At 64.3% G+C, this 57,671-nt stretch carries 48 protein-coding genes and 2 tRNA genes (2 of these 50 cut by a window edge); 11 read left to right on the plus strand and 39 right to left on the minus strand.

Annotated features, from left to right (window positions below):
* Window positions 1-1,091: the start of an alpha/beta hydrolase gene (locus I6F20_RS05930; RefSeq protein ID WP_036039465.1), read on the minus strand. It extends 1,417 nt beyond the left edge of the window; 1,091 of the gene's 2,508 nt are visible here — the first part of the coding sequence; it begins with the start codon at window positions 1,089-1,091; its stop codon lies beyond the left edge, outside the window.
* A 132-nt stretch (window positions 1,092-1,223) separates the two neighbouring features.
* Here I6F20_RS05930 and I6F20_RS05935 point away from each other — a divergent pair, with 132 nt between their 5' ends.
* Together I6F20_RS05935 and I6F20_RS05940 are read left to right on the plus strand one after the other, a co-directional pair.
* Window positions 1,224-2,150, plus strand: coding sequence for an alpha/beta fold hydrolase (locus tag I6F20_RS05935; protein ID WP_225125425.1), 927 nt, complete (start codon window positions 1,224-1,226; stop codon window positions 2,148-2,150).
* Complete coding sequence (locus I6F20_RS05940) at window positions 2,147-2,746, plus strand: hypothetical protein (RefSeq protein WP_225125426.1); 600 nt, start codon at window positions 2,147-2,149, stop codon at window positions 2,744-2,746. Before I6F20_RS05935 ends, I6F20_RS05940 begins: the two co-directional genes overlap by 4 nt.
* Window positions 2,747-2,764: 18 nt before the next feature.
* Here I6F20_RS05940 and fabI read toward each other — a convergent pair whose 3' ends face one another.
* From fabI to I6F20_RS05960, 4 genes are read right to left on the minus strand one after another with little or no spacing between them, the layout of a single operon-like run.
* A complete protein-coding gene (gene fabI / locus I6F20_RS05945) occupies window positions 2,765-3,553 on the minus strand; it encodes an enoyl-ACP reductase FabI (RefSeq protein ID WP_025035483.1) in 789 nt (262 codons plus the stop codon).
* Window positions 3,550-4,764: an acetate/propionate family kinase gene (locus I6F20_RS05950; protein ID WP_035999405.1), complete on the minus strand. Its 1,215-nt coding sequence runs from the start codon at window positions 4,762-4,764 to the stop codon at window positions 3,550-3,552. The genes fabI and I6F20_RS05950 overlap by 4 nt, the downstream gene beginning before the upstream one ends.
* 5 nt (window positions 4,765-4,769) lie before the next feature.
* Complete coding sequence (locus I6F20_RS05955; protein ID WP_036028001.1) at window positions 4,770-5,732, minus strand: phosphate acetyltransferase; 963 nt, start codon at window positions 5,730-5,732, stop codon at window positions 4,770-4,772.
* 29 nt (window positions 5,733-5,761) lie between these two features.
* Window positions 5,762-7,990, minus strand: coding sequence for a DUF3141 domain-containing protein (locus I6F20_RS05960; RefSeq protein ID WP_225125428.1), 2,229 nt, complete (start codon window positions 7,988-7,990; stop codon window positions 5,762-5,764).
* Window positions 7,991-8,143: 153 nt separating this feature from the next.
* On the opposite strand from I6F20_RS05960, the gene I6F20_RS05965 reads away from it, so the two are divergent.
* Window positions 8,144-8,662 (plus strand): GNAT family N-acetyltransferase, encoded by a 519-nt coding sequence (locus tag I6F20_RS05965; RefSeq protein ID WP_225112853.1) that lies wholly within the window; start codon window positions 8,144-8,146, stop codon window positions 8,660-8,662.
* Between the two features lie 21 nt (window positions 8,663-8,683).
* Here the strand turns inward: I6F20_RS05965 and I6F20_RS05970 are convergent, their stop codons facing one another.
* The 7 genes from I6F20_RS05970 to I6F20_RS06000 all read right to left on the minus strand — a co-directional run bounded on the left by I6F20_RS05970 (window position 8,684) and on the right by I6F20_RS06000 (window position 16,663).
* Window positions 8,684-9,118, minus strand: a complete 435-nt coding sequence (locus tag I6F20_RS05970; RefSeq protein ID WP_306469113.1) for a hypothetical protein — start codon at window positions 9,116-9,118, stop codon at window positions 8,684-8,686.
* Between the two features lie 7 nt (window positions 9,119-9,125).
* Window positions 9,126-10,043 carry a DUF2950 domain-containing protein gene (locus tag I6F20_RS05975; RefSeq protein WP_225125430.1) on the minus strand — a complete coding sequence of 306 codons (918 nt, stop codon included), beginning with the start codon at window positions 10,041-10,043 and terminating at the stop codon, window positions 9,126-9,128.
* Entirely contained in the window at window positions 10,040-11,713 is a 1,674-nt protein-coding gene (locus I6F20_RS05980) for a DUF3300 domain-containing protein (RefSeq protein WP_225125431.1), read from the minus strand. The genes I6F20_RS05975 and I6F20_RS05980 overlap by 4 nt, the downstream gene beginning before the upstream one ends.
* Before the next feature lie 112 nt (window positions 11,714-11,825).
* A complete protein-coding gene (locus tag I6F20_RS05985; RefSeq protein ID WP_225125433.1) occupies window positions 11,826-12,806 on the minus strand; it encodes an ABC transporter substrate-binding protein in 981 nt (326 codons plus the stop codon).
* A gap of 92 nt (window positions 12,807-12,898) precedes the next feature.
* Complete coding sequence (locus tag I6F20_RS05990; RefSeq protein WP_225125435.1) at window positions 12,899-14,791, minus strand: ATP-binding protein; 1,893 nt, start codon at window positions 14,789-14,791, stop codon at window positions 12,899-12,901.
* A gap of 218 nt (window positions 14,792-15,009) precedes the next feature.
* Entirely contained in the window at window positions 15,010-16,245 is a 1,236-nt protein-coding gene (locus I6F20_RS05995; RefSeq protein WP_036027994.1) for an HlyD family secretion protein, read from the minus strand.
* Window positions 16,238-16,663, minus strand: a complete 426-nt coding sequence (locus I6F20_RS06000) for a hypothetical protein (protein ID WP_035999432.1) — start codon at window positions 16,661-16,663, stop codon at window positions 16,238-16,240. Before I6F20_RS06000 ends, I6F20_RS05995 begins: the two co-directional genes overlap by 8 nt.
* 164 nt (window positions 16,664-16,827) lie before the next feature.
* On the opposite strand from I6F20_RS06000, the gene I6F20_RS06005 reads away from it, so the two are divergent.
* Window positions 16,828-17,280 carry a hypothetical protein gene (locus I6F20_RS06005; protein ID WP_035999435.1) on the plus strand — a complete coding sequence of 151 codons (453 nt, stop codon included), beginning with the start codon at window positions 16,828-16,830 and terminating at the stop codon, window positions 17,278-17,280.
* A gap of 17 nt (window positions 17,281-17,297) precedes the next feature.
* The gene (gene ppk2, locus I6F20_RS06010; RefSeq protein WP_109143802.1) at window positions 17,298-18,098 is read left to right on the plus strand and encodes a polyphosphate kinase 2; all 801 of its coding nucleotides are present in this window, start codon (window positions 17,298-17,300) and stop codon (window positions 18,096-18,098) included.
* A gap of 163 nt (window positions 18,099-18,261) precedes the next feature.
* On the opposite strand, the gene I6F20_RS06015 is transcribed toward ppk2, so the two are convergent.
* From I6F20_RS06015 to I6F20_RS06030, 4 genes are all read right to left on the minus strand, one after another.
* On the minus strand, window positions 18,262-18,702 hold the full coding sequence (locus I6F20_RS06015; protein WP_035999439.1) for a hypothetical protein: 441 nt from the start codon (window positions 18,700-18,702) through the stop codon (window positions 18,262-18,264).
* A gap of 15 nt (window positions 18,703-18,717) precedes the next feature.
* A complete protein-coding gene (locus tag I6F20_RS06020; protein ID WP_109143803.1) occupies window positions 18,718-20,418 on the minus strand; it encodes an aspartate:alanine exchanger family transporter in 1,701 nt (566 codons plus the stop codon).
* 17 nt (window positions 20,419-20,435) lie between these two features.
* Window positions 20,436-23,189, minus strand: coding sequence for a decarboxylase (locus I6F20_RS06025; RefSeq protein WP_225125437.1), 2,754 nt, complete (start codon window positions 23,187-23,189; stop codon window positions 20,436-20,438).
* Between the two features lie 174 nt (window positions 23,190-23,363).
* On the minus strand, window positions 23,364-24,044 hold the full coding sequence (locus I6F20_RS06030; RefSeq protein ID WP_225125998.1) for a YoaK family protein: 681 nt from the start codon (window positions 24,042-24,044) through the stop codon (window positions 23,364-23,366).
* A gap of 132 nt (window positions 24,045-24,176) precedes the next feature.
* Between I6F20_RS06030 and I6F20_RS06035 the strand changes: the two genes are divergently transcribed.
* From I6F20_RS06035 to I6F20_RS06045, 3 genes are read left to right on the plus strand one after another with little or no spacing between them, the layout of a single operon-like run.
* Window positions 24,177-25,865 (plus strand): aspartate:alanine exchanger family transporter, encoded by a 1,689-nt coding sequence (locus I6F20_RS06035; RefSeq protein ID WP_225125439.1) that lies wholly within the window; start codon window positions 24,177-24,179, stop codon window positions 25,863-25,865.
* A gap of 11 nt (window positions 25,866-25,876) precedes the next feature.
* Complete coding sequence (locus I6F20_RS06040) at window positions 25,877-26,761, plus strand: alpha/beta hydrolase family protein (protein ID WP_225125440.1); 885 nt, start codon at window positions 25,877-25,879, stop codon at window positions 26,759-26,761.
* A 23-nt stretch (window positions 26,762-26,784) separates the two neighbouring features.
* Complete coding sequence (locus I6F20_RS06045) at window positions 26,785-27,369, plus strand: invasion associated locus B family protein (protein WP_225125441.1); 585 nt, start codon at window positions 26,785-26,787, stop codon at window positions 27,367-27,369.
* A gap of 14 nt (window positions 27,370-27,383) precedes the next feature.
* Here I6F20_RS06045 and I6F20_RS06050 read toward each other — a convergent pair whose 3' ends face one another.
* Together I6F20_RS06050 and I6F20_RS06055 are read right to left on the minus strand one after the other, a co-directional pair.
* Window positions 27,384-27,752: a response regulator transcription factor gene (locus tag I6F20_RS06050; protein ID WP_225125442.1), complete on the minus strand. Its 369-nt coding sequence runs from the start codon at window positions 27,750-27,752 to the stop codon at window positions 27,384-27,386.
* 169 nt (window positions 27,753-27,921) lie between these two features.
* Entirely contained in the window at window positions 27,922-28,545 is a 624-nt protein-coding gene (locus I6F20_RS06055) for a response regulator transcription factor (protein ID WP_036039437.1), read from the minus strand.
* 304 nt (window positions 28,546-28,849) lie between these two features.
* Between I6F20_RS06055 and I6F20_RS06060 the strand changes: the two genes are divergently transcribed.
* Entirely contained in the window at window positions 28,850-29,533 is a 684-nt protein-coding gene (locus I6F20_RS06060) for a helix-turn-helix domain-containing protein (RefSeq protein ID WP_035999457.1), read from the plus strand.
* 49 nt (window positions 29,534-29,582) lie between these two features.
* On the opposite strand, the gene I6F20_RS06065 is transcribed toward I6F20_RS06060, so the two are convergent.
* The 13 genes from I6F20_RS06065 to I6F20_RS06125 all read right to left on the minus strand — a co-directional run bounded on the left by I6F20_RS06065 (window position 29,583) and on the right by I6F20_RS06125 (window position 44,146).
* Window positions 29,583-30,038, minus strand: a complete 456-nt coding sequence (locus tag I6F20_RS06065; RefSeq protein ID WP_035999460.1) for a potassium channel family protein — start codon at window positions 30,036-30,038, stop codon at window positions 29,583-29,585.
* Window positions 30,039-30,064: 26 nt separating this feature from the next.
* Window positions 30,065-31,189 (minus strand): AI-2E family transporter, encoded by a 1,125-nt coding sequence (locus tag I6F20_RS06070; protein WP_225125443.1) that lies wholly within the window; start codon window positions 31,187-31,189, stop codon window positions 30,065-30,067.
* 667 nt (window positions 31,190-31,856) lie between these two features.
* Window positions 31,857-31,931, minus strand: a tRNA-Asn gene (locus I6F20_RS06075).
* A 137-nt stretch (window positions 31,932-32,068) separates the two neighbouring features.
* On the minus strand, window positions 32,069-32,437 hold the full coding sequence (locus I6F20_RS06080; protein WP_036027987.1) for a hypothetical protein: 369 nt from the start codon (window positions 32,435-32,437) through the stop codon (window positions 32,069-32,071).
* Between the two features lie 207 nt (window positions 32,438-32,644).
* Window positions 32,645-34,339, minus strand: a complete 1,695-nt coding sequence (locus I6F20_RS06085) for a flotillin family protein (protein WP_225125444.1) — start codon at window positions 34,337-34,339, stop codon at window positions 32,645-32,647.
* Between the two features lie 23 nt (window positions 34,340-34,362).
* Entirely contained in the window at window positions 34,363-35,022 is a 660-nt protein-coding gene (locus tag I6F20_RS06090; RefSeq protein ID WP_109143809.1) for an OB-fold-containig protein, read from the minus strand.
* Window positions 35,023-35,032: 10 nt separating this feature from the next.
* Entirely contained in the window at window positions 35,033-36,196 is a 1,164-nt protein-coding gene (locus I6F20_RS06095) for a PspA/IM30 family protein (protein WP_225125445.1), read from the minus strand.
* Between the two features lie 395 nt (window positions 36,197-36,591).
* A complete protein-coding gene (locus tag I6F20_RS06100; protein ID WP_035999503.1) occupies window positions 36,592-36,975 on the minus strand; it encodes a RidA family protein in 384 nt (127 codons plus the stop codon).
* A gap of 13 nt (window positions 36,976-36,988) precedes the next feature.
* Complete coding sequence (locus tag I6F20_RS06105) at window positions 36,989-39,319, minus strand: acetamidase/formamidase family protein (RefSeq protein WP_225125999.1); 2,331 nt, start codon at window positions 39,317-39,319, stop codon at window positions 36,989-36,991.
* Between the two features lie 134 nt (window positions 39,320-39,453).
* Window positions 39,454-40,695 (minus strand): acetamidase/formamidase family protein, encoded by a 1,242-nt coding sequence (locus I6F20_RS06110; protein ID WP_225125446.1) that lies wholly within the window; start codon window positions 40,693-40,695, stop codon window positions 39,454-39,456.
* A gap of 43 nt (window positions 40,696-40,738) precedes the next feature.
* Window positions 40,739-42,361 (minus strand): amino acid ABC transporter permease/ATP-binding protein, encoded by a 1,623-nt coding sequence (locus I6F20_RS06115; RefSeq protein WP_225125447.1) that lies wholly within the window; start codon window positions 42,359-42,361, stop codon window positions 40,739-40,741.
* Window positions 42,362-42,543: 182 nt separating this feature from the next.
* The gene (locus I6F20_RS06120; RefSeq protein WP_518513046.1) at window positions 42,544-43,428 is read right to left on the minus strand and encodes an ABC transporter substrate-binding protein; all 885 of its coding nucleotides are present in this window, start codon (window positions 43,426-43,428) and stop codon (window positions 42,544-42,546) included.
* Window positions 43,429-43,885: 457 nt separating this feature from the next.
* Window positions 43,886-44,146, minus strand: coding sequence for a hypothetical protein (locus I6F20_RS06125; protein ID WP_025036239.1), 261 nt, complete (start codon window positions 44,144-44,146; stop codon window positions 43,886-43,888).
* A 265-nt stretch (window positions 44,147-44,411) separates the two neighbouring features.
* Between I6F20_RS06125 and I6F20_RS06130 the strand changes: the two genes are divergently transcribed.
* Window positions 44,412-44,621, plus strand: coding sequence for a hypothetical protein (locus tag I6F20_RS06130; protein ID WP_225125451.1), 210 nt, complete (start codon window positions 44,412-44,414; stop codon window positions 44,619-44,621).
* A 79-nt stretch (window positions 44,622-44,700) separates the two neighbouring features.
* Here the strand turns inward: I6F20_RS06130 and I6F20_RS06135 are convergent, their stop codons facing one another.
* The 7 genes from I6F20_RS06135 to I6F20_RS06165 form a co-directional block, all read right to left on the minus strand.
* Entirely contained in the window at window positions 44,701-44,844 is a 144-nt protein-coding gene (locus tag I6F20_RS06135) for a hypothetical protein (RefSeq protein ID WP_225125453.1), read from the minus strand.
* A 174-nt stretch (window positions 44,845-45,018) separates the two neighbouring features.
* Window positions 45,019-45,092 (minus strand) — tRNA-Cys (locus I6F20_RS06140).
* An 84-nt stretch (window positions 45,093-45,176) separates the two neighbouring features.
* Window positions 45,177-45,917: a tRNA-uridine aminocarboxypropyltransferase gene (locus I6F20_RS06145; protein ID WP_035999526.1), complete on the minus strand. Its 741-nt coding sequence runs from the start codon at window positions 45,915-45,917 to the stop codon at window positions 45,177-45,179.
* A gap of 36 nt (window positions 45,918-45,953) precedes the next feature.
* Window positions 45,954-49,055 (minus strand): efflux RND transporter permease subunit, encoded by a 3,102-nt coding sequence (locus tag I6F20_RS06150; protein WP_225125454.1) that lies wholly within the window; start codon window positions 49,053-49,055, stop codon window positions 45,954-45,956.
* Window positions 49,055-52,204 carry an efflux RND transporter permease subunit gene (locus tag I6F20_RS06155; protein ID WP_225125456.1) on the minus strand — a complete coding sequence of 1,050 codons (3,150 nt, stop codon included), beginning with the start codon at window positions 52,202-52,204 and terminating at the stop codon, window positions 49,055-49,057. The genes I6F20_RS06150 and I6F20_RS06155 overlap by 1 nt, the downstream gene beginning before the upstream one ends.
* A gap of 37 nt (window positions 52,205-52,241) precedes the next feature.
* Entirely contained in the window at window positions 52,242-53,645 is a 1,404-nt protein-coding gene (locus I6F20_RS06160) for an efflux RND transporter periplasmic adaptor subunit (protein WP_035999538.1), read from the minus strand.
* Window positions 53,635-55,119, minus strand: coding sequence for an efflux transporter outer membrane subunit (locus I6F20_RS06165; RefSeq protein ID WP_225125458.1), 1,485 nt, complete (start codon window positions 55,117-55,119; stop codon window positions 53,635-53,637). Before I6F20_RS06165 ends, I6F20_RS06160 begins: the two co-directional genes overlap by 11 nt.
* A 640-nt stretch (window positions 55,120-55,759) precedes the next feature.
* Here I6F20_RS06165 and I6F20_RS06170 point away from each other — a divergent pair.
* Complete coding sequence (locus I6F20_RS06170) at window positions 55,760-56,794, plus strand: cysteine synthase A (protein WP_035999544.1); 1,035 nt, start codon at window positions 55,760-55,762, stop codon at window positions 56,792-56,794.
* Between the two features lie 61 nt (window positions 56,795-56,855).
* Here I6F20_RS06170 and I6F20_RS06175 read toward each other — a convergent pair whose 3' ends face one another.
* A protein-coding gene (locus tag I6F20_RS06175) for a tetratricopeptide repeat protein (protein WP_225125459.1) crosses the window boundary here: on the minus strand, window positions 56,856-57,671 show its final stretch. 1,422 nt of this gene lie beyond the right edge of the window; 816 of the gene's 2,238 nt are visible here — the last part of the coding sequence; the start codon falls outside the window, past its right edge; it ends in the stop codon at window positions 56,856-56,858.

The following is a 57,671-nucleotide window of genomic DNA, read 5'->3' on the forward strand; positions in this document are numbered from 1 at the left end:
TTGAGCCAGAGGTCGTTGGTGATGTGCATCACCAGCGTGCGAGCCTGAATGCGACCGAGATAGGGATTGACGTTATGGGTCTCGCCGACCCGATTGCGCCAGACGAGGTCGACGGCGTCGTAGAGCTTGGCGCGATTAATGACGTTGAGGCCGGCCTTCTCGTTCGGCGGATCCCAATAGAAAATCTCGGGCTGTACCGCCGCCCAGTTCTGGGTCGTGCGGAAGGAAAAGTCATAACCCGTCATGCCGAGGATCGACCAGCCGAAGGCCACGCCCGGCACCGGATGCTTTTCCTTCGGGAGCTTGTAATAGTCGCCCTCGGTCGCCTGCCAGACCGGATCGCCCTGGATCGCGGCTGTCATCATCTGGAAAGTCCAGTTGCCGACCGGGTCGTCGCCATCCGATTGCGTGGTACCGCCGATCGGCATCAGGGCGCTGACATATTCCGGATGCATCACGCCCCAGACGTAGGTCTGCGTGCCACCCATGGAGACGCCGGTCACCAGCGCGACGCGCGCGACCTTCAGCTCGTCGCGCAGCAGGCGGTAGTTCGCCTGCACCATGTCGTAGTAGCTGTATTGCGGAAACTTGATGCCTAGGCCGTCGGATGGCTTGCTCGCGCCCCAAGTGCCGAGCGGATCGACCATGATGACATAGTAACGATCCGTATCGATCGGCCGGCCCGGACCAATGATGGGTACGCCACCCGACAACGCCGCACCCTTGACCCACTGTTCGTACATGTCGGTGGAATCGCCGGAATAATAGGAGTTGATCACGATGGCATTGGTGATCTCGCCCGCCGCGTTGCGCCTTGCGTTGCCGACGGCGATGTAAGCCGTGCGCAGCTTGCCGGCCCCGAGCGATTCCAGCGTGACGCCGCCCTCGCCGCCGTTCTCCCATTTGGAAGGGTCGGTCAGGTCGTACTTGCCGCCCAGGCGGAAGTTGGCGATCTCGTAGGTCTTCTTCAGCCCGTCATGCTGCACCTGCGACGAACGGCGCGTGAAAGGCTGTGCGGTTGCGATCGCCGTTCCGAGCAGCAGCACGATCAGGCTCAACAGGCAACGATTCAACGCATCTCGTCCGGCCATGATGCGATCCTCCCTGGAAGATTTTCCTGAAACGCTAGGCAGGGCGGCCGGGGAAGGTTTGATCTAGCTCAATGGAATCCGCTCGGAGGAATCGAGGATCGCGGGCATCAAAAGACCGGCGGTACCCTCGCGATGCCTTTCCTCAGCCACGGCTCATATCGGATCCGCTATGAGCTCGACGGGCCGGCGGGCGCACCGGCCTATGTTCTCGTGAACGGGCTGACGCAATATTCCGAGCTGTGGAGCGCCTATCGCGAGGCCTTGTCGGCGCGAGGCTTTCGCGTTGCGACCTTCGATCTTCTCGGCCAGGGCGCCTCCGACAAGCCGAGGCTCTTCATCAGCCAGGACGATCAAGTCGCTGCACTGCGCCTCCTCATCGACGAACTCGGGGACGGTCCGATCTTTCTGAGCGGGATCAGCTTTGGCGGCCTGATCGCGCTGCGATATGCGATCGAGCATGGCAAGCGGCTGGCCGGGCTGGTGCCGATGAGCTGCTTTGCGGAGCTGTCGCCGCAACTCTTGCTGCTTGGCAATGCGCTGCGGACCGCGCTGATCCTCGGCGGCACAAGTTACCTCCAGGACCTGCTGTTACCCATGAACCTCTCCGACCAATGGCTGAAGCCGCTGCTGGACAAGCTCGATAGCGTGAAGCGGCAAGGTTGGCTGGTCAACGACGTCTACGCGCTGCAAAACCTGATGGAATCCTTCCTCGACTTCCAGCCGCTCACGCCGCACCTGTCCGCGATCGCCGTTCCGACCATGATTCTCAACGGCGAGTTCGACTTTCTCACGCCGCGGGGTCTCCACGAAACATTGCGAGTCGAGATTCAGAACAGCTCATTGGTGATCATCCCCAGGGCCTATCACGCCTTCACGCTGGAGAAAGGGACACTGACCGCCGATCTGCTGGCGCGCTTTGCCGAAGACGTGCTGGCCGGCCGCTGGCAGGGCAATCAAGCGGTCTGGGTGGCGCCGGACCAGCCCGGCGGCGAGCTCACGCCGTTTCCTGCCGGCTACGATCATCTGCGTGCCATCCCGGTCAAGCGAGCGCTGCCATGAGCGGCTTCCTCGGTCCCGTCGCGCCGGACGGCCGCATTCCACCGTACCAGCAGACGAAGGTCGCAGCATTCCTGATCTCGGCCCACGGCGCCCTGGCCCGGCAATTCGCTTTCATGCTGCCCGCGAGGCTCGACGCGGCATGGCAGACCGAATTGAATGCTCAATTTTATCGCGAGACCGAGATCGTCTCGCTGCTGCTGCGCGCCACGTCCTGGGTGGTGGATCCTTCCCTGGGTTACATGTTCGCCTCCTGGGAGTCCGCCTGGCTGCCTGCACCGGTCGAAGGGATCGCAGACCCTCGCCTTGCCCAAATGATTCACCTCGCAGCGCTTGCCCACGCCGTGCATGCCGGTATACGGCCGGCTGCGCTCCTACCGATCGAGGCCAATGCGCAGGATCCTTTTGTTATGGCGCTACGCCGGATCGAATTTGAGAGTGGCCGGCTGTTGCAGGCGCAGATTCTGTTTCTGAAGAGCACAGACCTTGCGCCGCATCGCGACGCGGTCAGTGCGGCGCTCGCGCAGCGTCACGCCGACGTCCGCAAGCTCTGGCGCGAATTACTCGAGTGCATCGGCATCGGCGTACCGCCGGCATGACAACGCGCGATTGCGCGCTCAATCGATGATGTGATAGCCGCCGTCGATATAGAGCACGCCACCGGTGATCAGCTTGGCGCCGTCGAGCGCCAGGAACGCGGTGGCGTTGCCGACATCGTCGATGCTGACGAGGCTGCGCGAGGGCGCCTTGGATTGCGCCTTGTCCATTAGCTCATCGAACTCCGGAATGCCCGAGGCCGCGCGGGTGGCGAGCGGCCCTGGCGAGATCGCGTGCACGCGGATGCCCTTCGGACCGAGCTCGGCAGCGGCATAGCGGACCGCGGCTTCGAGCGCCGCCTTGGCGACGCCCATGATGTTGTAGTTCTCCACCACCATCTGGCTGCCGTAATAGGTCATGGTGAACATCGTGCCGCCGTTCTTCATCAGGGGTTCGGCTAGATGTGCCATCCGCAGGAACGACCAGCAGGAGACGTCCATGGTCTTCAGAAAGCCGTCGCGGCCGACGTCGACGACGCGGCCGTGCAATGCTTCCTTCGGCGAAAAGGCGATGGAATGAAGCAGGAAATCGAGCTGCCCCCACTCCGACTTGATCCGCTCGAATACCGCTTCAGTCTGGCCTTCGACCATGACGTCGAGCGGCAGGAAGATCGGCGCTTCCAGGGCCTGCGCCAACGGCTCGACGTGCTTCTTGGCGCGGTCGTTCAGATAGGTGACGGCGAGATCGGCTCCGAGCGCGCGAAACGCCCTGGCGCAGCCCCAGGCGATCGATTGGTCATTGGCGATGCCGACGACGAGGCCCTTCTTCCCCTTTAGTGCGACCTTGCTGTCCGGAAATACTGGAATCATGACACCCTCTCTTTTCTGGGGTTGGGCGATTGGCCGTTCATCAACAGCGTCAGCGTGTGCTGCGCAATCATGAGCTCCTCGTCCGTCGGGACGACGTAGACCGGAACGAGACTCGTCTTTGCCGATATCAGCCGCGAATGGCGCGTGTTCTCGGCCGGGTCGAGTGCCACGCCAAGCCAGCCGAGCTGCTCCGCCACACGCGCGCGGATGCCGCTCGAGTTCTCGCCGATGCCGGCGGTGAAGACGAAGGCATCGATCCCCTGCAACGCCGCCGCCAGCATTCCGGCGTTGAGGCCGATGCGATAGACGAAATAGTCCACCGCCAGCTTCGCTTGCGGATCCGTGCTCGCCTCCAGCTCGCGCATGTCGTTGCTGAGCCCGGAAAGCCCCTTCAATCCGCAATCGCGATAGAGAAAATCCTGCACCTTCGATGGCGTCATCCCCTTCTCGGACAATAGGTACAGCACGACGCCCGGATCGAGCTGGCCCGGGCGCGTGCCCATCGGCAGCCCATCGAGCGCGGTGAATCCCATCGTGCTCTCGACGCTCAGCCCATTCTTCATCGCGCACATCGACGCGCCACTGCCGAGATGGGCGACAATCACCCGGCGCTTTGCGACCTCTGGCGCAATCTGGGGCAAGGTCCTGGAGATGTACTCATAGGAGAGCCCGTGAAAGCCGTAGCGTCGCACACCTTCGGCGTGAAGCTGGTAGGGGATGGCGTAATGATCGGCCAGCGGACCGTGCGTGCGGTGAAACGCGGTGTCGAAGCACGCGACCTGGGGTATCGTCGGGAAATTGGCCAGGATCGAGCGGATCGGCGCCAGATTGTGCGGCTGATGCAGTGGCGCTAACGTGACGAAGCGTTCTAGCCGTGCCACCACGCCATGATCGACGAGAATTGGCCGCTCATGATCCGGCCCGCCATGGACGACGCGATGCCCGACCGCCAATGGATGGATGCGCGCCTCGTTCCGCAGCCATTCCCCCGCGACTTGCATCGCCGCCGGCACGTCCGGAATGGCCTCGATCGGATAGGCCCGGTCCGCCATGGGATCATTGCCTGCCCTGCTCGCCCGCAAGCGCGGACGGCTGCCGATGCCGTCCACCTGCCCCTTGATCAGGCGGCGCAGAACGCCCTCACCCTCGACCGCAAAGACCTGGAACTTGACGCTCGAGGAGCCGGCGTTGACGACGAGGATGCTGTCCATGGCGGTCACGCCGCGACTGTCGGCGCCTTCTGGCGCCGCGCGTGAGCATAAAGTGCAGCAACCGCGCAGGACGCCATCCGCGCTCTTGGGCTGTCCGCACGCGAGGTCAGGACGACGGGGACGCGCGCGCCGAGCACAATGCCGGCGCCGTCGGCCTTGGCGAAATAGGCGAGGTTCTTGGCCAGCATGTTGCCCGCTTCGAGATCGGGCACGACCAGGATCTGAGCGCGGCCGGCCACCTCGGACTTGATGCCCTTGATCCGTGCGGATTCGAGGTCGATCGCGTTGTCGAACGCCAGCGGCCCGTCGAGCACGCCGCCCGTGATCTGGCCGCGATCCGCCATTTTGCAGAGCGCCGCGGCCTCGATCGTGGATGGAATCTTCGATGTGACGGTTTCGACCGCGGAAAGGATGGCCACCCGCGGCGACTTGCCGAAGCCCGCCTGATTGTAGAGATCGATCGCGTTCTGAATGATGTCCCGCTTGGCGTCCAGATCGGGGAAGATGTTGATTGCGGCGTCAGTGACGAAGATCGTCTCGGCGTAGGCCGGCACATCCATGACGAAAACGTGGCTGATGCGCCGATCGGTGCGCAATCCCCCGACCTTGGCCGTGACGGCTCGCATCAGCTCGTCGGTGTGAAGGCTGCCCTTCATGAGCAGTTCGCCGCGCGCGGCATGGATCAATTCGACACCCCTCGCCGCGGCTTCGTCGCTGTGCGCGGCATCCACGATCTCATAACCCGAGATGTCCAGGCCGAACGTGCCAGCCGTATCCCGGATCTTCCGCTCCGGTCCGACCAGGAGCGGCCGGATGATGCCGGCAGACGCGCTGTCGACGGCGCCGCGCAAGGATGTCTCATCGCAGGGATGCACCACGACGGTCGGCGTCGGCGGGATTGCCCTGGCCGCCGCGATCAGGCGATCATACTTGCTGGGAGACTGCGTGGCCGTCGCATCTGCTGACATGATGTCGCTCCCGATCCTTGCAACTCGCGTTACGACGCCTTCGCCTTGGGATCGAAAGGGGCAACGTTCGACGCCCTTTCGGCACCTTCCGCGGTGTCGAGGCCAAACAGGCCGGCGATCTGCCGCAGCCGGTTGGCGCGCTCGCCGGTGACATCCGCACTGGCCGACAGCACCTGCTCGATCGCCTCGAATGCTGCGCGGCGAACGTTCATGTCGTCAGGCAGCAATTTCGGGATTGCAGCGAGCGCCCCTTCCCGGTCGAGCAGCAGCATGAAGAACTGCTCGCGTACCAGCATCTTGAACTCGGCAAGAGACATGCGTGCGCCGCCATGATCCCGGCGGACCCGGCGCAGAGCCTCGATGCTGCGTTCGTCCACCATCCCCCGTGCCGAGCCGACATAGAGCAAAGCGCGTAACGCCGCTTCACGGAGGCCGCCCTCACCGATCCGCGACTTCAGCTCGGCAATGCGCTTCTCGAGCATGGTGCGATGCTCGGCGGACATCTCACGCCGACGCGACGGCGTGGACGTCGGATCGATCCCGACCGCCGCCTGGAGCGCCGGGGATCCGTAGACGCTGAGGAACATCGCTTCGCTGAGCGCCTCCTGTGAATCGCGCCAGCTGTCGAGGGCGTGAACGACCTGCTTCGAGATCTGCTCCTGGAACGCCAGGAACGGATTGTCCGCAGCGACCGGCTTGCGCTTCTCGGCGGCCTTCTCGGCCAATGATTTCACCGTCGCCATGAAAGGATTCTGGCTGCTGAACAGCTCGTATTGCAGCCGCAGCGGATGCATGTTGTGAGCCCATTCGGCCATCTGTGGCGTCACCATGCGCTTGAGCCATGGCTGGACGAATTTTCGATAGGCCGCCAGGTTGATTTCCGAGATTCGTTTGGCGGTGGCAAAGCGTCGCTCGTCCTCAGGCGAATTGCCGCCCATGGCGCGGATGTCCTCGAGCGTCCGCGCCTCGCAGCGCATCACCCACTGGCCGACGACCAGATCCGAACTTGCGGTTTCCTCATCCTTCGCTTCGAACGTCGCTTCATAGAGGCCGGGCGGCAGAACGTCGATGAGGTCGATGTTGCTGGAAAATTCCGCGTGCTCCTTCTTGGCGACGCCGCCGGAGACGAAGATGCCGAGATGGCCGATGTTCTGGTGCACGGTGTAGACGATGGTCTGGCCATAGGCCCTGATCTCATCGACATCGGCATAGCAATCGAGGATCCAATGCAGCGCCTGCTGCGGCGGCGTGATGTTGTCGCCCTCCGAGCAGAACACCACGATCGGGGATCTGATGTTGCGAAGGTCGACCTTCCGGCCATCGGACATTTCGATGTTGCCGGCCGCGAGGTTGTTGCCGACGAACAGCTCATCGACGATGAATTGGATCTCCTCGGCGTTCAGGTTGACGTGGCCGCCCCACCAACGCTCGAATTCGAGGTAACGATCCGCCTCGGTGTCGACCTTGGAATAGACGTTGTATTGCTTGGTCCAGAGCGTATTCGACGGGTTCTGGTTCTCGAAGTTCTGCACCAGCCAAGCACCATCGAACTTGCCGGCGCCGAGATCGGAGGTCAGGGCCGTCAACCAGCTTCCGCCCAACAGCCCGCCCGAGTAGCGCATCGGATATTTTCCATGCACGCCGGCCCAATAGGCCAGCGGCGCGCCGGCGATGATCAGCGGGCCGAATACCTCGGGACGTAGCGAGGCCAGGATCATGACGGCCCATCCGGCCTGACAATTGCCGATCACGCAGGGCTTGCCGTCGGCATCCGGGTGAAGGCTCATGACCTTTTCGATGAAGATGGCTTCGGCACGCGCGATGCGCTCGATGGTCTGACCGGGCATCGGGTCCGGCAGGAATCCGATGAAGTAGCAGGGATGGCCTGCTTTCATCGCCACCCCGATCTCGCTGTCGGCCTTGAAGCCGCCGATGCCGGGGCCGTGGCCCGCACGCGGATCGACCACGACGAACGGCCGCCGGTTCATGTCGATCTCGACATTGGCGGGCGGAACGATGCGCACCAGCGCGTAATTGACGGGTTCGGCGAGCTGGCGCCCGTCCATGATCAACTCCGCCGCATATTGCAGAACATGCGGGGCGGTTTGCGCGAGGTGTTCCCTGTACTGGTCCCCGCGCCGGCGCATGATATCCAGGAACAGGATACTGCGCTGTCCCGCATCGACGAGGTATTCGACTGCCGAGGCGACCAGCCCCGACATGGGACCGCCCGGAATTTGCATCTTGTGCATGGACATGTTCTCGACCTCTTCGTCGCCTCGGCCAATTGACGGCTTGGAGCGAGGACGAACGTTGATCTAGGTCAAGATGATCTGCACGCTTCGGAGGCGTCTATCCTGCATTATAGGGCATGAGACCCGGCCGGGCGGTTTTGAAAGAGCGACATCGGCATGTCACAAGCTGCAACTTACAGCGTGCAAACCGTGCTGAAGGACGGCACTCCGACCGAAATCCGCGCGCTTCGCGCCAGCGACGAGGCGGACATGCTCGCTGCCATTGCGCGCACTGGACCGCAATCGCTGCAAAGCCGGTTCTTCGTTTTGAAACGGCATTTCTCGGAGAAGGAGCGTGCCTTCTTCATGGACGTGGATTTCAGCAATCACGTTGCGCTGGCCGCTCTCGCCGAGGAACAGGGTCGATACGCCATTATCGGCGGCGGCCGGTACGTCATCGTCGAGTCCGGTCGGGCCGAGATGGCCTTCGTCGTGGTGGATGCCTGGCAAGGTCGCGGGGTGGGCTCCTTATTGCTGAGGCACCTGACAGAGATCGCGCGCGAACAAGGCGTAAGAGAGCTCACAGCCGAGGTTCTGTCCGACAACATGCCCATGCGCAGCGTGTTCGCGAAGGCGGGCTTCAAGCTCGCGCGGAGTGACGATCCGAGAACGGTGCACCTGTCGCTCACGCTTTGATCCGCGCGCCCGGCTTGAGCCTCACCTCAAAGCGATCGTGATCCGACTGATATTGGCCGCCAGCTCGAGTCCCGCCTTCGGGCCTTGCAGCACCATCGTGACGCCCTTTTCGTTGCGGAGGTGCACACCGTTGGCACCGCCGACCAGCGCAAAGCCGCCGCCGACGGAGCTGTAGTTGCCGGCAAAATCTCTGACCTCCCTAATGCCGGATGCCCAGCCGTCGAGGCGACCGACACTTGCACCGACCGTGATGCCCAAGCTCACGCCGCTGACGCTGAAGGGATAGGTCTTGCCCCGGTACGTCAACACGCCGCTGCCGGCGCCACCGCCGGCCAGGAGGCCCGCCTTGACGATCTTCACTCTGACCTGACCGGTGGCCTGCGCGAAGGACGGCGCCGCCGGCAGGGTCAGCCCGAGCGCGAGCAGGAGCAGCGCGACCAGGCGAAATGCGCGCATGCGCGGCTCAGGGTTTTGCGGCATCGACTTTCTTCCAGGTTTCATCGGGATTGAACAACGTGGTGCGCTGGGCGATGAACTCGGTGCGCTTGCCGAGATCCTTCTGGTAGACGACGCCGTCATGATTGACCAGGAAGGTCATGACGCCCGAATTGCCGTATTCCGCGGGCCAGGCGATCAGGGCGAAGCCGCCGATCATCTTGCCCTTGACGACGTAGTTGAGCGCACCGCCGCGCGCATCCCGCCCCTGCGCTTTGAGAATCCGGAAGTAATAGCCGTGATAGGGCGTCGGCCCGACATCACCGCCGCGATAGCCCTCCTTCGTTGCTTCGGCCGCGAGCGCGCCGAGCGGGCTCGGGTCGCTGTCGTCGCGCCAGAACAGGCCGTCCTTCTTGCCGGGCGAGGAGGAGATGCGCTGCGCGTAGACGCCGACGCCCTCGCCGCGGTCCTTTTCCGCATATTCGTTTTGCGCGTCGACGAAGGCGAGCGCGGTCTGGATCGCGTCGAGCTCGTTGCGGCCGATGCGACGGCGCAGCACCTCAATGCGTCCCTCGTCGGTGTCGAACGCCCAACCCGTCCTGGTGTTGACCAGCGGAATTGGAAACGGAAAATCGTCCGGCCCGAGCATCAAGGTGGCGGTCTTGTTGCCCTCCGCCTTGATGCCGTGCTTGGCGTCGTACATCGCAGTGAAACGCGCCCGAATGTCGTTGTCCGCAATCTCGTCGCCGGACGACACGATGTCCTCCGCATTCCTGCCGAGCACTTTCAAGATGTCTTTCGGGCCGCTCTTGACCGCGGCGGCGAGCGCAGACGCGGCCTCTTCCGGTGTCTTGTAGGATTCCTGTGCGAGAGAGGCCGATCCGAGCAGCGCGAGCGCGAGGACGCCGGGTATCAGCGCACGGCTAAACGATTTCATGCCGGTCATGGCATCACCTCCGCAGGAATTTTCGCGCCGCCGGCGAGCCAGTCGCGATAGGTGCGGAACGCCAGCCCGAGTTTTTCGTAATGGACGCGCAGATAGCCGTCGCTGCCGCGGGTCACGGCAGCGGGCATCGCCTGCTCGACCTCCTGCGCCATCACGCCGACATAAGCCTTGTCGCTGCCGATATAGCTGAAGCGATAATAGCCAAGGCCGTTCGAAAGGTGCCCGAGCAGGACGATGTCATGCTTGAGCGCGATATCCGAGCGCCGGCCGCCGCCGCCACCGCCACGGAAGCCGCCTCCGCCGCCGCCGCGCATCGCCATTCCGCCACCGCCGCCTCGGCCGGCAAAGCTTGGTCCGCCGCCGCCACCGCGCGGCATGCTCGCCATGCTGGCGCGGCCGCGTGCGGATGCTGCGGCCGCCGAGCGGCCGGAGGAGACGTTCATGGCACCGCCGCGAGTGCCGCCGCCGCGATTGGCCGAACCGCCGCCGGCGCGGTTCGCAGCCTTGGCGCGATCGCCGCCGCCCTTGGTCGCGCCCTTGGCACGATCACCGGCACCGGCACGATCGCCGCCGCCGGGCCGGTCGCGCGTCCCTGCGCTGGGGCGATCGCCCGCGCCCGGACGGTCGCCGCGATTGCCGGCGCGATCCCCTGCGCGATCTCCTGGACCGCCGCGATCACCCGCACGATCTCCCGCCCGGTCCCCGACACCCTGGTCGGGGCGCAGCACCTGGTTGCCGTCACGGCCGCGGAAATCCATCCGGTCCGACACGCCGGCCTTCAGATTGTTGTTGCCGAAGCGCTGCTGAACATTGCTGTTGTTGTAGCGCACACCGCCGCGATGCGCCGGATTGTGCTGCCAGCCATTGCCGATGTTCGTGGTGCGATGGTTGACATAGACGTTGCGGTTGCCCCAGTTGCAGCCGCCGCCCCAGTAATTGCCCCAGCGTCCGATCGCCCAGGCCGTGCCGAACGCGATGCCAGCCGCGACCACGCCGGCGCCGATATAAGACGGGTAGCCCCAATAATAGGGCGGATACTCCGCATAGGGCCAGCTGCCGTAGACCGTCGCCGGGTCGTAATACGGCACGTACATCGCCGCGGGATCGGCCTGCTGGATCACGACGACCTGCTTGCCTTCCTGAGACTGGACGCTGACCTTCTGCTGCTTGGTGGTGACGAGCTTCTTGTTGTCATAGGCCTTGGTGCGCAGACGCTGGATCGCGTCCATCACGTCGGGCTGCTGGGCGAGGAAGGCATCGCCCAGCTTCTTGGTCCAGTCGAGCTGCTCGCTCATCATCGCGAGGACATCGGCGGTGCTGGCCAGCGCCTTGACGCTGTCGTCCCAGCCCTGCTTTTCCACTTCCGTCTTCAGCGCATCGCCCTTCAGGCTCTTGTGCTCCTTCAGCCAGCGGTCGGCCTGCACCACCTCCAGCGGATAGGTCGAGGCGGCCAGTACATTGGCGAGCAACTCGTCCGGATAAAGCGCGATCGGCGCGACGAAGGCCTCGAGTTGCTCGGGCTTCAGGAACTCGGCCGCCGGTGCGGGCGGGCTGGCAGGCTGCGCCTGCGGCGCCGGGGCTGCAGGCGTCGTTGGGGTCTGCGCCATTGCGGCGACCGAAGTTGCCATCAACAGCGCCAGCGCCATCAGGGTCTTGCCGCAACGAAACATCACATCCTCCCTCGGACTTCAGTGCGGGAGGATCAAGCCGGGGCGCAAGCATTTGTTGATCGAGATCAACGAAACGAGGCAGTCGGGGCTGCTGCAGCGCAAGATCGAATAATCATTCGATCAGCTCGGCATCCAGCAGAAGCCGGTTCGGCACCGTCAGGCCGAGGGCCCTGGCCGTCTTCATGTTGATGACGAGCTCGAACCTGGTGGCAAATTGCACCGGGAGAGTGCTGATATCGGCACCGCGCAGGAGACGGTCGACATAGCCGGCGCCATCACGAAATTGCTGGGTCAGATCTGCACCATATGACATCAGCCCGCCATTCGACGCGTAGAAACGGACTGCGAAGATGGCGGGCACGCGCCGCTGCGCCAGCAATGCAATGGCCATCGTGCTGTGGGTTCCGAAGAAGCCGCCATCCGGCAGCACGACGAGGCCGCCGCCTGTGCGCGCCGCCGTCTCGATCGCTGCCGCGATCCCCGGACCGCTGCGAACGCTCGCACCGGCGATCTTGAGGCCGAGACGGCTTTCCATCTGGTGCGCCGCTTGAACATAGAATGGTCCGTAGGGTGCCGATTCCGGGTTGAACAGCAGGGCCGCATGGCTCATCCCCGGCACCATGTCCTTCAAAAGGCCGAGCCACTTCCCGCTCATCGAATGCTCATAGAGCGAAAAGCCGGTCAGATTTCCGGCCGGCCGGGCCAGATTGGCGACAAGCCCCGTCCCTACCGGATCGGAAAGCCCCACGAAGACGATCGGAATTCGTTGCGTTGCATCGCGCAGCGCCCGTGTTGATCCCGTACTGGTCGAGAACAGCACGTCCGGCGCCGCGGCGACGAGCTCGAGCGCCTCCAACTTCTGGCGCGCCGGATCGGGGCCCGGCCAGCGCACCTCCAGGCGGTAGTTCTGGTTGGCGATCCAGCCTCGATCGGTGAGACCCTGCTGAAAGGCATCCACGCGCATTTGCGCGCCGGGATCACCAGCGACATTGCCCGTCAGCACGCCGACGGCGGGCATTCGGTCCTGGGCTTTCGCCAGGACCGGCAACGCAGCAGCAGCACCAACCAGCGTCATGAAGTCACGACGTCTCATACGCCTCACGCTCGCCTGTCGTACTCGTCATGCGATCGAGAGAGAACGGCTTCAGCGCCGTGATGTTTGATCAAGATCAAGATACCGCCCGCTCAGCGAGCGGTCGGAAGCCTGATCGTGAACAGTGCGCCGCCCGCAGGCTGGTTCGCAGCAGCGATCGTGCCGTGATGGGCCTCGACGATGGTTCTGGCGATTGCAAGGCCCATGCCCATGCCTTGCGGTTTGGTCGTGAAGAACGGATCAAACAGGCTTGCGAGATCGGAGGCGGGTATTCCGGGCCCGGTGTCGGCGATCCTGATTTCGGCCTGATTGCCGGCAAGCTGGGTCGCGACGCTGACCTCCCGCTTTCCGGCCTCCGCATCGGAAATCGCATCCATCGCGTTGATGATCAGGTTGAGAATGACCTGCTGAAGCTGGACCGGATCTCCCTTGACGTGAAGGCCGGCCAGGGCCGGCAAATAGCTCAACGTGATCCGGCGTCCCTGAGCGAGGGCCTTCACCAGATCGATTGCTTCGCGCACTGTATCGTTGAGCTCGATGTGCTTGACCTCAAACGGGGTCTTTTTCAGAACGCTGCGCAGCCTACGGATCACCTCGCTCGCCCGTTGGTCGTCCCTTCTGATGTCGGCGAGGATCTGCTGAATCTCGACAAGGTCGGGCTGAGCGGCCCTGAGCATGAGCTCTGCAGTCTCCGCATTGGTCAGAATCGATCCGAGTGGCTGGTTCAGTTCATGTGCGATCGATGTGGTCAGCTCGCCAACTGCCGAGTAGCGGTTGACGTGGGCGAGTTCCGCCAGCCGCTGACGCGATTCGACTTCGGCGACGCGGCGCCGGCGACGCTCGTGCAGGAGCCCGCTGATGAGTCCGGTCTGGACCAGGAACACAGCCGAGATCATCAGCATCTGCCAGTGATAGCGCTGCCAGATACTCGGCTCGCGAAACAGGATGGTGCTTCCCTTGGGCAGGCGACTCTCGCTGATGCCCCAGCGCTGCAGCTCGCGCCAGTCGTAACGCGGCGCGGCGAAGGCGATCGGCTCATAATTGATGCTCGCCGGTTTCGCGCCGCCAAGAATGCCGATCGCGGCGCTGACGGTCCGCGACGTCGTTTCCCCAATCAAGTGCATCGGTCCCCCGACCGTGCTCTCGCCGAAGAACGGCTCCTGGTAGGAGAAGATCGGGGCGTTCGCGACGGCATGCAGGCTGCGCAGCGCCCAGTCGCTCTCATAGACCACCCCGGCCGCATCGACGGACATCAGCCCCCAGAACAGCGCGGTGTGAGACGGGAGCTTCGATGAGCGCTTCAGGATCTCCTCGAACGACAAATCCGAGTACCAAACGAGTTCGATCCGCTCCGCAAAAGGTTTCAGCTCCCGCTTCAGCTCCTCCGTCCAAAACCTCTCGAGCGGCGAAGCTCCGACCACAATTCCAATCGATTTTGTATCAGGCAGGACCTGAAGAATGTTGTCGAAGGCCGCGACAAAATCGTTGCGGACGGCCACTACGACATCGTTGTCGCAGAGGTCGGTGCGATTAATCAGCCGATGCTCGACCGCGGAGAGGATCAACGGCGCATCGGGGAACAGCCTGGCGCGATATTTCTGCGCAAACCGGGCGGCAGGCGCGCCGATGCTCAAGACGATGTCCGGCACCGCACCTTGGTACAACGAGTGTAGATATTCGACGAACGGCGCCTCGGGACCAGGGTTGTTGAAGCGCGCGGTGAGCAGCGCGTGCTCCTGGATATCGAGCGGCCAGGGCGATTGCCGCTCGAGCTCGGACTTGATGTCGCGCGCATATTCGCTCCACGGCCGGAACTCGCGGCCGAAGGAATGCAGCAACAGCACGCGTTTGAGCTCGCCGCGCCGGCTCCGCTCGACCGCACCGGCTTGCCCGGCCGAGAGGCACTCGGCCACGAGCAGGCCGAAACAGAGGAGCGCAGCCGCGAGCCGTGGCTTCAGCCAGTCTATGCACGCGCCCCCGCTCATGCTGCACCCTCACAGCTTACGGCAGCTGCTTTCCAGGCAATAATAGCTGGAATCGCACCATACGGACAGCCCCCGAGGCAGGCCTCAGCAGCGCGTGACGACGCGGCCATAGGCGCCCACGACTTGCGCGCAGGACGGCGCATAATAGGCGCCGGCGGCCGAAATGGCAGGCGAGGACGACTTTCGGAGACCACGTCTCGTCCGTCCTCTTCTCTCGTTCAATGCCCGCCGCTCAGCACGAGCGTCTGGATCGGCAGCAACAGCGCCTGGATCCGCAGCAGCAGCGCGTGCACGAGGCCGACGCCGTCGACGACGTGCAGCGCGATCTTCCGGCTGGTCGAGGTGTCCTTGGCCGAAATCTCCTCGTGATTGCTGGTGTAGGCGTTGACGATGCAGCTCGAGCCCGGCGTGACACCGTCGAGACCGCCCTTGTAGAGCGGCTCCAGGAAAACCAGGATCGTGCCGGGACGGACGGCATTCTGCGGGTCGATGAGCTGCTCTCCGGTGCGAAACTGCCCGGCCGCGATGTAGTCCTGCACCGTCGTGATCACCATGGGGATGATGACCCAGGGTTTGGATATGCAGGTCGCTTCCGCCACCATGCCGGTCTTCATGACCTGCGCCTCGATCTGGCCGAAACCGGCCTGGAGCGCCTTGCGGCCCGCGCCCTCCGGAACGAGAACACCGGCCGGACGCATCAGCTGGTTGACGACATCGCCGGGGCGAACCAGGAACTGCTCGACGCGCCCATCGACGCCGGCGCGTACGAAAGTCTTGTCGAGATCGACCTGCGCCTGGTCGAGCGCGGCTTCGGCGCTGGCCTTCTGGGCCGGCAGCAGAGCCGAGACCTGCAAGGACACTGACTGCTTCGCCGCCGTCGCGGCGTCGATGCCGGACTGTCGCTGATCGACCAGCACCTGGAGCTTGTCGATGTCACGCTGTGGAACGATGCCGGGATTGCGGCGCTGGAGCTCGGTCTTGACCTCGAGCTCGTCTTTGGCCTGCTGGTAGTTGGCCCTCGCTTCGCCGAGCTGCGCCTCGGCCTTGACCACGTCGGCCTGCGCCGTCTGCATGGCGGCATCGACTTCTGCCACCTTCCGCTTGGCGGTCTCGACCGCAGCCTTTTGCTTCGAGCTATCGAGCGTGAACAGCACATCGCCCTGTTTGACGGGCGCGGTGAAGCCGACTTTGACCTCGGCAACACGGCCCGAGCCTTCGGGCAGAATTGGCACGGTGCGGAAGTACAGCGTCGCCGACGATGTCGCCGGATGGAAGTAGAAGATCATGGTGATGAGCGACACCGTCAACATCAGGCAGGCGGTGATGCCCCAGCGCAGCTCGTACCAGACCGAGAAGAAGGTGATTTCCTTCCCGAAGCGCTTGCCCTGGGCGTAGCGGCGGTACAGGTAGTCCGGAAGGATCGTGACGAGGGAGCAGATCAGCAGCTCAAGCATGACTGCGCTCCTTCTCCTTGGCGGGTCCCGGCTTGTCCGCGGGGGGCGGTGCGACGGCCGCCTCAGCCTGGACTTCCTCCGCATCGGAGGCCGGCGTCGCGTCGGCGATCTTCTCGACGGACCCGGCAATGCTGCGCAGCGGCGTGCCGAAATCCGGAAGATCGATCATTGCGAGGAGCAGTCCGGCGATCCAGAAGATGTGCATGTGCGTGAACAGCGAGATCAGGCCGAGCACGGCGACTAACTCGAACTGCAGTTTATGCGTTTTGTGCGCCATCCGCTCGGGCAGGCTGTGCAGTTTCCAGTAGAGCGTGCCGACCCAGAGCACGGCCCCGATCAGGAATACGCCCATCACCACCATCAGCGTATCGGTCCCGCTCCCCGGTGCGAGATAAAACGGCAGATGATGCGGTGCCATCGGATGAAGCTGCTCGCTCAAACGTCTCTCCCGGTCAAAACGTCCATGGGCGGCACTGTGTTCGGGTATGTTCGCGTTTGTTTGATTTGAGTCAAGGGAACACGTCAGGGCCAACCCTAGCGTCAGCCGCATGCTGATTGGACAACCATCAGGAGCCGCCCGCCATGCCCGGCCTAGACGATCTCATCCCCAGCGCAGCCCAGATTCGTAAGGAAGCCGCCCTCAAGGAAGCCGAAAAGGCGGAGGAATATGTGCGCCTTGCCGCCGCGGCCGAGGCGGAGAAGCGCGCCTTGATCGAGCGCTTGAGCAAGCCCTCGGGCAAGACCGAGGAGGAGAAGATCAAGCTCGCCTCGACCGTGATCCAGCGCGCGGTGCGCAACGGCCTCACGGAAGTGCTGGTCTATCGCTTCCCCAATTCGCTCTGCACGGACAAGGGCCGCGCCATCAATCAGATGGAGAAGGGCTGGGAGAACACCCTGACCGGAATTCCCAAGGAGATCTTCCAGCTCTGGACCGATTACCTGAAACCGCGCGGCTATCGCATCGCCTATCAGATCATCGATTTTCCGGGCGGCGTGCCCGGCGACATCGGCGTGACCATTTCCTGGGACGATTAGCAACAGGTGGGATCGGCATGGCGAAGGACGGCCCTGCGGAGCGGATGAAGCGGAAGGATTACGAGAAGGAGCTCGAGAAGCTCCAGGTCGAGCTGTGCCATCTCCAGGACTACGTGCGGGAAAACAAGCTCCGGGTCATCGTCCTGTTCGAGGGTCGGGACGCCGCCGGCAAGGGCGGCACGATCAAGGCGATCACCGAGAAGGTCAGCCCGCGCGTGTTCCGGGTCGTCGCCCTGCCCGCGCCGTCCGACCGCGAGAAGACACAATTGTTCTTCCAGCGCTACATGGAGCGATTTCCGGCCGGCGGCGAGATCGTGATCTTCGACCGGAGCTGGTACAACCGCGCCGGTGTCGAGTACGTCATGGGCTTCTGCACCCCCGCCGAGCACGAGCGTTTCCTCAACCTGTGCCCGCAGATGGAGAAATACGTCATCGACGGCGGCATCATCCTGATCAAGATCTGGCTCGAGGTCGGCATGGACGAGCAGGAGCGCCGTTTCAAGGCCCGCATCGACGACCCGGTCCGACAGTGGAAGCTCAGTCCGATGGACCTGGAATCCTTCCGTCGCTGGTACGATTATTCGCGCGCGCGCGACCTGATGCTGAAGAAGACCAGCACGAAGGATGCGCCCTGGAACATCGTCCGCTCTGACGACAAACGAAGGGCGCGGCTCAACTGCATCGCGCACCTTCTCGGCGCCATCCCCTTCAAGCGCATCAAGAAGGACAAGATCAAACTGCCGAAGCGCTCCGACAAGGGACGCTACAACGACCAGGCCAGCCTCAAGAAAATGAGTTTCGTCGCGCAGCGCTATTGAGCAGCGTCAGGCCGCTAAAGCGCGATGCGATTGGAATGAATCGTCATCGCGCTTTAGGTTGTTGTTTGAGCATGTTCTATTCGGAAAACCGCTACACACTTTTCCGGATCATGCCCTAGGGGCCCGACGCTGCCGTCGATCGCTCAATGGCCATACGACCCCTTCAACTCGATTTCAGGCGGATCGTGACGCCACCGACTGCAGCCGATACTTCCGCGCCGACCCGCGGGCCGCTGAGCTGGAGGATCACGCCATTGCTGTTTTGCAACTGAACGGCGCCGGCACCTGCGGCGATTGCCCCACCCGCTCCTCCCACGGCATAAGAGCCTTCGATCGACGCCGGCCCCTTTAGATTGAGCGCGCGGCCGACGAACTTCGTGGTCGACGCTCCGATGGTGAGGCCCACGCTCATGCCAGACACCGTGAATGGGTATTTCTTGCCCCGGTAGACCAGAACGCCCTCACCGCCACCGGCGCCGACGATGAAGCCACCCTTGGTGAAGACGACCGCGACCTGGCCGGTGTCGGCACGCGCGGACGTGCTAAAGCCGGCAACAGCGGCGAGCGAAGCGACCAGGACGGCGCCGAAGGACAGTTTTCTCATGACGTTTTCTTCCCCTTATTGAGCCAGGATCATCGCGAAGTAGCCGAAGATGGTGAGAAGGATGCCCGAGACGGCATAGCCGACCGGGAATCCGATCCAGGGCACGGAGCTCTGGATCTCGACCGCGGCCTCGCGGCACGGGCCGGAATGCGAGCGCGCGCCGGCAACGCCGCCCATCAGAACCGCCGGATTGATCTTGAAGACGTGGTATCCGATCGCCCACACAATGAACGGCGGGATCGTGCACGCGATGAAGCCGACGATGAAGATCTTGAGCGCGACCGCGCCGGTGAGCTGAGCCAACAGGCCGGCGCCGGCATTGACCCCGACGATCGCGACGAACACAACGAGGCCGAGATCCTCAAGCACGTTTCGCGCCGCGTTCGGCGTATTGCCGAAGAAGCGCAGCCGCGACACGACCGAGGACACGATCACGCCGGACAGCAACAGCCCGCCGGCATTGCCGAGACCGACCTTGGCACCGAAGGCGGGGAATTCGATCATGCCGATGAGGAAGCCGATGATCATGCCGACCGACAGGGTCAGCAAGTCGGTCGAGGTGTTGGCGCGCGCGATGCGGCCCCACATCTCGCCGAGCTCGTTGACCGCCGACTTCAGGCCGACCACCGAGACGATGTCCATGCGCTCCAGCTTGGTCTTGAGACCGGCCGGGATCTGCACCCCGCCCCGCTCGACCTTGGTCACCTGCAGCTGGCCGGCGATGGCCGTGTCGCGGAAGGACTCGAAGGTCCGCCCGACGACGTCCTTGTTGAAGACGACGATTTCCGCCTGGTCCATGGGTATACCGAGCGTCTTGGCATCGGCGACCTCCGGACCAATCAGGCCCATCTTCTCAGTCAGATGCTCGGTCGATCCGCCCAGCGCGACGATATCGCCCTTCTGCAGCACGAGCTCGGGATCAGCCCCCTGCGGCTCACCATTGCGCCCGACATTGACGATACGGTACTCGGGATTGACCGTGCGGAATTTGGCGATGCTCATCCCGATCGTCGCAGGATTCTCCAGCCGGTAGGCCCGCAGACCGAACTGACGGTAGCCGGTCAGGGCGCCGCCTTCGAGATCTTTGACGCCGAACTCCTGCTCATACTTCTTGGCGGCGGCCTTGGCATCGACGCCCCACCAGCGCGGCAGGTATTTGCAGATCAGGATGATGCCGACGGTGCCCCAAATGTAGGTAATACCGTAGGACAAAGCGATCATTCCGGAGGCATCCTCGGGCTTCATCCCGGCAGGCAGTTTCACGACTCCCGACGTGACGGCCTGCTCGGCCGAGCCGATCGCCGCCGACATGGTCTGCGATCCCGCCAGCATTCCGCCAGCCGCACCGGGCGGCAATGCGAAGAGCTTCGCCCCAAGCACGACGAGGGTCAGGCCGATCACACTCGACACCACCGCGAGGAACAAGAATTTGATCCCGTCGCCCCGCAGGCTGTTGACGAAGGACGGACCTACGCGCAGGCCGACGCCGTACATGAAGAGATAGTAGAACAGGCTCTTGGCGAAGTTGTTCAACTCCAGCTTCACGCCATAGCTGGATGCCCAGACCGAGATGCCCGCGCCGACCACGATGGCACCGGCGACCATGCCGAGGCCATAACCCTTGATGCTGGCTCGGCCGATATAGACGGCGAGACCGACCACGAAGAACAGCAGCAGATACGGGTACTGCTGCAAGAACTGGAAAAATGCCTGCATGTTCGTCCCCTCCCGACCTATGACGCGGCCTTGAGCTTCGGCTGGGCGCTGGGCTTTGGCCTGCCGAGCTTGGCCAAGGCTTCCGTCCGTACGAGTTTCAGCCCTTCCTTGGCGTCGTAGCCGTGGATCTCCTTCACATCGAGCTTGCGCATGAAGTCGATCGTCTCCTGGGTGATGACCTGGCCGGGCACCATGATCGGGAAGCCCGGCGGATACGGGATCACGAAGTTGGCCGAGACGAGCTCGGGCCCGGCCTTCAGTCGCCGGTCGATCTCGGGATCGTTGAGGCGGATGTGCTCGCAGCCGGCGACGTCATAGGCCGCGTAGAAGCCGCTGCGGATGTCACCTTCATTGGTCTTGGTGCCGGCATCGCCGCGGAAGCTCGGGTGGAAATGCGAGAAATTCGGCAGATCGGGCACGTCCTTCATCAGGCTCGTCACCCGTGCCTCGAAGGTCTTCCGCGCATTGGCACCGCCCTGGGCAAGGCCGCGGTCGATCTCGCCCGCGATCTCGGCGAGCACGCGGACGAGATGGGCGACGTCGCTGCGGGTGTTGTTGATGTTGGACTGGACCAGGACCGAGTTGCGCGAGGTCTTGTTGACCTGGATGTTGTACTCGTTGGCGAGAATGCCCTTGAACTGCGTGCCGTCATAGCCGGCCGTGCCGCATACCAGCGTCATGCGGGTCGGGTCGAGGCAGAACTCGTCCTCGTCCAGGCTCTTCAGCGTGTTCGCCCAGTTGACGCCGGGGGCGAGGAAGTCGATGAAGCCGCTCTGGCGGTACTGCGCCGGCACCATGGCGTCGGCACCGAGGATGCGGAAATATTTCGAGATCAGCGGATTGTTGTTGACCGCCTGGCGGATCGCGAACGCGATCTCGATCGCATTGGCGACGAGGCCATAGCCCTCCAGCTCCATCTGCCGCCGTGAGATGTCAAGGCTCGCGATCAGCTGCTGGTTCGGACTTGTCGAGGCGTGGGTGAACACCGCTTCCTTGAACTGCTGCTCCACGGTGTGGAATTCGACGTCCTTGACCGAGAGCATCGAGCCCTGGCGGATCGCCGACATCGACTTGTGGGTCGAGTTGGTCTGGTAGACGCGCAGCCGGATCTGTCGGGGGTCCGGGATCAGCCGGGTCTTGAGCAGCACCTCGTCGGACGGGTTCTTGCCGAGCTCGGCCTGCTGCTTCTCATAGGCCGCGACCGACTTGGGATCGCGCATCCATGCCTCGATCTCGTTGGCCGCGCCAAGTCCGGTGCGGCGGCGCAGGAATGGCGAGAAACGCGCGAAGCCGAACCAGGCTTCATCCCACAGGAAGATCAGATCGGGCTTGATGGCGAGGCATTCCTCCATCACCCGCCGTGTGTTGTAGATATGGCCGTCGAAGGTGCAGTTGGTGAGGTCGACCATCTTGACGCGGTCGAGCCGGCCATCGGCCTTGGCGCCCAGCAGCGCCTGCTTGATGGTCTTCAGCGGCACCGCGCCGTACATCGAATATTCCGTCATCGGGAAGGCTTCGACGTAGAGCGGCTGCGCACCGGCCAGCACCATGCCGTAGTGATGCGACTTGTGGCAATTGCGGTCGACAATCGCGATGTCGCCGGGCGCGAGCAGCGCCTGCACCGCCATCTTGTTGGACGTCGATGTGCCGTTGGTGACAAAGAAGACGCGGTCGGCGCCGAGCGCCCTCGCCGCCTTCTCCTGCGCCTTCTTGATGTTGCCGGTCGGCTCCAGCATGCTGTCGAGACCGCCGGTGGTGGCGCTGCTCTCGGCCAGGAACAGGTTCGGGCCGTAGAACTCGCCCATGTCCCGGATCCAGTCGGACTTGAAGATCGACTTGCCGCGGGCGATCGGCAGCGCGTGGAAGGTGCCGATCGGACGCTGGGCGTATTTCTTGAGATTGTCGAAGAACGGCGTGTCGTAGCGATCCTGGATGCCTTCGAGGATCGATAGGTGGAGTTCCAGCAGCTCTTCAACGGAATAGAAGATGCGACGGACCACATCCGCCTCGGGATTGCCGGCGAGCTCCTCCACGTCGCGGTTCGAGATCATGTAAAGGTCGAGCTCGGGCCTGACGCGCTTGATGATCTGGGCGAGCCGCAGCGCCGAAGCGTCGGTTTCGTCGTTGAGACCGGCCGAGGCCATGATCGAGCGCAACACCGGTGCATCGTGCCGCGAACGCAGGCCAAAGCCCTCGTTGATGATGACGGCTCCGATGTTCGGATTGAGCATCGTCGCACAGAAAGCGTCCTCCAGGCTGCCGACGATCACAGGTTCATAGATGAACGCGTCGACCGGGCGCCGCAGCTTGCGCCATTCCGCGGCCAGCGCCGGCCATTGGCTGGAAGATACGCCGGTGACGATCAGGGTTTCGAAATACGGCCTGCGCGCGCTGTGCGCGCCAAAGGCCGGCGGCGCGAGCTCGGGCGCATCGCCGTTGCCGTCGTCCTTGGGGCTCCAGTCGCCGGCATGTTGGCGGAAGGATCGCGTCGCCAGTGCCTGGGCAATTCTCGTCGCAAGGGCGAACGATGATGCACCGTCGCCGGCGACTGTTGCTTCCCGCAGCGCCGCCATGAGGTGCGGACCGGGATAGCCGTGAAATTCTTCGATGATCGAAAGATCGGCCAACGCCGCGTCATAGGCTGTGCGATTGCCGACGCGCGCCCAGGTCTTTGCTGCTTCCACAAGGTCGCGCCAGTCGTCTGCCCGCGCGCCCGGGCCGGAAAAGAACTGGTCGATACGCTTCTGTGCGGGCTTGGCGTCTTTGGACATCTCTCTCTCCCGATCCTCTAAAGGTGATGCGGGATCGTGGGTGCAGCGCGGCTCGCTCCATTGATCCAAGTCAACGGTCGCGTGCATTCTGCGGGCCGACGCCGTGCCGTTCGCAGCGCAACACGAAAAGATCAGGCCGTTCGTTGTGCGACGCTCACCTGATCATTGGCGCGCTCATCTCCCCTCCTGCGAACGTAGCGCTTCGCAGCGCAGCAGCACAATCAACAGCGCGACGACCGGCAGGCCCAGCGCGAGATCGGGGACGCTCTTGGTTGCAAAGGCTCCGGCGGCGGCACCGAAGCCGAACACGACGCACAACGCGATGAAAATGCCCGAGCGGCGCAGCGTTCCGAGTGGTGCGCCGCCTGCTGCGACTGCGAAGACGTTCTCGATGGCCTGACGCATGTTGCTGGTGATCATCACCGTGCTGCACACTGTGCCTTCGACCTTGACGAACATTGCGGCCTGCATCGCTGCCACGGCGGAAATACCGAGCGTTCCAGCCAAATCGGGCAACCTATTGTGCAAGATGCCGATCGCTACCAACAGCAGGATCTCGATCAACGTACTGACCGCGCTGGCCCGCTCGCCCGTTGCGCGGCGCAGCCAGGCTGCGAGCACGATGCCGACCGCGAACGCCAGGATTGGCGGCACGAAGTGCAGCGCCTTCGCCCAGTTGCCCGCCATCGCGTGAATCCACAGGAAGATCAGGTTGGCGGTCTGGGCATTCGCCAACACGCCGTGGATGATCCAGGTATAGGCGTCGATATAGCCGCCGACAAAGGCGAGCAGCAGGACGATCTCGACTGTCTCGTCGCGGCGGATCGCACCGGTTGTGACGTTCAGGGTACTCATGACGGCAATATGGGCTGTCGCGAACATTCCATCGCGTCATAGCCGCCGCCACGTCGCCGCGAAGGCTTGATCTGGATCAAGCAACATCTCGCCGCCGCCAATCAAATCGCGCCAAAGCGCCGGGGGAATGCCATGGAAACCGTCAGGTGGATCATCGCCACCGCACCGGAAATATTCCTGCTGCTCGCGATCGCGATCGGTACCATCCTCGGCCGCATCAGGATCCGCGGCTTCTCGATCGGAACCACCGCCTGCATCCTGATCGTCGCCGTGCTGATCGGACAGCTCGGGAGCTTCACGTTCCCGCCGATCCTCCGGGCGATCCTGTTCAGCCTGTTCGTCTTTACGATCGGTTACCGTTCTGGACCGGAATTCTTCGCCTCGCTGAGCGTGCGGACCTTGGCACAGGTCGTGCTGGCGTTGGTGATCGGCGCCACGGGGCTCGCGCTCGTGCTCATCTTCGCGCGTGTCTTCACGTTGGATACGGGGACAGCGGCAGGACTGACGGCAGGGGCGCTGACGCAATCCTCGGTGATCGGCACCGCATCCGGCGCGCTGGCGCAGCTCGGCCTGCCGAGCGACGTGCTGAAGCAGCAGGAAGCCAACATCGCGGCGGGCTATGCGGTGACCTACGTGCTCGGCTACATCCTGACGCTCCTGTTCGTGCCATTCGTCGCGCCGCGGCTGATGCGGATCGATCTGAAGGCGGAGGCGAAGAAGCTCGAGGCGGAGCTCGCCGGCGGTACGCCGCCAAAGACGGAAAACCTGTCCTATCGCAAATTCCAGGCCCGCGCCTATCGCGTCTCGGCCGGCGCAGGTCGTACCATCGGTGCTATCGAGGCGGAGATCGGCGGCCGCACGGTCGTAGAGCGGATCGTGCGCAGCGGGGTCGACATCAAGCCGCAGCAGGATACCGTGCTCGAGGCCGGCGACGACATCGTCATCGCCGGTCCGACTGCTGCGATCGTCGCGGCCAAGCCGATCCTCGGGGCCGAGATCGACGCGGGGGAACTGCTGCGCAACCTGCCCGGCCATGTGATCGAAGTGCTCGTTGAAAACCCCCAGCTGCACGGCCGCTCACTGCGCGAAATCGTTGACCGGCTCGGCGACAATGCACGCGGTGTATTCCTGCGTGCGCTGACGCGCATGGGGCGGGAAGTGCCGCTCGGTCCCGATACGCGCGTCTATCTCGGCGACGTCATGACGCTGGTCGGCAGCACCGGCAATATCGCGCGGGCAACGGCGCCAGTGGGACACGCTCTGAATACGAGCGACCGCACGGACATCGCCTTTCTCGCTGCGGGCATCGCAGTGGGTCTTCTGGCCGGCCTTGCCAGCTTCAAAATCGGCACTGTCGCATTGACACTCGGTGGCGGCGGCGGCGCGCTGATCGCCGGGCTCGTCTGCGGTTGGTTGCGTTCGCGCAGGCCGGGCATCGGCGCAATGCCGCCCGCGGCGCAGCAGACCCTGAGCGACATCGGCCTCGGCGGCTTCATCGCGGCGATCGGACTCGGCAACGGCCTTGCCGCCTGGTCGGCGATCCAGGCGCACGGTCTGTTGCTGGTCGGCATGGGCATCGTCGTCACGCTGGTCCCGATGACGGTGGGAACGCTGGTTGCCTATTATCTGCTGCGCATGAATCCGGTCGTGACCTGCGGTGCGCTCGCCGGCGCCATGACGGTCGATGCCGCCGTCACCGGCGCCTGCGACGTTGCCGAGAGCCAGACGCCGGTGCTCGGCGTCGCCGTCCCCTACGCGGTCGGCAATGTCGTCCTCACGGTGCTCGGCCCGATCGTCGTGGCCGCAACCTATTCAGGTTGAGGGAGGCCCGGATGCGACGCGGACCTGCATTGCTCCATTTTTTCGCGATCACCTTGCTCAGCGTTTTCGTGGCCGGATCGCCCACGCACGCCGCGGACGAGGTCCGCATCCAGGAGGAAATCTGGGCGCTGCCCCTGCCGCTGCCGATGTTCGCCTATCTGGTGCGCCCGGTCGGCGACGGTCCGTTCCCGCTCGTCATCATGAATCACGGTGTCTCGCTCGACGCGACCCAGCGCAGCCTTTTCCCTCTGGTCGAATTTCGCGACGCCGCCAAATGGTTTGCGAGGCGCGGCTATCTCGTGGTGGCCCCGGTGGGCAGCGGTTATGGCGCGCAGGCAATCGACATCCCCGAACGCGGAATGTTCGGCCCGTTCTTCTCGAAAATCGGGAAGTGCGCCAATCCCAATTTCCGTGATGCCGGCCTCGCGGTCGCCCAGGTCGATCTCTGGATCATTGACTATCTGGCCGCAGAGAAGCGGATCATCCCGAAGGACGTGATCGTGGTCGGCCAGTCTGCCGGCGGCTGGGCCTCGATCGCCCTTTCGAGCGTGAACCCGCCACAGGTGAAGGCCATCATCGTCTTTGCCGGAGGCCGCGGCGGACGCGTCGACGGCAAGCCGAACAACAATTGCGCGCCCGACCGACTGGTCGAGGCCACCGCCGATTTCGGCCGTACATCGCGCGTGCCGATGCTGTGGATCTACACCGGGAATGACACGTATTTCGGTCCCGACCTATCGAAGCGCATGCACGCTGCCTTCATCGGCGCCGGCGGCCGGGCCGAATATCACCTGATGCCCCCGTTCGGCAACGAGGGACATTTCCTCCTCGGTTCGCCGGACGCGGTTCCGCTCTGGTCGCCGTTGGTGGCGAAGTTTCTCGACGCGCAGAACTGAGTCCGGATCTCGGAGTTGCAGCGATGGCCCGTGCTTTTGATTGTCTCTCTGGTCTCCTGATGGTTGCAGCCGCCGGAGTCGCGACGGTCTTGGCTGTCGCTTCGCTCAAGGCGGCGCAAGCGGAAAAGTCCTCCGAAGTCGCAACACGCGGCCAGCGCGACGCCAGCGACATCACCTATGGCAGCTGGCAAAAATTGTGCTTCAAGGCCGGCGGCGCGCCGTCCCTCTGCCGAACCTCGATCACTGGCCGGTTCGCGACCGGGCAAACAGCCGTGCGCATTGATCTGATCGAGCGGGAGGACGCGCCCACCGCCCGCCTGCAACTTTTCGTGCCGGTCGGAATGTACCTGCAGCAAGCACCGAAACTGGCCGTCGACCATGGCGCCGCGTTCCGCATTCCTTATACCTGGTGTCTCACCAATTTATGCGTCGCGGCGGACGTCGTGACGCCAAAAATCATCTCGGAGATGGAAAACGGTCAAACGCTTCTGCTCGAACTCGTCGACTCCAATCTTCTTGCCGTGACGACTTCGATTCCGCTCGCGCAATTCGGTTCCGCCCATAAGGGGGCGCCGACCAGGATACTCGAGCAATATGTCGAAGAATGACGGCCGTCGTGGAGCTACAAGACGCGGGCGCGCTGGACCGATTCGATCAAAGACTGCGCCGCAAACGGCTTGATGAGATAGGCGATGCAGCCCGAGGCAATCGCGGCCGAGCGGTTTGCCGGGCTGTCATTGCCGGTGACATAGATCACCGGTGCCGCAATGCCCTTCTCGGTCAGGCTTTGCCGCACCTCGATGCCAGACCTTGCACCCAGATTGATGTCGAGGATGATGCAGATCGCGGTGTGGAACCTGTCATGATCGAGCAAGGCCCCTCCCGTGTCGAACAGGGTCGTGGCGAAGCCGTATCCTCGCAGCAGCCTGTCCATGCTGGTACGCATGGACGGATCGTCATCGACAACGAAGACGGACTCGCGCAGGGGCAAAGCGATTGCCTTTCCGGAAGACGACAGTGGGATATCGGATACGATAGCTCCGCGCTTTCGCGTGTGCGTATGTACATTATTGCACATAGCGCGTCGCGCACTGTCAACACGCCCCGGCATTGTCCTTTGGGACAGGCACGTCGAGGGAACCTCGCTCTTTCCGGAGCCGTCAGCGTTCGTCCGGATCGAGCATTCCGAGACGCTCTGCGATCGAAACGAGTTCCGCCAGCGAACGAACCTGCATCTTCTCCATCACTTGATGGCGATGCGCCTTCACGGTGCGTTCGGTGGTCCCCAGCTCATGCGCGACCTGCTTGTTGATCCTGCCGCGCACGATCAGATCGAACACCTGTCGCTCGCGCTGCGTCAGCGTGGCCAGATGACCACGAAACGCATCCAGCCTGCTGGCCTGGGCGCGCGCCGTCCGCTGACTAGCCAGCGCGCGCTCGATCGCTTCGAGCAATTGTTCGGAGGATATCGGTTTGGTCAGGAAGTCTTCCGCACCTGCCTTGATCGCGCGCACGGTCGTCGGCGTGTCGGCATGACCGGTCAGGAAGACGATGGGCAGCATCGACCCCGCCGCAGCCAACCGCGCCTGCAGGTCGGGACCACTCAGGCCCGGAATCCGCACGTCGAGCAGGATACATCCCGCCTGCCCGTCATCCGGCGCCGAGTCCAGGAGCTCCAGCGCCGAGGCGTAGGTCGCGACCTCGTATCCCGCGAGCTTTAGCCGGCGCTCGATCGCGGTCCGAAACGACTCGTCGTCGTCAACAACGTGAACAAGGCCTGGCAACTTCCTACCTCTCGCCCAACTTGATCAGGACGCTCGACGTCCTTGTCGTTCTTCAAAGCGATTTTCTCGTTTGAAGGTCGGAATATCTGCTTCGCAATATGTCGCATCTTCCCTGCGGTGGAGGATTCTCATCCAGCGCAGCAATCACCAGTGCTGTCCTTTGGTACACTGAACCTTGGGACAATGGATAAGAATACTTCCTTGGCCGAAAATCAACTTCGGCGGGAGTGGGATAGCGCGGCGCATTTCCGGCAAAGTATTTCGTCTGACGGACCAATTCGGCGGAAAGCTGAGGAGTTGGCCTATGTTCGTTCGCATCACGACGGATTCCACGCTGCGTCCCAATACCCTCCGCGACCTCGGCATGGCATCTCATTCAAATGCCCTGGTCAATTTAAGCGAATTTTCCTACCGAAAAGGCTCCGAGATCTACGGCGAGAAGGAGCCGGCCGAGTATGTCTACCAGGTCAAATCCGGCGCGGTGCGTAGCTACAAGCTGCTGTCGGACGGGCGCAGGCAGATCGGCGCATTTCACCTCGTCGGCGACATTTTCGGGCTCGAGAACGGCAGCGAGCACCGCTTCACGACGGAAGCCATTGTCGACACCACGGTGCGGCTGATCAAACGCCAAAGCCTGGAAACGGTGGCCGAGAGCGATGCCATGGTGGCCAGAAATCTGCTCAGCATGACCACGAACAACCTCCAGCATGCTGAAGACCACATGCTGCTGCTCGGCCGCAAGACCTCCCTGGAGCGCGTCGCCGCATTCCTGCTCGAAATGGACAAGCGCCTGACGGCTGCCGGCGTCATGGCGCTTCCGATGTCCCGACGCGACATCGCCGACTATCTCGGCCTGACGCTGGAGACCGTCTCGCGGGCTTTGTCGCGGCTGCATGAACTCGGCGTCCTCGGCTTCATCGGCAACACTCAGCGCCAGATCGTGCTCCTCGACCGGCACCAGCTCGCAGGCCTCGATCTGCAGCCGTGAACCGGCGAAATGCCGGTTCGCGATCCGCGATGGTCGCGATCGCCGCGGCTCAGGTGCCCGGCAGGTCCGCGCCGGGTTTTTCCGTGAGCCCGAGATGGTCGAGCGTCCTGAGCAAAACCTCGAACAGGATGGCGGCGGACCAGCCGAACAGAAGAACGCCGTTCATGGCGGTCAGCGGGCCAATCAGCCGCCATTCGGGCACCGGCGTGATGTCGCCGTAGCCGAGCGTGGTGTAGTTGACGAACGCGAAGTAGAGCATGTCCGCGTCGGCGGTCGCCGCGTGCACGATATGATAGGTCGCCGCCCACATCAGAATTTCGATCATGTGGGCGATCTTCAACACGACGGCGATCGTGATCATGACGCTCATGAGGTGCAATCGCGGCCGCTTGGTATGGCGCGGGACGGCACTGCGGGCCACCGTGACGGCGACCACCGTCACGAGCGCGTGGATTCCGATATTGATCACGCTGACGAGCGTGCCGACAAGGAATTGGAGCATCATCGGGGTGAAACACACCTCATTTTAGCCTAGGCCAAGCGTGCCTCGATGGTTTCCTGTGCGACAACGGTTTCCTGATCGACCCGCGCTGACGCAGCGCGGTCGATTCCTGTCCATGCGGTCGCGAGCTCCCAGGCCACCGACAGGATGATCGGCCCAATGAACAGTCCGATGATTCCATGCGCGAGCGTACCACCAATGACCCCGATCAGGATGACCAGCGTCGGCGTCGTCAGGCCCCGCCCCATGAGGAGCGGCTTCAGCACGTTGTCGAGCAGACCGACGACGACCAGATAGACAGTCAAGAGCAGGGCGACGGTCACGTCCTTGTCCACCCATATCCAGACCAGCACGGGGAAAAGAACGGGGCCGGCGCCGATTTGGACAATCGACAGCAAGAGCACGACGACCGCGAGCAGTCCCGCGCTTGGGATCTCTGCGAGCTTGAAGCCGATGCCCGCCAGCAAGGCTTGAAGGATAGCGACGCCGATAATGCCCTGCGCGACGGCGCGTATGGTTGCGCCGGCGAGCTCGAGAAAGTGCTCGCTCCGGCCGGGCACGACGCGCAACAGGAAGCCGCGCAGCGCGGCGACGAGCTGCGCGCCGTGCGGGAGCAGAAAGCCCGCGACGATCACCGACAGCAGGAATTGGAGCATGCCAATTCCGGTGTCACCGGCAAACGACAGCATCACTCCGGCGAGCGGTTTCAAGTACGGCGCCACCTCGCGCAGCGCCGCACGGATGTTCGTGTAGGCCTCGTTCCAGATCGCGTAGAGCTGAGGACCGATCAACGGCCAGCTCCTGATCTGCTCCGGTGCGGCCTGGAGCGCGAGATCGCCACTGCCGATCTGGGCCGCAAGGTCCCGGATCCCTTCGACTGCACTGAGGCCGAGCCACGCGGCGGGACCGATGACGATGCCCAGCGTGATCAGGGTGAGAACGGCTGAGGCTGTCCGGGGACGGCCACCGAGGCGTTGGGCGAGCCAGGCGAAGACGGGATGAAATGCCACCGCCAACACGGCGCTCCAGCTCAGGATCGGCACGAACGGCCGGAGGACGAGAAATGTCCAGAAGATCAGCAGCCCGAGCAAGCCTAGCCGGATCACGAGTTGGACAATGTCCTCCGCGGACAGAAGCTGGCGAAGCGTTTTCAAGGGTCGTTGCCTCCAAGCCGACGGACCGCTGCTGAAAAGCTAGCGGGGCGGCCCGCCGAGGAGGCTTGATCCAGATCAAGCCAGGCGATCGGTCACCTAGCGAGATCGGCAACAGGCGCGCAGCCAGTTGCGTCTCGGCGCAGATTGCGCGGTCCACCGCCCGCGAGTGAGAATGCCCCGGTGCTGGACCTGAGCCAGCAGTCGTGAAGTTGACGCCGACGAACGGATTGATCTCGACATAGCTCCGACCGACGGCAAAGCCCATGATCTCGATTGCTGTGCCCGTCTGGAGGCTAATGGCGGGTACGGCCGAGCTATATCGCCCGCTCCGCCCGGCGGCCTGTTCTTTCTGGTCACGACCAAGAGGGCCAGGCTCTGGAGGTATCGGCCGGCTTTCATTCCTTCGATTCGGACTTGGCGCTCAGGACGACCCGATCAGAGAGTGCCTTTTGGAACTTTATTCCAACGCCGTCGCCGGAATTTGGGGGGATCCCGAGAGGCAATTTGGGGGGTACAAGGCCCCTACCCCCTCCATATCCCCAGCCGCTCCGGACCACGGCGGAAGTGGCAGAACAGAACGAGACGTTGAAACCCCTGATTTTTCAGTGGCTTACCCCTAGGACTTGCTTAGTTCTGGAGTGTTTCGAGAGGCTTGGCAACAGCCTGATGGCTCCCCGGGCTGGATTCGAACCAGCGACCATCCGATTAACAGTCGGATGCTCTACCGCTGAGCTACCGAGGAAAAGGGCGAACCGTTCGTTCGCGCGCGGCTGCGTATAACAAAGCCGCTTGCGCTTGCAAAGGACGAATTCGTCATCATCCGCAACGCGCTCGGAGGGACCTGGAATGGCCGCTCCTCCGGCCCGGACGGGGCGAGGATTATTCCGCCAGGAACGAGGTGGTCTTGGTACCGGGGTCGTAGCGCAAGCGGAGCGCGGTGAGCTTGCAGAGATTGACGTTCTTCCACAGCACCGACTCGTCATAGTTCTTCCAGTCGACCCGGATGTTCCAGACGCAGCCTTCATCGTCGTCGTCGAACTCGACATAAGTGCTGGCCTGGTTCTGCAACACCTTGTCGAGCTCGTTCTCCCACTCGTCCAGCCCGTCATCCGGCGCGTTGAAGCCTAGGAACTTGATGGCATAGCCGGTCTCGTTGACCACGGTGACGTTGCGGGCATCGGCCGCAAGCGACGGCGCGGCGGCGATCGAAAGGGCGATCGCGATCAATCCGGACAGAAAATGCTTCATTGTGAAATTCTCCGATCGAAACAGGTCTCGGCGCCCGATGTCGATCGACGCAGGCGCCGTGGCAAACAAAACGTTGCCTCAAGACTCGTCCGGAGCGAGATCGACCGATTCAAGACACGATCGATCCGCGCTCCGGAACGTTCGCGCGACGCGAGACGCGCCCCGCCTGTTTATCGATTCGAATTCTCCGCAGCAATGAACCGGCATTCATAGTTCGGCGGCGTTTGTTTTCTCCGGCAGCGGCGCCGGCACGGCCGCGCCGTTGCTCTTTCCGGTCACGGCGCCGACCAGCGCCTTCACCGGATCCTCGTCCGGCGCAAAGCCGCTCTGGCGCAGGATTTCGTCGATCATCGGACGCAGCGCATGGACCTTGAGCAGCTCGCCGGCCAGACCTTCGCCGAAGCCGACATTACCTCCGCTCGCACCGTTGCCGCCGAACGCGCCGCCGGTGTGCAGGATGCGGACATCCTTGAGATTCGCGATCGGCTTCACCATCTCCGCCAGCGCGGACGGCATGGTCTCGATCCGCTTCTTGGCGATCTCGAAATCGATGACGTTGCTGCCGAGCTTGTTCTGCGCCTCGTTCTTCATGGTGATGACGGCGGCTTCCGCCTCGCCGATGTTGCGGACGCCGACCGCCTTGATCTTGTTGGATTCGGCTTCCGCGGTGGCCAGCGTCTTGACGGCTTCGGCGCGATCGAGCGAGGCCTTCTTCTCGGCCTCGGCCGCGACGATCAGCTCGGTCGATTTGCGTTCGGCCTCGGTGCGTGCGGCCAGCACCTGGGTCAGGCGGGCACGATCGGCGACCTCGATGGCGCGCGCGGTGACGACCTTTTCCTCCGCGGAGACGGCCAGCGCCTCGGCGGTCTTGGCTTCGGCGACGGCTTCCGACGTCTCCTTGCTCTTCGCCGCGATCTGGATCTCGTTCTCCTGCGTCGCGATCTGGATCTCGCGCTGGGCGTCGGTCTTGCGCTTGTTGATCGCCAGCTCCGACTCGATCACCGCGGTTTCCTTGACCTGCTTGGCACCCGCCTCCTTCTCGGCAACCGCACGATCGGTGTCGATGCGAGCGTTCTCTTCGGTCAGGCGTGCGGTCTGCGTCGCGGTTGCTACCTCGGCGCGGGTGCTCGCCGTCTTGTTGGCGATGTCGCGCTCCTGCGACAGCTCGGCTTCCTTCTTGGTCCGCTCGATCCCGAGCGTCTGCTGGCGCGCCTCGAGGTCCTTTTGCGCGATCGCCACCTCGTTATCGCGCACGATCGCGTTTCGATCGCGGCGGCGGGTTTCGGTGACCGTCTTGAGCTGGGTCAGACCCTCGGCGTCGAAGAAGTTCTCCGGGTTGAAGAATTTGACGTCGGTCTGGTCGAGCTTGGTCAGCGACACCGATTCCAGCTCGAGCCCGTTCGACTTCACGTCAGACTCGACCGTGGACTGCACGTGCTTGACGAAGTCCGAGCGCTTCTCCTGGAGCTCCAGGATACTCATGGTCGCGGCGACCGAGCGCAGGCCGTCGACGAATTTCGCCTCGACCTGGTTGCGCAGCGCCTCGGCGTCATTGGTCAATGCGCCGAGCGTCTGGCTCGCGAGCGCGATGCTCTCCTCGTCGGGACGGACGCGGACGTAGAACTCGGCAACGATGTCGACGCGCAGGCGGTCCTTGGTGATGAGGGATTCCCGCTCCTTGCGCTCGACGGTGAGGCGCAACGTCTTCAGATTGACGCTGGCATAGGAGTGGAAGATCGGCAGGATCATGGCGCCGCCGTCGAGCACGACCTTCTTGCCGCCGAGCCCGGTGCGCACGAAGGCCTCGTCGCGGGTGGCGCGCTTGTAGAGGATGGTGAAGACGATCCCCAGGACGACGATCAGCGCGACGCCGATCACGGCCGGGACTGCGATGTCGAACATGGCTTTCTCCGCTGTGGGACTTGCTAATTGCTTAGAGTGGGGTTGGACGGCTTGAGTTCATCGTCGGCCTTCACCGCGACGAAGCGCGTGCCGTCGCGGTCGACCAGGAGGACCATGGTTCCCTGCGGCAAAGGTCCCGATGACGGCGCCGCGACGGCCGAGACGAAATGGCGGTTGCCGTGGATGTCGGCGACGCTGACGCGGCCGGGCGGCCCCTGGTCGAGCGGGCCAACGACGACCTCGCCGATGCGGCCGACCAGATCGCCGAGGCCGACGACGTAGCTTTCGTCCTTGGGAATGACCCGCGCGATGGTCCTGCTGGCGGCGCGCACAAGCGGAACCGACACCACGACGGCCCCGACCGAGGCGACCGTCGCCGGTAAGGGACCCGCAACCATTCGCGCGAGGTCCTGGATCAGGAATCCGGTGATGGAGAAGGCGCCGAGCAGCAGCAGCAGGAAGATCAACAGCGGCACGCCGCCGACATTGATCCAGGAGATGGCGTTGAGCACGCCGTTGTCGCTGGGGTGAGCAAAATCGATGTTGGTGCCCAGCATCTCGCTCAAGGAGGCCCCGATCAGCATCGAGATCACCTCGACCGAGCCGACGATGACGATCATGGCCGCCGCAATCGCGAACGGCCTGACCTCAGGCGCCATGACGTGTTCGAGCAGAGCGCTCATGACACCGCACTCAGCCGCCCGACTTCAACCGGGCCAGCCTCGCTGCAATTTCCTTGTCGCGATGGAGCGTGCTCAGCTCGTCGATGTCGCTCGAATAAGGAATTCCCGGCGGCACGCCGGTGGCCCGTGCCACTGCCCTGCCCGCCCGCAGCGCCTTCGCGGCAGCGGAGGTGCCGCCGGATTTCCGCGACGACATCGATGTCTGTGGGCTGGCCTGTGCCTCGCTCTTTTCGAGATCGGCGCGGCGCTGCTCGGCATCCTGGAGCGCCGACAGCACCGCGCGGAGCGATGTGACGCATTGCTCGATCTTCTCGTTGTTCTCGTCGATGGCGCGAGAGAGCACCTCGAACTGCGCCTCCAGGTCCATTTGCCGCGCGATGCCGGCGCGGGCGAGATCATCGCGCCCGTCTGCGATCGCGGCCTCGATCTTGGCGGTCAGATCGGTCATCGCCCGCTCGATCTCGCTGCGGCGCGCGTTGAGGCGATATTCCTCGGCCCGGGCAGCGGCGAGCGCATCGCGCGCTTCGGTCTCGGCGCGCTCGATCTCGCGGATGGCCTGTCCGACCACCTTCAGCTTGTTCTTGCCCTCCGCCTGCTCGATCGCATCGTACGCGATCCCGGCGATCAGGCGCCCGACTCGGGACAGGAAATTGTCGGGAGCGGCAGCGATGGTATCCATGGCGTTCTCCTCCTCTGGCAGGCTGTTCGGCGTGACGCCGTAGTGAACTTCGAAACCGTCGTCGGTGCGGATGAGGCGCGCCGGCACGCTCTGTCCCCAGCCCTCGGCATAGCCGGCGTAGTCGAAGGGCACGCTGAAGCGCCCTTGCACGGTCGCAATCGAAATGGTGGCGGGCCCCTTGATCTTCGCGAGCTTGTCGTCGAGCGGCAGGCGGCGCCCTGGCGCGGCGCGATACTCCGCGCGGTCGCGCAGCCCCAACGTCACCAGCCGCGAAGGCAGCGCCGTCTGTTTGCGGATCGGCTCATAGGCATGGGCATGGAGCAGGACCACATTGGAACCCACATTGTGGATCCGCGCCACCTCGTCGAGGATTTCCATCATGCGGTCATAGGCCTGGAATGTCGCCTCGATGGCGGCCTTGGCGGCCGGGTCAGGGGCAAGCCGGTAACGCAGTGCGGACGGCGCGTATCGGGGCGATTGGCTCATGGAAAGCACTAAAGCACCATTTTGGTGCTTTAGGAAGAGGAAGCTCGATCACGTTCTGCTGATCCCTATGCACTCTGTCGGTTAGTCGCGACGACGAGGGCCTGCGTTCAAGGCGGCCGATCATCCCTAGCTCACGGCAGATCAAGACTTCCTGCTCGCAAAGGTTGCAATTTGAGATGAAATGCGGGGAGCGTTCGGTAGGCCGTCACTCTCTCGGCACGTCGTTGCGAGGAGCTCTTGCGACGAAGCAATCCAGACTGCTTCCGAGGAGGCCGTCTGGGTTGCTTCGCTGCGCTCGCAGTGACGGAGTCTGACGCGACACCTCTGTTCATCGACTCTCATTTCAGAACGCGGCGGCGGTTACGGATATCGCTTCGCTCAATCTAGGCCACGCGCCTAGACCGTCACGGCCGCCGGCACACCAGATCGATCTCGATCAGCGCATCATAGGCCAGGCCGGTGACGCCGACGCAGGTGCGGGCCGGCAGGCGATCCGGCGGAAAGTACGTCCGATAGGTCTCGTTCATCGCCGCATAGTCTTCCCTAAAGCGCGTGAGATAGATCCGCGTCATCACGACGTGCTCGAGGCCGAGGTCGAGGCCCGCAAGGACCACCTTCAAATTCTCCATCACGGCCTTCGTCTGCGCGACGATGCCCTCGGGCAGCACGCCCGGCGTCTGCGGCGTATCGGGCATCTGGCCGGTCACGAAGACGAAGCCGTCGGTCTCCACCGCGTGGCTGAAGGGCGCGACCGGCTTCGGTCCGCCGCTGATCATGTGGAATTTCACTTGGATGTCCTGGTTAAGATGCGTCCTGAAAGAGGCGCTTGCTGAGAATGGCGTGCACGCCCCAATTGCCGTCGACGACCTGTGTTACACCGAAATCGACCGCCGCCGACATCAGCGCGATCGCCTCGTCCTCGCTGAGGCCTTTGACGTTCATCAGAAAGCGCCGCATCTTGCGGAAAGCGTCTTTCATGGCGAGATCGAGCGAGGATTTTGCGTAGACCTCGCTCTGCCCCTGCGCGCCGAATTCCGCGAGATAGTTGGGGTGGCTGAAGCCGGTCAGCACCCAGTCGCTCTCGGTTTCGATCAGGGGATAGGAGAGATCGGCGAAGGGACGGCCGGCAAGTTCGGCTTTCTTGTGCAGGATCACCTCGAAGGTGCCGGTCATCGAGCATTCGATCGCGGTGCCGCTGAGCTCGCCGTCGCCCTGCGCTGCATGGGGATCGCCGACCGACAGCAGCGCGCCGGGGACCGAGACGGGGAGATAGACGGTTGCCCCCTTCCCCAGCCGCCAATTGTCGAGATTGCCGCCGAAGTAGGACGGCGGCACGGAATCGACGAAATCGAGCTCGCGCGGCGCCAGCGCGATGACGCCGAAATGCGGCCGCAGAGGAATCTTGATGCAGTCGAGCACGGCGTGCCGGCGCTTGATCGTACCAGGTGCGACGGGAACGCCGGGATAGTCGTAAGTGGCGTGCACCACGCCGAAGGGATCGGTCTGCGGCTCCCAGCGATAGGAATAGAGCGCGCGGGCGTGCGGCATCTCGGCCTCTTCGAAGATCTCATAGATGGTGACGGCTTCGCGCGGCTTGGGACCGCCGAGAAACTCGTTGTAGTGATAGCCCCACCACGCTGCGACAGAGGAGCCGAACACACGGCCCGCATGGCTCGGATTGCGGCTCGCCCGCGGCACGATGTCGAGGATGCGCACCTCCAGTACATCGCCGGGCTGGGCGTCCTTCACCGCGACAGGCCCGGTGCAGATGTGCACGCCAAACCCCTCGCCGGCACCGCGGCCGAACACGCTGGCATCCATCGGGCCGGCGCCGCGGCGGTCGACGTTCTTCTTGCTCCGTGTCCAGCCGAATACGCTTTCTGCGGCGCCATCGCCTGATATCATCAACTCGGGATCGTCGGAGGCGTGCTGCGTCAGCGTCTCGATGGTGATGGTATCGCCCGACGCGATCTCGATCTGCGGCGGCAGCGAGCGGCTGAAATAGCCCCAATGAACGCGGCTGGCCTCGACCGGGAGATGGTGATGACGGCGTTCGGTGGTGGTCGGCTCCCCGGCGCCGGCACAGGCGACGCTGCTGCGGGCCTCCACACTCTGATGCGCGCGCAATTGCGCCAGCGCCTCCTGCGGCCAGCCGCGTTGGCCGGCGACGCCATGTTGCACGGTCGCCCGCTCGGCCTCCTGCTGTCGGAACTCGCGCGGCGGCAGGCCGAAGCGATGGCGGAAGGCGCGGCTGAAATGCGCGGAGTCGCCAAAGCCATAGGCGTAGGCGATCTCCGAGATCGAGCGATGCGCCTCTGACGGACTGGACAGATCCGCCCAGGCGCGCTGGAGACGACGCTCGCGAACATAGTGGGTGAAATTGTCGCCAACCGTCTCGAACAGCTTTTGCAAATAACGTTCGGAAATGCCCTCGGCTTGCGCGACACGCGCGGGCACCAGATCGGGATCGTCGAGGCGACGCTCGATGGTCTGGCAGATCCGGTGCAGCAGCGCGGCCTGCGTCGCGCTCGCCCCGGCGTCGGACGTCGATGCCGCCAGTTGATGCGCGAGCGTCAGGAGAAGATCGACGAGCGACTGCGCAAGCAGATTCCATTCGGAATCGCTCAAAGTGTCGAGCGTGCGCGCGGTCGCGTCCAGCAGGCGCGAAAACACCTCGGCAAAGCCGCTGGGCGGAACGACGCGCGGCTCGCCGAGCCGCGGCTTACCCGAAAGGCGTCCGTGCAGCGCCTCGGAGGTGACTGACAGCACGATGGCGCGCATGTCCCGCTGGAACACGATGCTCCAGTCGCCGCCGCGCGGCAGCATCACGAGATGACCGACGGGAACGATGCGGTGTCCGCCGACGGTTTTCAACACCATGCCATCCTCGACCGGCATCAGCGCGATCGGCAGGTCTTCGTTCGCTCGTGCCAGCGGACCGACGCTCTGCGCGCCCGCGGCCATGCGCGTCAGCGCAACGCCGGCGGTCTGGCGATGGGAGGCGGTAGCATGCCCGTCAAAGAAGGAATGGCCGCCTGCCGGCTGCAGGCCGACCGCCGCAAGCACGTCCCGCCAGGCTTCGGGCCGGTCGTCTTGCGCGTAGGACTCGCTCGTGAACGGGCGAAAGCTCATCGGATCGACCCAGATTGCAGTCGATCGAAGCAACCTCTGTGCCAGACGCACGCGGTCATCCGTCGCCGCGACGGCCCGCAAATGGTCTCCGCTTGTCACCTGCTCATCCTGAAAACCGGCTGCGTCTCAATGCATTAGTCGCACCGAAACATGTTCTTTCTGATCGTGCCGTGGACGCCCCAATTGGCATCGACCACCTGGGTGACGCCGAAATCGGCGCCGACCGACATCAGCGAGATCGCCTCGTCCTCGCTGAGGCCATGCACCGTCATCAGAAACCGGCGGAGTTTTCTGAACGCATCGCGCATCGCACGGTCGAGACTGGAGTGATTGGCAATCTCGGTTTGCGCATCAGCGCCGAGCGCGGCCAGATAATTCGGATAGGTGAAGCCGTAGAACGACCAGGCAAGGTCGGTCTCGAGCATGGGATGGTCGAGGCCTTCGAGGCTGGTGCCGCCGAGGTCGGCCTTCTTGTGCAGGATGAATTCGAAATCGCCGGTCAGCGAGGTCTCGATTGCGGTGCCGCCGAGCTCGCTATCGCCTTGCGCGGCATGGGGATCGCCGACCGAGAAATAGGCGCCGGGGACCGCGACCGGATAGAACATCCGCGCGCCCTTGCCGATGCGCCAGTCGTCGATATTGCCGCCGGTATAGCTCGGCGGGATCGAGCTGACGAAATCGGCTTCCGATGGCGCAAGGCCCATGGTGCCGAAATGCAGCCGCGCCGGCACCTTCACACTGGGAAGGATGTTCTCGCGCTTCCTGATGGTGGCATGGTCCACGCGCACGCCCGGATAGTCGATGGTCGGGTGCACGATGCCGTCGGGGTCGGTTTGCGGCGTCCAGACGTAATTGTAGACGGCCTTCGCATAGGGCTCGCCGGAGGTGTCGAGCTCGAAGATGGTGACGACCTCGCGCGGCTTCGGCTCCTCGATCAGGTCGTGATAGTGGAAGCCCCAGTTCGCCGCGACATTGGAGCCGAAGCAGCGGCCGGCATGACAGGCACTGCAGCTCGGCCGCGGCCTAATATCGAGGATGCGCACCTCCAGAATGTCGCCGGGCTCGGCGCCTTCGATCGCGACGGGGCCGGTGAGCAAGTGCACGCCGATCCCCTCGCCCGCGCCGCGGATGAACGGGCCTTTCGTCGGGCCCGAGCCGCGGCGCGCCACCGCCTTGTGCTCGCGCGTCCACTGGAACACGCTTTCGGCACCGGGGTCGCCCTGAATCATGCGCTCGTAATCGTCGTTGGCGTGATGGGTCAGCGTCTCGATCGTGGCCCGGTCTCCCGAGCGCAGCGTCAGGGCCGGCGTGACCGTTTTGGAGAAATAGCCCCAATGGACGGTCTTCGGCGAAACCGGCAGCGTGACATGCTTCATGGCGTGACCTCTTCGGGGATCTTGCACAGGGTGGAGAGAGGGCTCATCGCACCGTCTCCGGAGCCTTGTCGGCCTCCATCACGCTGAGGAAACGCGCCGTCAGCGGATTGCGTGGATTGGAGAGCACCTCGTGCGCCGGCCCCTCCTCGACGATGGTGCCACCGCTCAGGAAAGCGACACGGTCCGCGACCTCATCGGCAAAGCGGATCTGGTGCGTCGAGATGATCATGGTGAGGCCGTCGTCAATCGCGAGGCGGCGGATCACCTCCAGCACTTCATTGACGAGCTCCGGATCCAGCGCCGAGGTCGGCTCGTCCAGCAGCAGCACGCTCGGATTGGGCGCCAGCGCGCGGGCGATGGCAACGCGCTGCTGCTGGCCGCCGGAGAGATGTCGCGGCAGCGCATCGGCACGGTGTGAGAGACCAACGCGGTCAAGCAGCTCGGCGGCGCGGCGGTCGGCGTCGATCCGGGTCATGCCGTGGACCCAGCGCAAGGGCCCGGCGATGTTCTCCTTCGCTGAGAGGTGAGCAAACAGGTTGAAATGCTGGAACACCATGCCGACGCCGACACTGGCCCGCTCGTTGGCGATGGCGCGCGGCGACAATGGCTTGCCATTCTCGCCGAAGCCGAGCCGCCGGCCGCCGACGCGCACCGTGCCGGCGTCCCAGTTCTCCAGATGGTTGATGCAGCGAAGCAGCGTGCTCTTGCCGGAGCCGCTGGGACCGAGCAACGCCACCACCTCGCCCACACGCACGGTCAAGTCGAGGCCGTTGAGCACCTTTTGCCCGCCGTAGCTCTTGGTGAGGTCCTTGGTCTCGACCGCGATATTGTTGCGCGCGATCGTCGCCGCGCGACGGGCGCGCTCCTCACGGGTCAAGGCCAGCGGCGGCGTATCGCCGGGCGCTGGCTGTGCAGGCTCCGGATCAGCGGCGGTCACGGCGGCAAGCTCGAACTTGGTGCCGAGGTCGACGCGGCGCCACGGCAGATAATCGGCGAGCTTGCGTTCGCGGCGTGTGGTTCGGTCGAGGTCGAGCCACCATTCGACGAGGAGCTGGATGACACTGATGGCCGTGGTCAGAACGAGATAGAGCAGCCCCGAGGCAAAGAAGATCGAAAAGAAGTCGAAGGTCGAAGATGCCAGCTGGGTCGAGCGCAAGGTCAGCTCCTGCACCGCGATAACAGACGCGAGCGAGGAGTTCTTCAACGCGCTCACCGCCTCATTGCCGAAGGCCGGAATCATCGTGCGGATCGCCTGTGGGGCGATGACCCTGCGCATCAGCACCGACGGCGTCATGCCGAGCGCCTGCCCCGCCGTCACCTGGCCGCGGTCGACGCCGAGCACGCCGGCGCGCAGCATCTCCGCAATGAACGGCGCCTCGTTGCAGGCGAGCGCAAGGCCTGCCGCCAGCACGGCCGGCAGCTTGATCCCGATATGCGGCAGCGCGTCGTAGGCGAACACCATCTGGAGGATCAGCGGCGTGCCGCGAAAGATCACGGTGTAGGCCCTGGCGATCGCCGCCAGTAGCCAGAAGCGCGAGAGCTGCATGCCGGCGAGGATCAATCCAAGGATCAACCCGCCGCCGAGCCCGAGGGCGGTCACCTCGAGGGTGAGCTCGATGCCCGCGAGCAGATACGGCATGCTCAGGTAATGAAGGAACAGCGACATCAGTCGACCGTCATGAGAACGGGATCGGGTTTGGTGGAAGGCGGCGCCTCGAGGACGCGCCCCCTCTCGAAGCGAAAGCTTCGGCTGCGTCGCATCGCTCGATACCATCCGGGTGAGGGTTACGGCCCGTCACCCGGCGCTTCGCGCCGACCTCTCCCGTCGGGGAGAGGTAAACCGCGCGCTTAGTCAGCCGTGAGGATTTCCGGCTCCATGAAGTTGTTCACATCAAGCCCGTGCTTCTTCAGCAGCTCCATGTGCGTGCCTGCCTTCTGCACCTCGATCAGGGCAGCGAGCACGGCGTCACGAAATTTCGGCTTGCCCTTGGGAACAGCGATGCCGACCGAGTATGGGATCGTCACAGCGACCGCCTTCTCCAGCTTGTCCGGATAGGCTTTTACGGCGCTGTCGACGGTGTTGACGTCGTTGATGTAGGTGTCGGCGCGGCCGGCCAGAATCGCCTGAATGCAGTTGGCGTTGTTGTCGTAGAGCTGGATGGTCGGCTCCGGCTTGCCGGCCTTCTTGCACTCCGGGATCAGCGCCTGGATCAGGGGCACCTCGACATAGCCGGTATTTTCTGCAGCAGCGGCGCCGCACAGCGACAGGTTGATGCCGTTGATGCCCTTCGGGTTGCCCTTGGCGACCAGCACGCCATCGAACACCTTCGAGTAGGTGATGAAGTCGGCCGCCTTGGCGCGCTCCTTGGTGGCGTAGATGTCGGAGATCACGATGTCGGCCTGACCGGCGGCGAGCGTGGTCAGGAGCGCCGCGAACGTCACCGCCTTGTAGGTCAGCTTGAAGCCGAGACATTCGCCGATGGCTTCACCGAGATCGATGTCGAAGCCGATATACTTGCTGGGATCCTTGGGATCGATCGTCTCATAGCCCGGCGTGTGCGGGTTGATGGCATTGACGAGCGTCTTGCCCTTCCAGTCCGGATACTTTTCCTGAAGCGCGGCGCAGGCAGCGGGCGCTGCGGCCTCCGCGCTCAGCGGTGAGGCAACGACGAGACCGAAAGCAATGGCGGCGCCGAGCATGAGCTTGTACCGCGGCAATGATGCGCGCGCCATTCCCCGCCGCGCCTGGGGCCAAATCGACTTCTCCATCTCGCCAGTTCCTCCGAAATGTCATGGCGTCTGCCATGCTCCAGTGATCGGGGAGGAAGCGTGCGGGAGTGGGCGGTGAAAAGCTTGTCCGCGGGCGTACAAAAATTTGGACGGAGCGCGCCCGACATTTGGGCAAACGGTTGCCCAAAAACTGTCCGCGGACCGCGACGCAGGTGAGGGATTCCGAATTCGGGGGATTACGAAATGCTCTCGGCCGCAGCAGCGATCTGCCGGCCCGCTGAATCATTCGGTGAGCTCATTTGACGCAGATATGACGATTGGCGACCAAGATGCGATGAAGGTACGAAGCATTCACGTCCAGCATCCGCAGCAAATCCACAGCATATCCACAGGGTGCCTGTGACGGATTCGCGAGCCTCTGCGAGGGACTTGCTGCGCACAAGCCCACAAGCCGGGCCGTTTAGCCACCCGCCTGGTCGAACACGGATCGGCAGGCCTCGCTGAGGCTGGCGCGGTTGCGGCGCAGGCAGGCCGTGATGGCGCGGACGTTGGGGATCTCGCCGGCGCAGAGCCGGTAGACGTCGGGCGTACAGGCCCGCCGCTGCTCCGCCGTTCCCTGTGCATGGGCCGCAGAGGCAAACAGCGTCAGGAACAGCCCGACCGTCGAGGCGCCCCGCGCCCGGCTCTTCACGCCCGCAAACCGCAAGAACCTCGCCTTCATGACCAGTCTCCCGCTCTGCACTGCCCGCTCCGGCCTGCATTGGCCGGTACGGTGCAAAAGGGGTTACGAGAAATAAACCGCGGGGAATGTGATCTCCTTCACGCCCGCTGCGCGGCGGCGGGCACATAGGGTTGCCCCGGGGATTTTCAGGAATCGCTAACCATTCGGGTCCCGATCGCCGCATCGTTAAAATGCGAACGATCGGGTCAATCCGGAAACAAACCGGCTTTGCGACATTGCGCCGTCCGCGTTCTGCGAGGGTGTGATGAGCGAAGCCGAATTCAATTTGCTGCTGGATGCTGTCCGGGACGCCATGGTCTTTGAGGATTTCGTGCCCGTGCCGGTGGAGCAATACGTGCCCCGCTCGTGGAGCTTCGACACGACGCCCAAGGCTGCCAATAACAAGGCTGCCAATGACAACGAGGGCGCCTGGCCCCTCCTGCCCTTCCCCGACGACTGGTACGCGGCCTGCTGAGGCCACTTGAAGTGAACCGATGCGTCCGCCTTTCGGGCGGTTCGGCATGACCGAGCGCCGCGGACCGGCGCAGCCCCGATCAAGTCTTGCGTTCCTCGCCCTGCTGCGGCGCCCGGTCGGGTGCAGCCGGCGGGAAGATGCTGTCATAGATCGCGCGCGCCTCAGAAATGAGGCGGGCCCGCTCCAGCTCGGATTTCGGGACAAATCGAACGACGTCGCCCACGTGCTCTCCAGCTCCAGGGTTTGGATGCGTCTTTTCGCAGATGCGAAGTCTATGCCAGAGGACCTGAATCGCACCTTTCCGCCAAGGCCCGGGCAAACCCGGTGGCTCACTGGAGCTGCGGCTCGGCGGAACCGCCTATAAGTCCAAATTTTGCGGAAAATCAGAGACTTGTGATGGAGGCCACGACCAGAATTGAACTGGTGTACACGGTTTTGCAGACCGTTGCGTAACCACTCCGCCACGTGGCCCCGTAAGGGCGGACCAATATAGGGGATCAATGGCTTAGGCAACCCCACGGCCCGCGGGTAGCACAGCGAAATGTCCACCCGAAATCAGGCGCGCTTGCCGCGCCGGAAGTCGCGCCGGCGGCCCTTGGGCGCGGGCTTGGGTGCCAGTTCCGGCATCTCGGCCTGGACCTCGCGGTAGCGAGCCAGCATCCGCTCGAAACTGGCATGAAGCGTCTCGGCGATATCAGGGCGCCGCTCGAGGGCGGCGAGGATCGTCGCGGCGGCTTCGATGGTCGCGAGGCCGTCGCGGCGCGGCTCCTTGCGCAAGCGCCCGTAGCGAGAGGGACGTGCCGGATTGAGGATCACGCGCTGGCATTTCAGCATCCAGGGATTGCGCCACCACAGCGCCTTGGCCTGGCTCCAGGTGCCGTCGAGCAGCACCACGCCTTCGAGCTTGCCGAGGATCGCGCGCTGGTTCTCCGCGACCTCGCCCTTGCGGTTGAGCGCGACGATCTCTCCTTCGGCCTCGAGATCAGCGGCGCGTGCCGAGCCGAGATAGAGCACCGCCCAGTGCGAAGCATTCTCGACCGGCCGTCCCAGCGCCTTGGACAGGCTCGGCCAGGACAGGCCGACCCGCACCGTTGCATCGGCAAAATGCCTGGTCAGCAGCCGCGCAGTGCCGAGCGCCCTGTCCTGCTCCTGCGGATGCTGGAGGATCAGCAGCGAGAGCCGGTTCTCGATCGGCGTGACGCTGTCGCAAATGCAGAGCGGCATCGGCTTCTGGCAATGCGGGCATTCGGGGATCGGCTCGGCCGGCGCGGCGGCGGTCTCAGGCGGCTTGGACATGGGGCCGCTATACGCTTGGAGCGGCTGCTCAACAACCTATTCCGCCGGTGCAGCCAGCGGACGCGGTTCGGAGCGACGACGCAGGCGGTCGATCAGGAGGTAGATTACGGGCGTCGTGTACAGCGTCAGGATCTGCGAGACGAACAGGCCGCCGATGATGGTGATGCCGAGCGGCCGGCGCAGCTCCGTGCCGGGGCCGGTCGCGATCACCAGCGGAATGCCGGCAAACAGCGCCGCCATGGTCGTCATCAGGATCGGGCGGAAGCGCGCCTGGCAGGCCTCGAAGATCGCCTCGGCCGAGGACAGGCCGCGTTGGCGCTCGGCATCGAGCGCGAAGTCCACCATCATGATGCCGTTCTTCTTGACGATGCCGATCAAGAGGATGATGCCGACGAAGGCGATCACCGTCAGCGGCGTGTTGGTGAGCTGCAAGGCGAGCAGCGCACCCAAGCCGGCCGATGGCAGTGTCGAGATGATCGTGAGCGGATGGGCGAGGCTCTCATAGAGCACCCCGAGCACGATATACATCGCGACCAGCGCGCCGAGGATCAGGAGCGGCTGGCGACCGCTGGTCCTGGCGAAATCGCCGGCATTGCCGTCGAAGCTGCCGCGAATGCCTTCGGGCATGTGCAACTCGTCGACCGCGCGCTGGATGTTCTGGGTCGCCGCCTGAAGCGGCACGTCCGGCATCAGGTTGAAGGACACCGTGGTCGATGGGAACGACTGCGAATGATAGACGGCGAGCGCAGCGAGCCCGCGCGTCGCGCGCACCACGGCCGACAGCGGCACCTGCGCATCACCCGCGCCGGCGACGTAGATGCGATCGAGATTGCTGGGATCGACCTGGAACTTCGGATCGATCTCCAGCACGGTCATGTACTGGTTGCGCTGGGTGTAGATGATCGAGATCTGCCGCTGTGCGAAAGCGTTGTTGAGCGCGTTGTCGATGTCCTGGACCTTGACGCCGAGCGCGGACGCCTTCTGGCGGTCGATGGCGAGCGTCAGCTGCAGCCCGCCAGGATCGCGATCGCTGGAGATGTCGGTGATGCCCTCCACGCTCTCCAGGCGCTTGGCCACGATCGGCGCCCATTTCTGCAACAGGCCGAGATCGGTGCTGGTGAGCGTATATTGGTAGTCGGAATCGCTCTGACGCCCGCCGGCCCGCACGTCCTGGGCAGCGAACATGAAGAGGCGGATGCCGGGCACGGGATATAGCGCGCGCCTGAGCCGTTCGATCACGACCTCAGTCGACACGTGGCCACGTTCCTCCGGCGGCTTCAGGCTGATGAACATGGTGCCGCGGTTCGAGGTCGCCGGACCCGGGCCCCCGCTGCCGACCGTCGAGCCGATGCCGGCCACGGCGGGATCCTTCATCACGATCTCGGCGAGCCGCTGCTGCAGGCCGAGCATCGACTGGAACGAGGTGTCCGCCGAGGCGCGCGTCGCGCCGATGATGAAGCCGGAATCGTCCGTGGGGAAGTAGCCTTTGGGGACCTTGATGTAGAGCGTCACCGTGAGCGCGATGGTGGCGAAGAACACCAGCAGCGTCAGCAGCGGGAATTCCAGCACGGTGCGCAGGGTGCGGGCGTAGAACACGATGGTGCGCGACAGCGCGCCTTCGATGATGCGGTCGAACAGCGTTGCCGTGCCGGAGGTGGCCTGCCGGATGTAATGGGCGCAGATCATCGGCGTGACCGTCAGCGACACCAGCGTCGAGACCAGGACGGCGAAGGTCAGCGTCAGTGAAAATTCGCGCAGGAGCCGACCGACGACGCCGTCCATGAAGATCAGCGGCGTGAAGGCCGCGATCAGCGACAGGCTGATCGAGACCACAGTGAAGCCGATCTGCTTGGCGCCCTCCTGCGCCGCCCGGAACGGCCGCATGCCTTGCTCGAGGTTGCGGAACATGTTCTCGATCATGACGATGGCGTCGTCGACGACGAAGCCGACGGAGATGGCGAGCGCCATCAGCGACAGGTTGTCGATGGAGAAGCCCGCGACCCACATGCCGGCGCAAGTGCCGGCGAGTGCCAGCGGCACCGAGATGCCGGCCGCGATGGTCGGCGTCAGCCGCTGCAGGAACACGAACACGACGACCATCACCAGGACGGACGTTGCCAGCAGCGTCCATTGCATGTCCAGCACGCTGGCGCGGATCGTGCCGGTCCGATCGACCAGGGTGGAGATCTCGACCCCGGCCGGAATCCACTGCTTCAGCTCGGGGATCAGCGCCTTGACCCGGTCGACGGTGTCGATGACGTTGGCATCGCCCTGCTTGGTGATCTGGATCAGAACCGCCGGTTGCCTGTTGAACCAGGCGATCGAGCGGACGTTGCGGACGGAATCCTCGATGTCGGCGACGTCCGACAGCCGCACGAAATTATTGCCCGAGCTCTTGATGACGATGTCGCGGAACTCCTTCGCCGTGCGCATCTGCTTGTTCAGCGACAGCGTCTCGCTCTGGCGCTCGCCTTCGAAGATGCCGACGGGGCCGAGCGCGTTGGCGGCGATGATCGCGGTTCGCACGTCGTCAGTGGCGATTCCAGCATTGGACAGCGCAACCGGGTTGAGCTGCACGCGCACGGCCGGCTGGTCGGCGCCGGAGATCGACACGTTGCCGACGCCCGGCACCTGCGAGATGCGTTGCGCCAACACGCTATCCGCGACGTCGTAGATCGCCGACGGAGAGATCGTCTTGGAGGTCAACGCCAGCACGAAGATGGGTGCGCCGGCCGTGTTCGCCTTGCGGAAACGCGGCAGCGTGGGCAGGTCGCTCGGCAGGTCGACCATCGCGGCGTTGATGGCCGCCTGCACGTCGCGCGCGGCCTTGTCGATGTTGCGGCCGATGTCGAACTGAAGCTGGATGCTGGTCGTGCCGAGGCTCGAGGTCGAGGTGATCTGGTTGATGCCGGCGATCTCTCCCAACCGCCGCTCAAGTGGCGACGCCACCGTCGCCGCCATCACGGACGGATCGGCGCCGGGCCGGCTGGCGGAGACGAAGATGGCGGGAAAGTCGACGTTCGGGACCGAGGCGACCGGCAGGAACCGGTAGGCGACCACACCCAGCAGGAACAGCCCGATCGACAGCAGCGTGGTCGCGACCGGGCGGCGGATGAAGGGCTCCGAGATCGATGCCATCACTGCATCCCCTCGGTCGCGCCGGCGACCGGCGGGCCGCCGGATCCAGCCGGCGGCAGTGCCTGCTCGAACCGGCGGTTGATGCGGTCGAGCGCCAGGTAGATCACGGGCGTCGTGTAAAGTGTCAGGAGCTGGCTGAGCAGCAGGCCGCCGATGATGGAGATGCCGAGCGGAAAGCGCAGCTCGGCGCCGGTGCCGCTTTCGATCGCGAGCGGCAGCGCCCCGAACAGCGCCGCCAGCGTCGTCATCATGATCGGACGGAAGCGCAACAGACAGGCCTGCACGATGGCTTCACTGGGCGACATGCCCCGCCCGCGCTCGGCCTCGAGCGCAAAGTCGATCATCATGATCGCGTTTTTCTTGACGATGCCCATCAAGAGGATGATGCCAATCAGGCCGATCACCGAGAGATCCTGTCCGCACAGCATCAGTGCCAGGATGGCGCCGACGCCGGCCGAGGGCAGCGTCGACAGGATCGTGATCGGATGGATATAGCTCTCGTAGAGCACCCCTAACACGATGTAGATCGTGATGACGGCGGCGAGCAGCAGCCAGGGCTGGCCGGCGAGTGCCTTGGCGAATTCGGCGGCATCGCCGGCATAGACGCCGACGATGCTGCCTGGCATGCCGATGCGGGTCTCGATCACCTTCACGGCTTCGACGGCATCGCCGAGCGCCGCGCCCGGCGCCAGGTTGAAGCTGAGCGACACCGACGGGAATTGCGCCTGATGCGAGATCGCGAGCGGCGCCGTGGTCCGCTTCAGCGTCGCCACGGCCGACAGCGGCACCTGGGCATTGGGCGCGCCCGCGGTGGCGCTCGCGGCACCCGGCAGATAGAGCTTCGACAGGATCGAGGGATCGCGCTGATACATCGGCAGCGCCTCCAGCACCACCCGATACTGGTTGGCCTGACCGTAGATGGTCGAGATCTGCCGCTGCGCGAAGGCGTCGTTCAGCGTGTCGGTGATTGCTTGCAGGCTCACGCCGAGCTGGCCGGCGCGCGTGCGGTCGACATCGAGCTGCGCCCGCAGGCCGCCCTCCTGCGCCTCGGAGGAGACGTCCCGGAACAAGGGATCGCGCCGCATCTCCGCAACCAGCTTGCGCGCCCATTCCGAGACCAGCGTCGCATCGGTGCCGGTCAGCGTGTACTGGTATTGCGAGCGGCTCGACTGGGTCGAGATCTGCACGTCCTGCACCGGCTGGAAATAGACGGTCATGCCGGGGATGCCGGAGACCCGCTCCTTCAACCGGGTCACGACCACGCTGACATCGTCGCGGCGCTCGCCGCGCGGCCGCAAGCTCATGACGAGGCGGCCGACATTGGTGGTCGGGTTGACGGAGCCCGCACCGATCACCGAGACGACGCCGACCACATCAGGGTCGGCCCTGATGGCCTCGGCCGCCTCGGCCTGCCGCCTCTTCATTTCCGCAAACGACACGTCGGGCCCCGCCTCCGTCACCGCCGTGATCGAAGCGGTGTCCTGCAGCGGCAGGAAGCCCTTGGGCGCGACGACATAGAGCACCAGCGTCGCGATCAGCGTAACGAAGGTCACGACCAGCGTGGCGCGCTGGCGCTCCAGCACCCACAACAGCGACCTGTGATAGGCATCGACCGTGCGGTCGATAAAGCGGCTGATCGCGGCCAGTCCCGGCACGGTCAGCTCCTCGTGCGCGTGCTTGAGCAGCCGCGAGCACATCATCGGCGTCAGCGTCAGCGAGACCACCGCCGAGGTTACGACCGCAATCGTCAAGGTCAGCGCGAATTCGCGGAACATGCGCCCGACCAGGCCCGACATGAACAGGAGCGGGATGAAGACCGCAATCAGCGACACCGTCAGCGAGATCACGGTGAAGCCGATCTCGCTGGCGCCCTTGCGCGAGGCTTCCATCGCGCCGTCGCCATTCTCCATGTGGCGCACGATGTTCTCGATCATCACGATGGCATCGTCGACAACGAATCCGGTGCCGATCGTGAGCGCCATCAGCGACAGATTGTCGAGGCTGAAGCCGGCAAAATACATGATGCCGAAGCTCGTGATCAGCGACAACGGCAGCGCCACGCCGGCGATCACGGTCGCGCGCAACGAACGCAGGAACAGCAGCACGACCAGCGTCACCAGCACGACGGCAAGGACCAGAGTGAATTGTACGTCGCGCACCGAGGCGCGGATGGTGACGGTGCGATCGGAGACGATGGTGAGATTCACGCCGGCCGGGATCGCGCGCTGCAGTTTCGGGATCTCGGCGCGGATCTGGCTGACGACGTCGATGACGTTGGCGCCGGGCTGGCGCTGGATGTCGAGGATGACCGCCGGCGTGCCCTGGTACCAGCCGCCGGTGCGGTCGTTCTCGAGGCCGTCGACGATCTGGGCGACGTCGGCAATGGTCACCGGCGAGCCGTTGCGATAGGCGATGATGACGGGCTTGTAGGCTTCAGCCGCCGCGATCTGGTCGTTGGCGGCGATGATGTAGGATTGCTGCGCGCCGTCGAGCGAGCCTTTCGGCCCCGAGACATTGGCATTGGCGATCGCGGTGCGCAGATCTTCCATCGCGATGCCGTAGGCTGCAAGGCGCGCCAGATCGGCCTGGATGCGCACGGCCGGCTTCAACCCGCCCAGCACGGACACGCGCCCGACGCCGGAGATCTGGCTCAAACGTTGCGCCAGAATGGTGTCGGCGATGTCGCTCATCACCCGCAGCGAGATCGTGTCCGAGCGCAGCGCCAGCGTCATCACCGGCGCATCCGCCGGGTTCACCTTGGCGTAGGTCGGCGGGTAAGGCAGCGTCCTCGGCAGCACGCCCGCGGCGGCATTGATCGCGGCCTGCACGTCCTGCGTCGCCCCGTCGATGTCGCGGTTGAGCTCGAACTGCAGCGAGATCTGGCTGACGCCGAACGAGCTCGTCGAGTTCATCGCCGAGAGCGACGGGATCTGCCCGAGCTGCCGCTCCAGCGGCGCGGTGATCAGCGAGGCGATCACGTCCGGACTCGCGCCCGGCAGCTGCGTCGTCACCTGCACGGTCGGGAAATCGACCTGCGGCAGCGCCGAGACCGGGAGTGCGAAATAGCCGAGCAGCCCGCCGATCAGAAGCGCGATGCCGAGCAGCGAGGTCGCGATCGGCCGGCGGATGAAGGGTTCGGAGACACCCATGGGTTATGCCTGCCGCTTCAAGCGGCTGTTGTCGGGATCATGGCTGCTTGGCTCCACTTTCCGATGCCCCCGGCCCCGGCGCCGGTCCCGTCTGCCCCTTCTGGTCGCCTTCACTGCTCTTGCGCTTGGCGCGCAACTCGCCGTCCTTGGCTTGGCCGTCCTTCTGCCCGTCCTTCTGGCCTTCGTTGGCACCATCCTTCTTCTGGGCGTCCGGTGCGCGCGAGCGCTTGCGTGGGGCAAGATCGGCCGACGGAGTCTGGTCGTCGCGGCCGACGATCACCTTGGAGCCGTCGGACAGATTTGCGAAGCCCGTGGTGACCACCCTCTCGCTCGCCGACAGGCCGCTGGCGATCACGGCGTCATGCTCGTTCTGCTGGGTCACCGTCACGGGCTTGGCCGAGACGATGTTGTCCGCGCCGATGACGTAGCTGAAAGTGCCGATCGGGCCGCGCTGCACCGCCGAGGTCGGCACCACCAGCGCCTGCGTCAAGGTCTCGACCTTGAGGCGGACATTGACGAACTGGCCCGGCCAGAGCTGGTAATTGGCATTGGGGAATTCGGCCTTGAGCTTGAGCGTGCCGGTGGTCTGGTCGACCTGGTTGTCGATGCCGGTGAGCTTGCCGGTATCGATCACCGTGATGCCGTCATTGCCGAACACGTCGACCGCGAGCGGCCCCTTCGCTGCCGCCGCGTTGACGCGCATGATCTGCTGTTGCGGCAGGCTGAACCACACCGCGATCGGCTGCAATTGCGTGATCACCACGAGGCCCGTGGTGTCGGAGGCATGGATGATGTTGCCCTGGTCGACCAGGCGCAGGCCAACGCGGCCCGAGATCGGCGCCACGATCTTGGTGTAGCTCAGCGTCGCCGCCGCGTTGTCGATCGCAGCCTGGTCGGCCTTGACCAGCGCCTCGGTCTGCGCGACCAGCGCACGCTGGGTGTCGGCCTGCTGCTTGGAGCCGGCGTTGGAGGCCGCGAGCTGCTCGTAGCGCGCGAGGTCGATGCGTTGGTTGGCGAGCTGGGCCTGATCCTGCGCCTTCTTGGCAACCGCCTGGTCGTACTGAGCCTGATAGATCGCCGGATCGATTTCGCCGAGCACGTCGCCCTTCTTGACGTCCTGGCCTTCCGTGAAGTTGACCGCGATCAGCTTGCCGTCGACCTGCGAGCGCACGGTTACGGTGTTGAGCGCGCGGATCGCGCCGACGCCGTCGAGATAAACCGGCACGTCCTGGATGCGCGGGCTCGCCGCCAGCACCGGCACCGGTAGATCGGGGCGCTGATTGCGGTTGTTCGCCTGCTGCTGCTGCATTGCAATCCAGCCGACGTAACCAAGGCCGCCAAGGATCGCGAGCGTGATCAGGGTCATGACGAAGCTGCGGCCGCGCGATCGCTTCGCTGTCCCCTCTCGCGCGCCTTGCTTGGTGTCAGGCTTAAAGAGCATTGACCGGTTTCTCCATTCGCGGCTCCCAGCCTCCGCCGAGCGCCTGGTACAGGCTGACGATGGCCAGAAGCCGTGCGAGTTGGGCCTGCCACAACGCGTCTTCCGCCTGGAACAGGGTCAGTTGGGTGTTGAGCACTGTGACGATGTCGGCGGTGCCGGCACGCAATTGCTGCTCGGAAAGATCGAAGGCGCGACGCGAGGCGGCGACGACGTCGCGCTGCAATTGCAGCCTGATCGTGGTCTGCTTGATCGAGAACAGCGCGTTGTCGACGTCGGCAAAGGCCTGGATGATGGTCTTGCGATAGGTTTGCAGCAGCTCGTCCTGCCGCGCCTTGGCCAACTCGAAATTGCCGAGGATCCTGCCGCCGTCGAAGATCGGCTGTGTCGCGCTGCCGACGAGCTGGAAGAAGGCCGCATGCGGCTGGAACAGCGAGACCAGCGCCGAGCTCTGGTAGCCGCCATTGCCGGTGAGCTGGATGGTCGGAAAGAATTGTGCCCGGGCATTGCCGATGTTGGCGGTGGCCGAGGCGAGCTGCGCCTCCTGTCGGCGGATGTCCGGCCGCTGCGTCAGCAACTCCGACGGCAGGCCGGGCGTCACGCGCGGGATCGCGATCCGGTCCAGAGAGCCGCCGTGCACGCGCACGCTCTCCGGCGGCCGCGACACCAGCACGGCGAGCGCGTTGACGTTCTGGTCCAGCGTCTGGCGCAACGGCGGCACCAGCGCCTTCTGGTTCGCCAGTACGCTCTCCTGCTGGGCGACGTCGAGATCGGTGCCGGTGCCGGCCCTGCGGCGCTCCCTCACCGCATCGAGGATGCGCTGCGCGCTTGCGATGTTGCGCTGTGAGGTCCTGATGCGGTCCTGCGAGGCCAGCACCTGGAAATAGGCGTTGGCGACGGCGGCGAGCGTGGTCAGCGCGACCGTGTCGCGATCGAAACGGTTGGCGTTCGCCGTCTCCTCTGCCGATTGCAGCGCGTCGCGGTTCTGGCCCCAGAAATCGAGCTGATAGCTCGCGCTCAGCGAGGCCGAATAATTGACGACCTCGCGTCCGCCGATGGACAGTCCCGAAGCGCTCGAGCCCGATGTGCGCGAATAGGTTTCGGATCCGCCTGTCGAGACACTCGGCAGCAGCGCCGCGCCGGCCTGCCGCGCCTGGGCGTCGGCCTGGACGATGCGCGCCACGGCCGCGGCGATGTCGAGATTGACGGTCTGCGCCTCCTCCATCAGCTGCGTCAGCTCCGCAGAGCGGAAGCCGCGCCACCAATCCAGCGACGGCGGCGCGTCGCCCTTCCCGGCATATTTGTAATGCGTGGGAACGTCGAGCGCGGGATCGGGAAGATCCTGGGTCAGCACGCAAGCCCCCGAAGCCGCGGCGAGGCACAGCACCGCAGTCCATCGCGCCGCGCGCAGCGTTCGGAGTGCAGAACCGCGAGACCGCCGCGAGGCGACCACTGGAACTTGCTGTGTCACATCCACCCCCCGCCGGGCAGATCAAGCCGCCGCAACGCTGCCGGATTAACCGATTCGCGGCAGGGTGGTCGGGAGGCTTTGGACGACGCGCTCACAGTGATGATGCTTTCTGCGGAACCTGAGCTTCATACTAGCCGGGCGCGGAACGGCGGGACAGTGCCGCAATTGCGAGATGCCCGTGCCAACGAGGCGGGAGCGAACTGACAAGAATGCGAAAAGCGGCTGTCTCGCAGAGACTTTCTTCATTGCGAAACATTGGGAAAACGTAAGCAAGCTTACCAAGATTTCATGTGATATCGCGGCCACACCCGTTGCTGCAGGGTTCGCTTCGCCTCTCTCGCTGCGGCGGCTGAGGTTCTTACCACCGAGGGACAACCGCATTTCTAGATAATCCCCCGCGAACAGGACACGCGCCCTGTCGCGACCCGTTTCGCCCGTGGCAAGAATTGGTCGCAACAACGTTGATCGGGAGCGCAATCGTTTCGTGCACGGGCCGGGGTTGGGCCATTTCCTACTGCAGGCATATCACTGTTTCCGCGGGCGTTTCGGTCGGGTTCGCCGCAGCGCAAAAGCCTTCCCCTTTGGCCTCCCAAGCACTAGGTTCGGGCCAAAGCCGATCAACCCCTTGGTAGTGATTTTCCCCGACATGACCATTCGCAACGACGTTGTCGAAGCCATCGGCAACACCCCCCTGATCAAGCTCAAGCAGGCTTCGGAATTGACCGGCTGCACCATCCTGGGCAAGGCCGAGTTCATGAATCCCGGTCAGTCGGTGAAGGACCGCGCCGGGAAATGGATGATCCTGGAGGCCGAGAAGCGCGGCGAGCTGAAGCCCGGCGGGCTGGTGGTGGAAGCGACCGCCGGCAATACCGGCATCGGCCTTGCCGTGGTTGCGAGCGCGCGCGGCTACCGCACCCTGATCGTGATCCCGGAGACGCAGAGCCAGGAGAAGAAGGATTTCCTGAAGCTTTGCGGTGCCGAGCTGATCGAGGTGCCGGCCCTTCCCTACGCCAACCCCAACAACTACCAGCATGTTGGCCGGCGGCTCGCCGACGAGCTGCGCAAGACCGAGCCCAATGGCGTGCTGTTCGCCGACCAATGGAACAACCTGGACAACGCCAAGGCGCATTACGAATCCACGGGGCCTGAGATCTGGGAGCAGACCGGCGGCAAGGTCGACGGCTTCGTCTGCTCGGTCGGCAGCGGCGGCACGCTCGCCGGCGTCAGCCGCTATCTGAAGGAGAAGAACAAGAACATCCGCATCGCCTGCGCCGATCCGCACGGTGCCGGCATGTACGAATATTTCAGGACCGGCGATCCCAAGGCGACGCCGGGCGGCTCGATCACGGAGGGCATCGGCCTCAACCGCGCCACCGCGATCGTCGAGACTGCCAAGGTCGACGATGCCTATCTCATTCCCGACACCGACGCCGTCAGTGCGATCTACGAACTGCTCCAGCATGAAGGTCTCTGCCTCGGCGGCTCGACGGGCATCAATGTCGTCGGCGCGATGCGGCTTGCGAAGCAGCTCGGGCCCGGCAAGACGATCGTCACCGTGCTGTGCGATTCCGGCAGCCGCTATCTGTCGAAGCTGTTCAACGCCGACTTCATGCGCGCCAAGAACCTGCCGGTGCCGGAATGGCTGGAGAAGCGCAGCAACATCAAGCCGCCCTTCGTCTGATCGTCACGCGCATCCTCGGGCCGAAGGCGCAGATCCACAAAATCTGCGCGGTTCGGCCGGCTTAAGCGACCTCCCCGCTTTCCGAGGCCGCGGCACAATAGTCGCGCCAGAACTTGCGGTAGCCCTCCTCGACCCTGCGCGTGTAGGTTTCGACATTACCCGCGGCCGAAGCCGCGATCCGGGCCGGCAATTCCGCGCGCAGCTTTGCCAGATGCGCGGGCTGGGCAGCGAATTTGCACGCGATAGCGGCGTAGCCCTCGTCGTCCTCGGCCACCCAGTCGTCAAGACCGACGGCGGCCGCGATGGAGCCGCCGGCGCGCGAGGATGCGCCGTGGCCGAGCTTGGCGACGACCGGAACGCCCGCATAGAGGGATTCCCAGGTGCTGACGCCGCCGTTCTGCGGAAACGGATCGAGCGAAATATCGACCAGCGCGAAGGCTCGCAGATGATCGGCGCGCTCGGACGAGCCGAGGCAGGTGATCCTCTCCTCGGCAATCCCGTGGGCGACAAAGCGCGCGAGAAGGCCGTCGCGCACTAGGGGATCGTCGAGCAGCGTATGCTTGATGATGATCTTCGATCCGGCCACCTCCCGCATCACGTTCGACCACACGCGAATGGCCTCGTCCGAGATCTTGTTGACGCGGTTGAACACGCCGAAGGTGACGTAGCCGTTGCGGAGCATGGGAAGCTCCGAAGGCGGCACATCGAGGATGGGATCGATCGTGATCAGACACGGCAGGTCATAGACCTTTTCGGCCAGCAGATGCCGCGCCGATTGCGGAATGAAGACAGGGTCCGCGAGCACGTAGTCCATCGTCCGAAGGCCGGTACCGGTCGCGTGCCCGAAGCCCGTGACCTGGATCGGAGCCGGCTTGCG

It is taken from the genome of Bradyrhizobium sp. IC3123 (assembly GCF_020193625.1).
GTDB lineage: Bacteria > Pseudomonadota > Alphaproteobacteria > Rhizobiales > Xanthobacteraceae > Bradyrhizobium > Bradyrhizobium yuanmingense.

What these genes read in the sequence shown, in the direction of transcription:
- I6F20_RS06145 (WP_035999526.1), bottom strand. Translation starts at nt 45,917, where the DNA reads ATGTCCAAGCCGCCTGAGACCGCCGCCGCGCCGGCCGAGCCGATCCCC.
- ppk2 (WP_109143802.1), top strand. Translation starts at nt 17,298, where the DNA reads ATGGCGAAGGACGGCCCTGCGGAGCGGATGAAGCGGAAGGATTACGAG.
- I6F20_RS05960 (WP_225125428.1), bottom strand. Translation starts at nt 7,990, where the DNA reads ATGTCCATGCACAAGATGCAAATTCCGGGCGGTCCCATGTCGGGGCTG.
- I6F20_RS06125 (WP_025036239.1), bottom strand. Translation starts at nt 44,146, where the DNA reads ATGAAGGCGAGGTTCTTGCGGTTTGCGGGCGTGAAGAGCCGGGCGCGG.
- I6F20_RS06025 (WP_225125437.1), bottom strand. Translation starts at nt 23,189, where the DNA reads ATGTCCAAAGACGCCAAGCCCGCACAGAAGCGTATCGACCAGTTCTTT.
- I6F20_RS06160 (WP_035999538.1), bottom strand. Translation starts at nt 53,645, where the DNA reads ATGCTCTTTAAGCCTGACACCAAGCAAGGCGCGCGAGAGGGGACAGCG.
- I6F20_RS05940 (WP_225125426.1), top strand. Translation starts at nt 2,147, where the DNA reads ATGAGCGGCTTCCTCGGTCCCGTCGCGCCGGACGGCCGCATTCCACCG.
- I6F20_RS06080 (WP_036027987.1), bottom strand. Translation starts at nt 32,437, where the DNA reads ATGAAGCATTTTCTGTCCGGATTGATCGCGATCGCCCTTTCGATCGCC.
- I6F20_RS06115 (WP_225125447.1), bottom strand. Translation starts at nt 42,361, where the DNA reads ATGTCGCTGTTCCTTCATTACCTGAGCATGCCGTATCTGCTCGCGGGC.
- I6F20_RS06105 (WP_225125999.1), bottom strand. Translation starts at nt 39,319, where the DNA reads ATGAGCTTTCGCCCGTTCACGAGCGAGTCCTACGCGCAAGACGACCGG.
- I6F20_RS05980 (WP_225125431.1), bottom strand. Translation starts at nt 11,713, where the DNA reads ATGTTTCGTTGCGGCAAGACCCTGATGGCGCTGGCGCTGTTGATGGCA.
- I6F20_RS05995 (WP_036027994.1), bottom strand. Translation starts at nt 16,245, where the DNA reads ATGCTTGAGCTGCTGATCTGCTCCCTCGTCACGATCCTTCCGGACTAC.
- I6F20_RS05990 (WP_225125435.1), bottom strand. Translation starts at nt 14,791, where the DNA reads ATGAGCGGGGGCGCGTGCATAGACTGGCTGAAGCCACGGCTCGCGGCT.
- I6F20_RS06170 (WP_035999544.1), top strand. Translation starts at nt 55,760, where the DNA reads ATGACCATTCGCAACGACGTTGTCGAAGCCATCGGCAACACCCCCCTG.
- I6F20_RS05985 (WP_225125433.1), bottom strand. Translation starts at nt 12,806, where the DNA reads ATGAGACGTCGTGACTTCATGACGCTGGTTGGTGCTGCTGCTGCGTTG.
- I6F20_RS05935 (WP_225125425.1), top strand. Translation starts at nt 1,224, where the DNA reads ATGCCTTTCCTCAGCCACGGCTCATATCGGATCCGCTATGAGCTCGAC.
- I6F20_RS06015 (WP_035999439.1), bottom strand. Translation starts at nt 18,702, where the DNA reads ATGAGAAAACTGTCCTTCGGCGCCGTCCTGGTCGCTTCGCTCGCCGCT.
- I6F20_RS05965 (WP_225112853.1), top strand. Translation starts at nt 8,144, where the DNA reads ATGTCACAAGCTGCAACTTACAGCGTGCAAACCGTGCTGAAGGACGGC.
- fabI (WP_025035483.1), bottom strand. Translation starts at nt 3,553, where the DNA reads ATGATTCCAGTATTTCCGGACAGCAAGGTCGCACTAAAGGGGAAGAAG.
- I6F20_RS06020 (WP_109143803.1), bottom strand. Translation starts at nt 20,418, where the DNA reads ATGCAGGCATTTTTCCAGTTCTTGCAGCAGTACCCGTATCTGCTGCTG.
- I6F20_RS05955 (WP_036028001.1), bottom strand. Translation starts at nt 5,732, where the DNA reads ATGTCAGCAGATGCGACGGCCACGCAGTCTCCCAGCAAGTATGATCGC.
- I6F20_RS06060 (WP_035999457.1), top strand. Translation starts at nt 28,850, where the DNA reads ATGTTCGTTCGCATCACGACGGATTCCACGCTGCGTCCCAATACCCTC.
- I6F20_RS06065 (WP_035999460.1), bottom strand. Translation starts at nt 30,038, where the DNA reads ATGATGCTCCAATTCCTTGTCGGCACGCTCGTCAGCGTGATCAATATC.
- I6F20_RS05950 (WP_035999405.1), bottom strand. Translation starts at nt 4,764, where the DNA reads ATGGACAGCATCCTCGTCGTCAACGCCGGCTCCTCGAGCGTCAAGTTC.
- I6F20_RS06040 (WP_225125440.1), top strand. Translation starts at nt 25,877, where the DNA reads ATGCGACGCGGACCTGCATTGCTCCATTTTTTCGCGATCACCTTGCTC.
- I6F20_RS06005 (WP_035999435.1), top strand. Translation starts at nt 16,828, where the DNA reads ATGCCCGGCCTAGACGATCTCATCCCCAGCGCAGCCCAGATTCGTAAG.
- I6F20_RS06110 (WP_225125446.1), bottom strand. Translation starts at nt 40,695, where the DNA reads ATGAAGCATGTCACGCTGCCGGTTTCGCCGAAGACCGTCCATTGGGGC.
- I6F20_RS05970 (WP_306469113.1), bottom strand. Translation starts at nt 9,118, where the DNA reads ATGCGCGCATTTCGCCTGGTCGCGCTGCTCCTGCTCGCGCTCGGGCTG.
- I6F20_RS06120 (WP_518513046.1), bottom strand. Translation starts at nt 43,428, where the DNA reads ATGGCGCGCGCATCATTGCCGCGGTACAAGCTCATGCTCGGCGCCGCC.
- I6F20_RS06030 (WP_225125998.1), bottom strand. Translation starts at nt 24,044, where the DNA reads ATGAGTACCCTGAACGTCACAACCGGTGCGATCCGCCGCGACGAGACA.
- I6F20_RS06150 (WP_225125454.1), bottom strand. Translation starts at nt 49,055, where the DNA reads ATGGCATCGATCTCGGAGCCCTTCATCCGCCGCCCGGTCGCGACCACG.
- I6F20_RS06000 (WP_035999432.1), bottom strand. Translation starts at nt 16,663, where the DNA reads ATGGCACCGCATCATCTGCCGTTTTATCTCGCACCGGGGAGCGGGACC.
- I6F20_RS06155 (WP_225125456.1), bottom strand. Translation starts at nt 52,204, where the DNA reads ATGGGTGTCTCCGAACCCTTCATCCGCCGGCCGATCGCGACCTCGCTG.
- I6F20_RS06090 (WP_109143809.1), bottom strand. Translation starts at nt 35,022, where the DNA reads ATGAGCGCTCTGCTCGAACACGTCATGGCGCCTGAGGTCAGGCCGTTC.
- I6F20_RS06035 (WP_225125439.1), top strand. Translation starts at nt 24,177, where the DNA reads ATGGAAACCGTCAGGTGGATCATCGCCACCGCACCGGAAATATTCCTG.
- I6F20_RS06085 (WP_225125444.1), bottom strand. Translation starts at nt 34,339, where the DNA reads ATGTTCGACATCGCAGTCCCGGCCGTGATCGGCGTCGCGCTGATCGTC.
- I6F20_RS05975 (WP_225125430.1), bottom strand. Translation starts at nt 10,043, where the DNA reads ATGACCGGCATGAAATCGTTTAGCCGTGCGCTGATACCCGGCGTCCTC.
- I6F20_RS06130 (WP_225125451.1), top strand. Translation starts at nt 44,412, where the DNA reads ATGAGCGAAGCCGAATTCAATTTGCTGCTGGATGCTGTCCGGGACGCC.
- I6F20_RS06045 (WP_225125441.1), top strand. Translation starts at nt 26,785, where the DNA reads ATGGCCCGTGCTTTTGATTGTCTCTCTGGTCTCCTGATGGTTGCAGCC.